The sequence below is a fragment of the Paraburkholderia dipogonis genome (assembly GCF_042680985.1).
GTDB lineage: Bacteria > Pseudomonadota > Gammaproteobacteria > Burkholderiales > Burkholderiaceae > Paraburkholderia > Paraburkholderia phytofirmans.
The window spans coordinates 54569-108958 of sequence record NZ_JBHUFR010000047.1 but is presented as its reverse complement, the minus strand read 5'-3'; the positions used below and the strand labels follow the sequence as shown (position 1 = coordinate 108958).

Sequence of the window (54390 nt, the reverse complement as noted above, 5' to 3'; positions counted from 1 at the left end):
CGACATCATCGTGTCGTGCACGGCGTCCACCTTGCCGATCATCGGCTTGGGCGCGGTCGAGCGGGCTGTCAAAGCGCGCCGTCACCGGCCGATTTTCATGGTCGATCTGGCCGTGCCGCGCGATATCGAACCGGAAGTCGGCCAGCTCGAAGACGTGTTTCTGTATACCGTCGACGACCTCGGCGCGATCGTCCGCGAAGGCAATGCGTCGCGGCAAGCCGCGGTCGCGCAAGCCGAAGCGATCATCGAAACGCGCGTGCAGAACTTCATGCAATGGCTTGACGCGCGCAGCATCGTGCCGGTGATCCGCCATATGCATACGCAGGCCGACGTGCTGCGCCGCGCCGAAGTCGAGCGCGCGCAGAAAATGCTCGCGCGCGGCGACGATCCGGCCGCCGTGCTCGAAGCGCTGTCGCAATCGCTCACCAATAAATTGATCCACGGTCCCACGCACGCGCTCAATCGCGCGAGCAGCGAAAACCGTGACACCCTCATTGAACTGATGGGCGGTTTCTACAAACACTCCGGTTCCACGGAGCGTTAGCGGCGCAGCCACCGCCGCGCTGTCCGGGCTACCGCAAGTGGCCCGCGACGTGCTTCTGACCAGGGCATCTGCCCACTCCCCTAGTCGTCGTCCTTGCCGGAGCCCGCTCCGATACCCGTCCGATGAAAACGAGCATGCAACGCAAGCTCGACCAGCTCACTACCCGGCTGGCCGAACTGAACGATCTGTTGAGCCGCGAGGACATCACCTCGAATCTCGACCAATACCGCAAGCTCACGCGGGAACACGCCGAGCTCGGGCCGGTGGTGGACCACTACGCGCTGTGGCGTCAGGCCATGAACGACGCAACCACCGCGCAGGAATTGCTGGCGGATGTGTCGATGCGCGACTTCGCCGAAGACGAAATTCGCGCGGCCCGCGAGCGTATGGAAAAGCTCGGCGCCGAACTGCAGAAAATGCTGCTGCCGAAAGATCCGAACGACGACCGCAACATCTTCCTCGAAATCCGCGCTGGAACGGGCGGTGATGAGTCCGCGCTGTTCGCGGGTGACTTGCTGCGCATGTACCTGCGCTTTGCCGAGCGCAGCCGCTGGCAAGTGGAAATGATGTCGGCGAGCGAGTCGGACCTGGGCGGCTACAAGGAAGTGATCGTGCGGATCGCAGGCGAAGCCGCTTATTCGAAGCTCAAGTTCGAGTCCGGCGGCCACCGCGTGCAACGCGTGCCGGCGACCGAAACGCAAGGGCGCATTCACACGTCGGCGTGCACGGTCGCGGTCATGCCGGAAGCGGACGAAATCGGCGAAGTCGAGATCAATCCGGCGGATTTGCGGATCGACACGTTCCGCGCGTCCGGCGCGGGCGGGCAGCACATCAACAAGACCGATTCCGCGGTGCGCGTCACGCACTTGCCGACGGGGATCGTGGTCGAATGTCAGGACGACCGGTCGCAGCACAAGAACAAGGACCGCGCGCTGAAGGTGCTGGCCGCGCGCATCAAGGACAAGCAATCGCACGAGCAGCAGGCGAAAGAAGCCGCCACGCGCAAGAGCCTGATCGGCTCCGGCGACCGCTCCGAGCGGATTCGCACGTACAACTTCCCGCAAGGGCGTCTGACGGATCATCGCATCAACCTGACGCTCTACCGTCTGGATGCGATCATGGACGGCGATCTCGACGAACTGATCGCCGCGCTCGTCAGCGAGCATCAGGCCGAACTGCTGGCCTCGCTGGGCGACGCGGACTGAAGCGCGCATGACCTCGGCCACACCTGCCCCGTCCGCCACACCTGCCGCGCTGTTACGCGCCTCGCCATTGCCGCCGCTGGAAGCGCGCATCCTGCTCACGCACGTGCTCGGCTGGCGGCCCACGCAACTGATTACGCGCAGCGACGAAGCGCTCGACGACAAGCTTGTCGAGCGTTATCAGACGCTGGAAGCACGGCGCGTAGCCGGCGAACCGGTGGCGCAACTGGTCGGCGCACGGGAATTTTTCGGGCTGGATTTCGAAGTCACGCCACACGTGCTGATTCCGCGCCCTGAAACCGAATTGCTGGTCGACACTGCGCTGTCGGCGCTGGAAAACTTCCTGCGGCCTCGCGTGCTGGATCTCGGCACGGGCACCGGCGCCATTGCCGTCGCGATTGCGTCGATGCGGCCGGATGCGCGAGTCTGGGCGCTAGACCGTTCCGTCGAAGCGCTGGCGGTCGCCACGCGCAACGCCGCCCGCCTGCTCGACGCACAACGCCCCGGCGGCGCCGTGGTGCTGACGCAAAGCGACTGGTACGACTCGCTCGACGCCACGTTGCGCTTCGACGTGATCGTCAGCAATCCGCCGTATATCGCGAGCGGCGATCCGCATCTGGACGAAGGCGATCTGCGCTTCGAACCGCGCGGCGCACTCACCGACGAAGCCGACGGGCTCAGCGCGATCCGCGCCATCATCGCCGGTGCGCCAACACGCCTCGCCGCCGATGGCGTATTGTGGATCGAGCATGGCTACGATCAGGCCGAAGCCGTGCGCGCGCTATTGACAGCACAAGGATTCGCGCAAGTCCGCTCGGAGCGCGATCTGGCGGGCATCGAACGGATCAGTGGCGGGCGTCTGGACGGCTGACGCACATCACCTAATATCCACAAACGCTGCACGGACAAAGCGGCGCCCCGCCGGCTGTATCGAAATCCGCTATCATTTCAGCCTATTCCCTACACATAACGGAACCGCAAGGTCAGTCATGGATACGCAACAACGCATCAAGCAAATCGTCGACGAGAACAATGTCGTCCTCTTCATGAAGGGCACCGCTCAGTTCCCGATGTGCGGCTTTTCGGGCCGCGCCATCCAGATTCTGAAAGCGTGCGGCGTCGGCGAGATCAAGACCGTCAACGTGCTCGAAGACGACGAAGTCCGCCAGGGCATCAAGCAGTTCTCGAACTGGCCGACCATTCCGCAGCTGTACGTGAAGGGCGAATTCGTCGGAGGGTCGGACATCATGATGGAAATGTACGAATCGGGCGAACTGCAGCAGTTGTTCGCCGCGGCCTGAACGGCCTCGGTTCACACGCTTCTCTCCTTAGGCGCCGCGAGCCATGGAAACACGCGCTGCGGCGCCACGCCGGCTGATCGTCGCGATCACCGGCGCGACGGGTGCCATCTACGGCATCCGGATACTGGAAACGCTGCGCAGGCTGGGCGGCGTCGAGAGCCATCTGCTGATTTCGAGCGCGGGCTGGCTCAATATCCAGCACGAACTCCAGTTGAGCAAAGAAGACGTGCATCCGCTCGCGGATGTCGTCCATTCGGTGCGCGACGTCGGTGCGAGCATCGCGTCCGGCTCGTTTGCCACCGACGGCATGGTCGTCGCCCCTTGCTCCATGAAGACGCTCGCCAGCGTCGCACACGGTTTCTCGGACAACCTGATCACGCGCGCCGCCGACGTCACGCTCAAGGAGCGCCGCCGACTCGTGCTGCTCGTGCGCGAAACGCCGTTCAATCTGGCGCATCTGCGCAACATGACGGCCGTCACTGAAATGGGCGGCGTGATTTTTCCGCCCTTGCCTGCCTTCTACAACCACCCCGCTTCCATCGACGAAATGGTCGATCACACCGTGGCGCGCGTGCTGGATCTGTTTGCGCTCGGACCGGCTTTGTCGCCGGCGTGGGCTGGGCTGCGCGGCACGCAGGCGTAGCGCGTCAGTTCCGGCGCCCGGTGTCCGTGCATACGCACGAATTCACAACATCCGCGAGACAATCAATTCTGTTTTAGCCCGTTTATCAAATCGCGGTGCGCCCCTATATTGGTAGCAACCCAATCTCTATGCCGCGCTCTCGCGGCCGCGTTGCTGCCATGAACCGCTTACCCTCACTATTCCTGTCCCACGGCGCGCCCACGCTGCCGATCGACCCGTCGTTGCCGTCCGCCGAATTCGGCGTGCTGAGCGCCCAGTTGCCACGTCCGGAAGCCGTGCTCATGCTGTCGGCCCATTGGGGCACGGCGCAGCCTGTCGCAAGCACGTCCACGGCGCCGGAAACCATCCACGATTTCTATGGCTTTCCGCGTCAGTTGTACGAAATTCAGTATCCGGCTCCCGGCGCCCCGGATGTGGCGCGCCGCGCTGCCGTGTTGCTCGGCGAGAGCGGCATCCTCGCGGGTGCCGAGCCGCACGGACTCGATCACGGCGCGTGGGTCCCGATGCTGCTCATGTTTCCGCAGGCCGATGTACCCGTCGCCCAGCTGTCGATCCAACCGCACATGGACGCGGCGCATCACTTTCGGGTCGGCCGGGCGCTGCGGTCGTTGCAAGACGATGGCGTGATGGTGATCGGCTCCGGCCAGATCACGCACAACCTGCGCGCCGCCGACTTCTCCGCCCGCCCTGAGGACGCCGATCCACGCGTCGCCGAATTCACCGACTGGTTCGAGGAAAAACTCGCCGCGCACGATATCGACGCGCTGCTCGACTATCGCCGCCAGGCGCCGCACGCGGTGCTGATGCATCCCACCGACGAGCATCTGCTGCCGGTATTCGCCGCATTGGGCGCGGCGGACGACGATTATTCGCTGGCTATCCAGTCGCTCGGAACCTACCAGCGGTCGCTCGCCATGACCAACTACGTGTTCGGCACAGCCTGACTTTTCGACATAGGCGCCGTAGAAAAGAAACCCCCCCGCCTGAGCAACTCCGGCGGGGGGTTTTTCCACAAGCTTCAGCGCGACACTTTAATGAGCGCCCATGCCTTCGAGCACTTCGTCATGCTCGCTGCGCTCGTCCAGATATTCCGAGCGATAACCGCTCGTCACGCCCCAATAATAGAACACCAGCGAAAACGCGATAACCACCACCATGTCCCAGCCATAAGGGATCAGGTCGTGACCGCCGAACTGCTTGCTGCCGATCAGCGACAGAATCGCCATTACCGGCAGATAAGCGACCAGCCACCAAGCCGCCTTCAGATCACGTCCCCAGCCGGCAAAACCCGACTTCGCCTGGAAGTAGAAGTACACCGGCAGCGCGACGACCATCAGCAGAATGATTTCGCCGGTCAGCGGCCACTTTGCCCAATACAGGATCAGCGACGCGCAGACGAACGCGAACGGCGCAATGATCTTCATGCCCGGAATATGCAGCGGACGCTCAAGGTCCGTCGCCGCGCGGCGCAGCGCCATCAGGCTGATCGGGCCGGTCAGGTACGAAATCACCGTTGCGACCGAAATCACCGCCGCGAGCGAACTCCAGCCGCGGAAGAAGAACAGGAAAATGAACGACACCAGCAGGTTGAACCACATTGCCTGACGCGGCACGCCGTAGAACGGGTGGACGTTGCCGAACATCTTCGGCATCGTGTTATTGCGCTCCATCGCGTAAATCATGCGGCTGGTGGTCGCCATGTAGGTCGTGCCGGTGCCGCTCGGGCTGACGAATGCGTCGACGTACAGCAGGATCGCCAGCCAGTTCAGGTTCAGCGCGATCGCGAGCTCCGCGAACGGCGAAGCGAAGTTGAAGTGGCTCCAGCCCTTCATCACGTCGCTCGGATTAACCGCGCCGATATATGCAATCTGCAGCAGCACGTAGATCACCAGCGCCAGCAGGATCGAGCCGATCACCGCGAACGGCACGCTTTTGGCCGGATTGCGCGCTTCCCCCGCGAGATTGATCGGGCTCTGGAAACCGTTGAACGCGAACACGATGCCGCTCGTCGATACCGCCGTCAGCACCGCCGACCAGCCGTACGGCGCGAAGGTGCTCGCTTCGCCGAAGTTTTCCTTGTGGAAGCCCGCGAACATCAAGCCGAAGATCGTCGCGCCGGGAATCAGGAACTTGAAGATCGTGATCGCCGAATTGGCGCGCGCAAACAGTTTCACGCCCCAGTAGTTCAGCATGAAGTAAATGATCACGAGCGCCGCGGACAGCAATAACCCGTTCGTGGTTAATGATCCATCCACGAATAGCGCATGCGCCCACGGATAGGGCCACGTACTCATATATTGAATGGACGCTTCAGCCTCGATTGGAATCACCGAAACGATGGCAATCCAGTTGGCCCATGCGCTAATGAAGCCCACGAGTGCGCCGTGCGAATAGCGCGCGTAACGCACCATGCCGCCCGACTCCGGAAACATCGCACCGAGTTCGGCGTAGGTCAGTGCGATCGCGAGAATCACGACCGCGCCGATCACCCATGCACAAACGGCAGCGGGACCGGCAATTTTTGCAGCCTTCCACGCGCCGAACAGCCAGCCCGATCCGATGATGGAACCCAAGCCGGTCAGCATCAGCGCGAACGGGCCGATGTTCCGTTGTATAGAACTTTTCACGTCTTCTCCTGTTTCGGCGGGAATGAGCGCTTTGGCACCGACTCCGCCCCATGCAAGTTGCAGCAGAAACATGTCGGCACCGCGTCACATCGCCTTGGAGGCGCTGGAAACGGGTGACGCATGCGTACACGACGGCCCAATCCAAACAGGTGCAACCGACGCGAGGCGCGTAGTTTAACGGTTGCACCCAGTCCATGCAGCAAAACCAAGGGTTCTCCCTAGCAAAAAAATCGGATGAATAGCAAGCTTTGTAAGCAACTTTTACGCCATGTTGGCGAAAGTTCGTAAAGTTGTGGGGAGACTGTTGACCTTCTCTCAAAATGGCCGTATAACGTTCGGGCAGGATTTCAAGCGGCGAGTGAATTGGTCTTTCGTAGTTCGCCCATCAACGGTACTCCGGTTGGTCCCATTACCCCCTTCCTTGATTTTCATGCACCCTCTGGGCTTCGGCCTTATTTACCATCTTTAGGAACAAGTAATATGGAAACCGGTACCGTCAAGTGGTTCAATGACGCAAAGGGCTTTGGCTTCATCACGCCGGACGGCGGCGGCGAAGATCTGTTCGCGCATTTCTCGGAAATCCGCACGGAAGGCTTCAAGACGCTGCAAGAAAACCAAAAGGTTACGTTTGAAGTGAAGACGGGCCCGAAGGGCAAGCAAGCTGCTAACATCAAGCCGGTGTAAGCAACACGCTTCCTTCTGGACGCAAAAAAACCCCGCCTCGGCGGGGTTTTTTTATATCCGCCGCTATTGCGAACGGTGATTATCTTCGCAGTATGCGGTTGATGATTCTGGTTATCCGAATAGACGTCGCGCGTGAATGCCGAGTCCAGTCGCGACACTCGCGAGACGGTCGCCGAATACCGCTTTAGCATCCGGAAATGCCGCCGCCAATGCGCCCGATAGAAACGCCAATCCAGTCGAACCGCCCGTAAAGTAAATCGCGTTGACGTCGCGTGTCGCCACGCCGGCCGCCTGCACCGTATCGCGCGCCGCCTGCACGATGCGCAGCGTTTCGTCGTGGCCGGCCTTGATGAGTTGCGCCTCGTCGAATGCGAGACGCAGGTCGTCTTCCACTTCATCGAGATCGATCACGGTCTCTCCGCCGGCCGCCACGCCGATCTTCGCTTCTTCCGCATGAGCGGCCAGCGCATGACCCAAACGGCGGTCCACGACGCGCATCAGGCGGTCGTGATGCCTGGCCTCGGTGAACAGGTGGCGCATCAGCGCGAGTTCGCTGACGCGCTTCGGAGCGTAGACGGTGTTAATCAGATGCCAGGTCGCCAGATCGAAATAGATCCGGTTCGGAATCTCGCGGCCTTCCGGGTCCAATGTCTGATAGCCCATTTCGCGCAGAATCGTCGCCAGTTCCACGCGACGGTCGAAGTCCGTGCCGGCGACGTGCACGCCGTGGTGCGCCAGCACGTCGTCCTTGCGCTCGACGCGCTTCATCCGCTCCGGCCCGACGCGCACCAGCGAAAAGTCCGAGGTACCGCCGCCGATGTCGGCCACCAGCACGAGCCCTTCTTCTGTCAGATGCGATTCGTAGTCGAACGCGGCCGCGATCGGCTCATACTGAAAGTGGATTTCCTGCAGACCGACTGAGCGCGCGGCCGCTTCGAGTTGCTGCTGCGCCATCTGATCGGCACGCGGATCGTCGTCGACGAAAAACACCGGGCGGCCCAGTACAGCGCGATGAATCGGGCCGCCAGCGCTTTTTTCGGCCGAACGCTTCAGGTGATCGACGAAAATCGCGATCACGTCCGTGTACTTGATCGCGGAACCGTCGCCGAGATCGGTGGAGTTCTCGGCGAGCGGCGAGCCGAGAATACTCTTCATCGAACGCATCAGACGGCCGTCGAAGCCGTCGATATAGGCTGCGAGCGCCGCCCGCCCGAATTCGCGGGTGTTCTCGTCGGTATTGAAAAAGACCGAAGTGGGCAGCGTCGTGTAGGCGCCCTCGACCGGCGCGAGCTTGAGCGCACCGTCGACAGGAACGGCCACAGCCGAATTGGAAGTACCGAAGTCAATCGCGCAATAGTTCATGGCAGGAATCGCCGCTCACGGCTGGCGCGGACAGAAGGGGGAGCGGCTTTGTATCACGAAAGCCCAATCAGCATCAACTGACGTTTCGGGCGCGCTCGCGATCACGCAAAAGCCCGGCTCGACGGAACGAATATTGCTCATTTTGACAGAATACGCCGCCAATTTTCGGAAATGAGGAGACCTCAAGCAATGAGCGCGCCGCCTACTGCCGCCGTCCACGAAAAAAACGCCACGGTCGTCGAAACGGATCTGCCTTCGCGGCTCGACCGTCTGCCGTGGGGCCGGTTTCACTCGCTGATCGTGGTGGCGCTTGGCGTCACGTGGCTGCTCGACGGTCTGGAAGTCACGCTGGCAGGCGCGGTGGCAAGCGCGTTGAAGTCTAGTCCATCGTTGCACTTTACCAACGCCGAGGTCGGTCTGGCCGGTAGCGCCTACATCGCCGGGGCGGTGCTCGGCGCGTTGGGATTCGGCTGGCTGACCGACCGGCTCGGACGCCGCAAACTGTTTTTCATCACGCTCGCCCTGTATCTGGCGGCGACGGCGGCAACCGCGCTGTCGTGGAATCTGGCCAGTTTTCTGCTATTTCGCTTCCTGACCGGCGCCGGGATCGGCGGCGAATATACGGCGATCAATTCGACGATCCAGGAATTCACGCCGGCGCGCGTGCGCGGCTGGACCGATCTTGGCATCAACGGCACGTTCTGGGTCGGCGCGGGACTCGGCGCGGCCGGCTCGCTGGTGCTGCTCGATCCGCATCTGCTGCCGGCCGACTGGGGCTGGCGCGCCTGCTTCTTCATCGGCGCGGTGCTTGCGCTGGGGATTCTGCCGATGCGCATCTGGGTGCCGGAAAGCCCGCGCTGGCTGCTCACGCACGGCGACGAGCGCGACGCGCGCGCGATTGTCGAAGGCATCGAAACGCGTTTCCGCAACGAAGGCCACACGCTCTCCGACCACGAACTCACGCGCCTGCGATTGCGCGCTCGCGGACATACGCCACTGCGCGAGGTGTTCCATACGCTTTTTAACGTGCATCGACGGCGCGCGCTGGTCGGTCTGTCGCTCATGACCGCACAGGCGTTTTTCTACAACGCGATCTTTTTCACCTACGCACTGGTGCTAACCGACTTCTACCACGTGCCGGGCGACCACATCGGCTGGTATCTGCTGCCTTTCGCGCTCGGCAATTTCCTCGGCCCGCTGCTGCTCGGCCGGCTCTTCGACGTGATCGGGCGGCGCAAGATGATCGCGGCGACTTACGCGATCTCCGGCATCCTGCTGACGCTGAGCGGCTACCTGTTCGCGCACGAGATGCTCACCGTCGTGACGCAGACGATCGCGTGGATGGTGATTTTCTTCTTCGCGTCAGCGGCCGCGAGTTCGGCTTATCTAACCGTCAGCGAGTCGTTTCCGCTGGAAATCCGCGCGCTGGCCATCGCCGTTTTCTACGCGGTCGGCACGGCGCTCGGCGGTATCGCCGGGCCGGCGTTTTTCGGGCGGCTGATCGACACGCATCAGCGTGGCGAGGTCTTTTCGGGCTATCTGGTCGGCTCGGGTCTGATGCTGGCGGCAGCGGTCATCGCGGCGATCTGGGGCGTGGACGCGGAGCGCAAGTCGCTGGAGAGCGTGGCGGCGCCGCTGTCGAGCGTCGCGGACGACGTCGAATGAAAAACGCGCGGGCAGCGCCGCGCGTTCGTTTTACTCGATACGTAAGTTGAAAACCGCTCAGAACGCCTTCTTCCAGCCGCCGCCATAGGCCATTTCCGCCAGCGGCAAACGCTGACGCACCGACTTCTCGCGCTCGCGCAACACCGGATCCAGTTTGTCCACGTCGCCGTAATGACCGAGCGCAATCATCGCGATTACTTCGACGTCGTTCGGCAGCTTGAATGCGGTACGGAACGCGTTCGGGTCGAAACCGCTCATTTGATGCGCGGCAAGTCCGAGCGCATGCGCCTGCAACACCAGCGCCATCGCCGCGGCGCCCGCATCGTACGGTGCGCAGCGATTCACCTCGCCCTTGTTGGTCAAGGTGTGCGTCGTCACCGCGATCAGCACCGGCACCGGCGCATTCCAGCCCTGGTTGAACGGCACCAGCGTGGCGAAGGCCTGCTTGAACGAGACTTCATCGACGCTGCGGTCGAATACGAGAAAACGCCAAGGCTGCGCGTTATACGAAGACGGCGCCCAGCGTGCCGCTTCGAGCACGGAATGCAGATGCTCGCGGCTCACCGGCTCGCTCGAATACGCGCGCGGGCTCCAGCGGCCTGCAATCAGCTCATGAATGGCAATTGCGGTAGGGGCGGGTTTGTTGGTCATGCGCTTCTCTCGGTCGAAATTCATGAACGACGGGCAACTGCCCGGGGGTCACATAGCATAACCGGGCTTCGGCGCGCGTGCGCCTACAAGCGAGCAGTTTGTTTGCGCCGCCGGCAATAGCAAAACGGCCCCTTGCGGGGCCGTCGTTGTCGCGATGCCAGAATCGCCGGGCGCGGTTTGAAACCGCTGCAGTTTTCGGCATCGCGCCGGTCGATTGTGTGTGGTTTTATGCCGCCTGCGGTTCCGGCACTTTGGCAGGCCGGTTGATCCGCAACACGATCACCGCCGCCACGAGGCACAAGCCGCCGGAAATCATCGACGCCACCGTGTACGTGCCGAGGCTCGCGCGCAGCATACCCGCGCCGAGCGCCGCGAACGCCGCGCCGAGCTGATGGCCGGCGACGACCCAGCCGAACACCACCGGCGCCGATTCCTTGCCGTAGACGTCGGTGGCCAGACGCACGGTCGGCGGCACGGTCGCGATCCAGTCAAGGCCGTAGAACACGGCGAACAGCGGCAGTCCGAAGAAGTCGATGCCGAAGGCGTGCGGCAGATACATCAGCGACAAACCGCGCAGCCCGTAGTACCAGAACAGCAGCACACGGCTATTGAAGCGGTCCGACAACCAACCGGAGAGCGTCGTGCCGAACAGGTCGAAAATGCCCATCGCGGCGAGCAGCGAAGCGCCCTGCACTTCCGTCATGCCGTAGTCGCCGCACATCGCGATCAGGTGGGTGCCGACATAACCGTTGGTACTCGCGCCGCAGATAAAGAAGCTGAAGAACAGCAGCCAGAAATCGCGTGTCTTGCTCGCCATGGCGAGCGTGCCGAAGGCGATCGCCAGCGGATTCTGTTTGGTGACGGTGCTGTTGATGGGCGAATCGTGCGGCTCGCCGTACGGGCGCAGCTTCATGTCGGCCGGGCGCTCGGGCAGCAGAAATGCAACCAGCGGAATCACGATCGCGGCCGCAATCGCGACGACCCACACCACTTGCCGCCAGCCGTGGTGCTCGGCGATGGCCGCGAGCATCGGCAGGAACACGAGCTGGCCGGTTGCCGAACTCGCCGTGAGAATGCCCATGACGAGGCCGCGCCGCGTGGTGAACCAGCGCGTCACCACCGTCGCCGACAACGACAGCGCCGCGACCCCCGTCGAGCCGCCGACCATCACGCCCCAGATCAGCACCATTTGCCACGGGTGCGTCATCAGCGACGACAGCGCCACGCCCAACGCCATCGTCCCCAACGCGGCCAGCAGCGTGGGGCGCACACCGAAGCGCTGCATCGCCGCTGCCGCGAACGGTCCCATCAGACCGTACAGCGCAATGTTCACGGAGATCGCCAGGGAAATCGTTGCGCGACTCCAGCCGAATTGATGCTCGAGCGGCAGCATCATCACGCTCGGCGTGGCCCGCGTGCCCGCCGCCGCCAGCAGTACCAGAAACACCACCGCGACGGTCAACCAGCCGTAGTGGAAACGTCCGCCAATCAGTCTTGCTGCCCAGTTCATCGGATCTCCAATCGACGCCTGCTCCGCAGGCGACGCCGCCAATATTGTTACGGGTTCGGTAAAGGACTTGTGACAGATCAGTCACAATAGGTGTTGCGATCTTAGTTACTGCTCGGTAACATGTCAAGGCGTTAATTGAGTTCAGGTGGTCATCCATGTCCGACAGTCAAACCCAAAAGCCAGCCGCTGCGCGCCGCACGCGTGGCGCGCAGACCGCCGGCCCGCAAGCGCAACAGCATTTGCTGCGCGCCGCAGACGAGCTGTTCTACCGCGAGGGCGTGCGAGCCGTCGGCGTGGACGCGGTGGTCGAGCGCGCCGGCGTGAACAAGATGAGTTTGTACCGGCAGTTTTCGTCGAAGGACGAGCTCGTCATGGCTTACCTGGAGCGTAAGGACGAGCAGTTCTTCAGCTATGTGGAGCGGAGCTTCGCCAAACATCCGGGCGAGCCCGCAAAGCAGCTTCAGCAATATTTCGACGACCTCGCGGTGCGCGCGTCTGTCGACGATTATCGCGGCTGCCCTTTCGTAAACGTGTCGGTGGAGTTTCCGGAGACGGCGCATCCGGCGCGGCAGTTCGTGTTTCGCAACAAGGCACGCCTGATGGCGCGGCTCACGGAACTGACCACGGCGGCGGGCGCCGATGATCCGGTGGCGCTCGCCAATGCGCTGGGTCTGATGATCGAAGGCGTGTATGCGGCCAGCCAGACGTATGGGCCCGGATGCGGGCCCATTCTGGCCGCGCCCAAGGTCGCCGCACAGTTGATCGCCGCGGCGTGCGGCGCGGCGGCGGCGACGTCGGCCGCAGCTGATTGAATTTTCTGCTTTGACGTTCTGTTTGAGCGAGGCGCGAATCCACTCCGGTTCGCCCCGTTAAAATGGCGCTTTATCTCCCGCGCCGCCCGCCATGTCGTTGTCCGCCGAATCCCACGATGCCGTTGTTGCCGCTACTCGTCACTGGTTGACCGAGGCTGTGATCGGCCTCAATCTCTGCCCGTTCGCGAAGGCAGTCCACGTGAAAGGGCAGATTCGCTACGCCGTCAGCGATGCCGTGGACATGGAAGGCGTGCTGACCGATCTGGAAACCGAGCTTCAGACGCTCGTCGCCGCCGACCCCGATGCCTTGGATACGACGCTGTTAATCGTGCCGCAAGCGCTCGCCGCTTTTCTCGACTACAACGATTGCCTGTTTTTCGCCGAACGCATGCTCAAGCAGCTTCGGCTCGAAGGCGTCGTTCAGATCGCGAGCTTCCATCCCTTTTACCAGTTCGAAGGCAGCGAGCCCGACGATATCGAGAACTACACGAATCGCGCGCCGTATCCGATTTTGCATCTGCTGCGCGAGGACAGCATCGAACGTGCAGTTCAGGCTTTTCCCGACGCTGAAGAAATTTACGAGCGGAATCAGGAAACGCTCCGGCGAATCGGGCTGGCCGGCTGGAACGCGTTGATGAAGCGGTAATTCACGCAACGGGCCCGCCACAAGCGGCCGCGCGACGTCGCCGGATCAGGCCGAAACAAAGAACCGTTCCTTCAGCTCCTCGATCCCGAGCGTTTCCATCACCTCGTTCAAACGCTCGGCCGGCCGGCGCCGCGGCAAATCCTTGTACTGGGCGATGATGAGTTCATTCTTCATGGAATGCTCCCAACCCACCAGCTCGGTGACGCTGACCTGATATCCGTGCGCTTCGAGCTGCAGACACCGCAGTACATTCGTGATCTGGCTCCCGAACTCCCGCGTGTGCAACGGATGCCGCCAGATCTCCGTGAGAGCGTTGCCGAGAGATTTGCCCTTGTTCTGCCGCAACACCCCCGCCACCTCCGCCTGACAGCACGGCACGACCACAATGTACTTCGCCCTCTTTTCGAGCGCGAAGCGCAGCGCGTCGTCGGTCGCGGTATTGCAGGCGTGCAGCGCGGTGACGATGTCGATCCGGGCCGGCAATCGGTCCGACGTGATCGAGTCTGCCACCGACAGATTCAGAAACGACATGCCCGTAAATCCCAGCCGGCCAGCAAGCTCTTCCGACTTCGCGACGAGCTCTTCGCGCGTCTCAATGCCATAGATGTGTGACGCACCGCCCGCTTCTGCCTGAAACTCCTTGAAGAAAAGGTCATACAGGATAAAACCTAGATAAGACTTGCCCGCGCCGTGGTCGACAAGGGTTACGGCGCCCTGCTCGTTCCTGAGGTCTTTGAGCAGCGGCTCGATGAACTGGAACAGGTGATAGACCTGTTTCAGTTTGCGGCGGCTGTCCTGGTTCATCTTGCCGTCACGCGTGAGGATGTGAAGCTCCTTCAACAACTCGACGGATTGATTGGGGCGAATTTCGTGCGTTTTGCTGGACATCGGGGGAAACCGCCAATAATTGCAGCGCGAACGTGCGACAGGTGACGGAAAAAGGGAAAAGTTGCTGCCAGTTTACCCAAAGTGCGGCTTGCTGACCGAAGGAGCCGCGCAAAGCATGTCAGAAAGGGCTTAAAACTGGAACATTTCCTGCTCTAAAAGCGTCACGCGGAAGGTTCCAGAAAGGCGCAAGAGCAGCTTGCGTAACGGCCAGGCCCATGGCGCCGGCCGTGCCGCCTATAACAATGGGCTGCGGCCGTGGCTTTCACCACGCGAACCGAATGCATGTGGGGAGGACGGCCCGGAACTCGGGCCGAACGTTACGTAACCAGCAGCGCGCCGAGACGTCAAGCGGACGCGCGCTCGGATAATAGAAGAGGCGGCAATGGATACGGTACCCAACGGAAACGTCGAACAGAAATTTCAGGAAATGCTGGCGAAACTCATCGCCACCCCGGCGTGGTCCGAGAAGCAGCAACTCGAACTGGAGATGGCCCGCGATATCTCGACGGAAATGCTCCGTCTGGCCGAAGTCATGCGCGACGGCAGCGTGGACATGGAAACTTGCCTGACCATGCTCAAGTACGCCAAGGTGCTCGACTTCGTCATGACTACGCTTGCTTCGCGGCGCGATATCAAGCCGCAAACGCTGCGGGTCATCTTCAAGCTCGCTGGATTGAAGGTGGACGAGGCGTACCCCGGCTAGAACATAGTTCCACGATGCTGCGACCCGCGCGAGCGGCAAGACGCCGTTAGCGCGGGTCGCTCGTTCTGTAGCTCCCCAAAAGACAGCAGCTCACGCGCGCGGCGCTTCCACCGGCGGTGTGCCGTCGTGAAAGAGCGTTTTGAGTTGCGAGCGCAATTCCGGCGAATCCGTGTGCTTGTGCACCGCGACCGCATGCTGCACGGCGGCGTCGAGCAATTCGCTCTCGCTGTCGGCAGCCAGGGCGACGGTGCAGTTCGTTTCGCTCGGAAACTCGCGGCAATCGATGTATTTGCGGGACATGGCAGTCTCCTTGATTCAGACGACGTTCAGACATCCACGCAGGCAGCAGACGCGCGGACCACATCGCCGGCCGCGACACGGCGGCTCCGATCGCGCGGAGAACGCCGGGTGGCAAGGAAGGCGGCGAGTTGGTCTGACGCAAGGAAGACGCGCGCGGCGTCCGATGGAAGGTGTCTGAAAAGTATAGTTCGCCTGGTCGCATAACACAGCGGCGGATGCAAGCCGGGTGAATGCGGTACCGCCTGAACCCAGCCTTTTTCCGCCCGCCAGCCCGCTCGCGCGTTTGCCCTGCACTGTCCAGGGTGTGAAAATGGCGCCCTTCGCGCCGCCGGATCATCGAACCGGCGGCGCGCCGCCACTTCCGCTCTTTCGCAGGCCCGCATGTCATCCTCATTCCGTTCCGCCCGCGTCGCCGTGATCGGCGGCGGCCCCGCCGGCTTGATGGCCGCCGAGGCGCTCGCGCAGCAAGGCGTGCAGGTCGACGTCTATGACGCCATGCCGTCGGTCGGCCGCAAGTTTCTGATGGCGGGCAAAGGCGGCATGAACATCACGCATTCGGAGCCGCTCGAGCCGTTTCTCGGCCGCTACGGCGCGCGCCGCGAACAGATCGCGCCGCTCGTGCGGGCCTTTGATCCCGACGCCTTGCGCGCGTGGCTGCACGGGTTGGGCGTGGAGACATTCGTCGGCAGTTCGGGGCGCGTTTTCCCGGCGGATATGAAAGCCGCGCCGATGCTGCGTGCGTGGCTGCATCGGCTGCGCGAAGCGGGCGTGCGGTTTCACATGCGCCACAAGTGGTGCGGCTGGGACACCGAAGCCGGCCATGCCGTCGCGCACACGCTCCGTTTCGCGACGCCCGACGGCGAGCAAGCCGTCACCTTCGACGCCGTGGTGTTTGCGCTCGGCGGCGCAAGCTGGCCGCGTCTCGGATCGGACGCCGCGTGGGTCCCGCTGGTGGCGTCGCGCGATGTGCCCATCGCGCCCCTTCGGCCTGCGAACTGCGGCTTCGACGCGGACTGGAGCCCCTATCTGCGCGAGCGTTTCGCGGGTCAACCGGTCAAGCCGGTGGCCATTACGCTGACCGATGTAGACAATAAAGTCCACAATCGACAAGGTGAAATACTTTTGACCGAAACGGGCCTCGAAGGCAGTCTGATCTACGCCTTGTCGGCCGCGATTCGGGAGCGGATTCTGGCGGACGGCGACGTCACGATCACGCTCGATCTGGCGCCAGGCTTGGCTTTGGAGCGGGTTGTCGCCGAAGTCACGCGACCGCGCGGCTCGCGTTCGATGTCGAGCCACTTGCATGGCCGGATCGGCATTGGCGGGGTAAAACTGGCTTTGTTGCACGAGATTCTGTCGAAAGAAGCCTTCGCCGACGCCAATGGTCTCGCGCACGCCATCAAAGCGTTGCCGGTGCGGCTCACGCGCGCCCGGCCGATCGCGGAAGCGATCAGCACCGCCGGCGGCATTCCCTTCGAGGCACTCGACGAGCATCTGATGATCGAGCACCTGCCCGGCATCTTCTGCGCGGGCGAGATGCTCGACTGGGAAGCGCCGACGGGCGGCTACCTGCTCACCGCCTGCTTTGCCAGCGGCCTCGCGGCAGGGCGCGGCGCGGCGGCGTATGTCCGCGGTGCATCGACCTGACGCGCCGCACTGCCGCTCTTGCTGTTAATAGAGCGGCAATGCGTCTCACCGCTTAGCGCGCCTTCAGGCGCCACAGCGACGTCACTTCGGCCATGCGTGCCGTGTGCAGCGCATCGGTTTCATCGGTCGACTTGGGGTGTCGCGGACGAATGTCCTCGCGACCCACCACCGTCAGCCCTGCCTTGTCGATGGCGGCCAGCAGCCAGTCGCGTGTGCGCAAGCCGAGATGCTCCGCAAAGTCCGACATGATCAGCCAGCCTTCGCCACCCGGCGACAGATGCGCCGCCAGCCCGTTCAGGAAGCCGAGCAGCATGCGGCTTTCCGGATCGTAGATCGCGTACTCGATCGGCGAAGCGGGCCTCGCCGGCACCCACGGCGGATTGCACACCACGAGCGGCGCGCGGCCTTCGGGAAACAAATCAGCCTGCACGACATCGATTTGCTGGTCGTAACCGAGACGCGTGAGGTTTTCGCGCGCGCAAGCGAGCGCGCGCGGATCCTGGTCGGTAGCGACGACTTTCTTCACGCCGCGTTTGGCGAGCAGCGCGGACAACACGCCCGTGCCCGTGCCGATATCGAACGCCTTGTTCAGCGAAGGCAGCGGCGTGCTCGCGACGAGATCCACATATTCGCCGCGCACCGGCGAGAACACGCCGTAATGCGGATGAATCCGGTCGCCTAGCGCGGGAATCTCGACGCCCTTCTTGCGCCACTCGTGCGCGCCGATCATGCCGAGCAGTTCTCGCAGCGACACGACGGACGGCTCGTCGGTCGACGGTCCGTAGGTTTCGATGCAGGCTTGCTGGACATCGGGCGCGCGGCGCAGCGGAATAGCGTACGCGGCGTCCAGCGGAATCAGGATCATGCCGAGCGTGCGCGCGCGTTGCGACTGCGCCTGCCGATGCAGGTTGAATGCGTCGAGCGGCGTTTCGCCCTGCTTGCGCGGCTTGCGCTCCAGTCGGCGCGTCACTGCTTGCAGCAACTGACGAGCGTTCTGGAAGTCGCCGTTCCACAGGAGCGCCGTCCCTTCGCACGCCAGTCGGTACGCGGAATCGGCGGTCGTGCGGTCGTCCGCGACGATGACACGCTTGGGCGGCGGCACGGCTGCTTCGCAGCGCCAACGCGCGGAGCGGGGGCCGTCGGCTTCGGGCCAGGTAAGGGTTGCAGGGCTGGTCATGGTGAGGTGGGATCGGTGTTGCGGGAGCGACGCGCTGAGAAGCCGCGTCATCGGGGGCGTTGCCCGCCGGAGTACTTGGAAGCGTTGCCGACTGACGCCCGAATAGTACCCCTGTCGTCCGGGTTCGCGGTGCGCTATTCGCCTGTGGAACGGGTGAAGCGCGCTATCTGCCGGCCTCGACCAAGAATTGTGTGGACTTAAAAGTCCACAATCGACAAGGTGAAAGAGATATGGTGATTTTGGACCGTTTCGCGGCTCACCGACGTTTCATGAAGCCGGTCCTTTTTGCAGGCGGAAGCACCGTGCATCGGCAAGAACATGGCGTCTTATCGATAAGCACGCACCAAGAAAAAACGGGGTTTCTGATTGAACAGAAACCCCGTTTCGTACAACTGGTGCCGGCTGCAGGACTCGAACCCGCCACCTCATGATTACAAGTCAAGCGCTCTACCTGATGAGCTAAGCCGGCATGAGGCCGTGATTCTACTTCATTTTACGATCTTGAGGCGAGCCCTTCCGCCACCTTTCGATCCATCGTCGTCAGGTTGCGGGCCGGCCGGTTCGCTATCCGCTTTGGCGCCGGCGGCATCCCTAGCTGGCGCCGTTTCGACCACGCGTGGTGCGGGCGCTTCGGTCTCGTCCGCCATTTCCGCGTCGGCGCCCGAATCCTGCGCTTCGCCGCCCGTCGATTCGACCGGGAACGCCATGCCTTGGCCGTTCTCGCGCGCATAAATCGCGAGAATATTGGCGATCGGCACCTCGATCTTGTGCGACTTGCCGGAGAAACGCGCGCTGAACTCGATCCACTCGTTGCCCATCTGCAACTGGCTGGTCGCCTCGAAGCTAATGTTCAACACGATTTCGTTGTCGCGCACGAACTGACGCGGCACGCGCGTCTGATTGTCGACCCGAACCGCGATGTGCGGCGTATAGCCGTTATCCGTGCACCACTCGTAGAGCGCGCGCAGCAGGTAAGGCTTGGTGGAAATCTCTTGCATCAACTGTCCTCTTACCGGGCGCGGGCGCGCGCTCAGTCAGCCGCGCGGCGCCCTCGCCCCAAAGCCACACTCAACGACGCATCACCTTTTCCGAAGGCGTCAGCGCTTCGATATAAGCCGGGCGGCTGAAAATGCGCTCGGCGTACTTCATCAGCGGCGCGGCGTTCTTCGACAGTTCGATGCCGTAGTGATCCAGACGCCACAGCAACGGTGCGATCGCGACGTCGAGCATCGAGAACTCTTCGCCGAGCATGTACTTGTTCTTCAGGAAGATCGGCGCGAGTTGCGTCAGACGATCGCGGATCGCCAGACGGGCTTTTTCGTGATTCTTCTCCGCAGCCTTGCCCTTTTCGTTTTCGAGCGTGCCGACGTGCACGAACAGCTCTTTCTCGAAGTTCAGCAGGAACAGGCGGGCGCGGGCGCGCTGCACCGGATCGGCCGGCATCAGTTGCGGGTGCGGGAAGCGCTCGTCGATATATTCGTTGATGATGTTCGATTCGTACAGAATCAGGTCCCGTTCGACGAGAATCGGCACCTGACCATACGGATTCATCACGGCGATGTCTTCCGGCTTGTTAAACAGGTCGACGTCGCGGATCTCGAAGTCCATGCCCTTTTCGAACAACACCAGCCGGCAGCGCTGGGAGAACGGGCAAGTTGTGCCGGAATACAGAACCATCATGTTTACGTTTCCTCAAAAAGCTGAAAGGCCAGCGCGCGGAAAAACCGTCCAACAGGTTTTTCCTGGCGCCGGCCCCACGCCGGGTGACGGCGTGATTATTTGATATGTTTCCAGTACGCGGCGTTCAATCGCCAGGCGAAAAAGCTCAGGATACCGAGGAACATCAGCACCCACACGCCAAGCTGCTTGCGGGTTTTCTGGGTCGGTTCGGACATCCATGACAGGTACGACACGAGGTCGGCCACAGCAGAATCATAATCTACCGGCGACATCGTCCCCGGAGTGACCTGCTGGAAGCCGACGAATTTGTGTACCGTCTCGCCAGTTTTTTCGTCGGTTTCATCCCCGAACTTCGCGGTACGTTCGCCCTGAAGCTGCCACAGCACGTGAGGCATGCTCACGTTTTCGTACACCAGATTGTTCCAGCCGGTCGGCCGCGTATTGTCGCGATAAAAAGTGCGCAAATACGTGTACAGCCAGTCCTTGCCGCGCGCCCGCGCTTCCACCGACAAATCCGGCGGACTCGCGCCGAACCACGCTTTCGCGTCGTCCGGGCGCATGGCCACGGTCATGGTGTTGCCGACTTTGTCCGTGGTGAACAGCAAGTTCGCCTGAATTTCGTTCGGCGTAATGCCGATGTCGGTCAGACGGTTGTAGCGCATCAGGTTCGCGCTATGGCAATTCAGGCAGTAGTTTACAAACAATTGCGCGCCGTGCTGCAAGGAAGCGAAATTCTCCGCGTTATCCGGCGCGCGGTCGAGAGGGAAATTCTCGTCCGCGTGAACCGGAGCGGCCAGCACCGCGAGCAGTGTCGCGCCGATCAGCGCGCACTTCATAAGCAGTTTTTTCATTCGTGTTCTCCTGGCTCGCGATTAGTGAGGCTTGAACCGCACCCGCTCGGGCGGCTGCTTGAACGTGCCAAGCCGCGTCCAGAACGGCATACCGAGGAAAAACGCGAAGTAGATCAGCGCACAGACCTGCGCGATCAGCGTGGCGGCCGGCGACGGCGGTTTAGTGCCGAGGAAGGCCAGCGTCAGGAACACGAGCACGAAGATCCCGTAGAACACCTTGTGAAAAAACGGCCGGTAACGGATCGACTTGACCGGCGACCGGTCGAGCCAAGGCAGGAAGAACAGCGACACCACCGCGCTGCCCATCACCACCACGCCCCAGAACTTCGATTCGGTGAAGGCCATGGCCAGGATCACCAACACCGCCAGCACCGGCAGGCCCAGCTTCCATTTGCCGCGCGCGCGCAACAGCGCGAGCAGGCCGAGCAGGCCGATCACGACCATCAGCACGATCTTGAACGGATCCGTCGTGGCGCGCAGCATCGCGTAGAACGCCGTGAAGTACCACACCGGCGCAATTTCAGGCGGCGTTTGCAGCGGATTGGCCGGCACGAAGTTGTTCGCTTCGAGGAAATACCCGCCCATCTCCGGCGCGAAGAAAATGATCGCCGCGAAGATCAGCAGGAACACCGACACGCCCATGAAATCGTGCACCGAGTAGTACGGATGGAACGGAATGCCATCGATTGGAATGCCGTCCGGATCCTTCTTCGCCTTGATCTCGATGCCGTCCGGGTTGTTTGATCCCACTTCGTGCAGCGCGACCAGGTGAGCAACCACCAGCCCGATCAGCACCAGCGGAATCGCGATCACGTGGAACGCGAAGAAGCGGTTCAGCGTGACGTCCGACACCACGTAATCGCCGCGAATCCACAGCGACAGATCCGGCCCGATGAACGGAATCGCCGAGAACAGGTTGACAATCACCTGCGCGCCCCAGAACGACATTTGCCCCCAAGGCAACAGGTAGCCGAAAAACGCCTCGGCCATCAGGCACAGGAAAATCGCGCAGCCGAAAATCCACACCAGTTCGCGCGGCTTGCGGTACGAGCCGTACATCAGCCCGCGGAACATATGCAGATAGACGACGACGAAAAACATCGACGCGCCCGTGGAGTGCATATAGCGGATCAGCCAGCCCCACGGCACCTCGCGCATGATGTACTCGACCGACGAAAACGCGAGCGTCGCGTCGGGCTTGTAGTTCATGGTGAGGAAAATGCCGGTGACGATCTGGTTGACCAGCACCAGCAGCGCAAGCGAACCGAAGAAGTACCAGAAGTTGAAGTTCTTCGGCGCGTAGTACTCGGAAACGTGTTTCTTCCACGTGGAAGTCAGCGGAAAGCGCCGGTCGATCCAGCCGACCAGCCCGGTCGTCTCTACTTCGTGTTCGATCGCCATTACGCTTCTCCTTTCTCGTCCTTGCCGATCACGAGGCCGGTGGCCGAGGTGAACATGTAAGGCGGGATGTCGAGGTTCTGCGGCGCGGGTTTGTTCTTGAAGACGCGGCCGGCCATGTCATAGGTCGAGCCGTGGCAAGGGCACAGGAAGCCGCCTGGCCAGTCGTCCGGAAGATTGGGCTGCGCGCCCTCCTGGAAGCGCGGTGTCGGCGTACAGCCCAGATGGGTGCACACGGCGACGGCGACGAAAAGGTTCTTGTGGTCGGTGCGTGAACGGAACTCGTTGTTGCAGTACTCCGGCAACGGCATCGAAAAAGGATTCTTGGTGTGGGGATCCGCTACTTCGTTATCGGCTTTCTGGACATCGGCGAGCATACGGTCGGTGCGGTTGATGATCCACACCGGCTTACCACGCCAGGCAACGGTCTTCATGTCGCCGGGCTTGAGATCACTGATATCGACTTCGACCGGGGCACCTGCTGCCTTGGCCTTTTCAGATGGTGCAAACGAACTAACAAAGGGTACGACAGTGGCAACGCCTCCTATGCCACCTGCTACGGTCGTCGCTATCAGCCAGGTACGGCGGCTGCCGTCGACGCGTTCATCTTCCTTGTCTCGCATCACACGCCCCACTTCTGAGTTGGATTTTTCCTTCACGTCTCTTCTACCGCCGCTAGTTTGCGCGAATGGAGTCGCCATTTACAAGGCCCGATTGCCAAAAACCGTGCGAAGCCTTTGATAAATCAGGGTTTCTCCGTACTAATCGCAAACCGTTTCGCACCTCCTTTTAAGTGCCCTCTCCGTTATTCCTGCCTTTTGCTTCGCTAATGCGTTTTGCGTCGCTCTTGCGTATTGCGTCGCTCTTGCGATGACGATTCAAACGGGATTCGGGATATCGATAAAGAGGTGCTCGATATCGAACTGCTCAGAGAGATGCTTGCCCACCGCCTGCACGCCGAAGCGCTCGGTGGCGTGATGGCCCGCCGCGAGAAACGCCACGCCGCTTTCCGCCGATGTGTGCATGACCGACTCCGACACTTCGCCGGTCAGATAAACGTCGGCGCCCGCGTTGATGGCCGCGTCGAACATGCCTTGCGCGGCGCCCGTGCACCACCCCACGCGGCGCAGTTCGCGGTCCGCGTCGCCGAATACGAGCGGCGTGCGGCCGAGCGTTTGCTCGACTTGCGCGGTGAAGTGCGCGAGCGTGATCGGCATGGGAAACGTGGCAAGCCAGCCGAGGTCGTTCTCGCCGAAGCGCGCGTCGCTGATCCAGCCCATCTTGTGGCCGATCTGTGCGTTGTTGCCGAACTCGGGATGGTCGTCGAGCGGCAGGTGATAGGCGAACAGGTTCAGGTCGTTGGCGATCAGCAGCTTGAGCCGCGCGTGCTTGCGGCCGGTGATCTGCGGCGCTTCATTGCGCCAGAAGTAGCCGTGATGAACCAGCACGGCGTCCGCGCCCCAGTCGAGCGCCGCCTCCAGGAAGGCCGCCGAAGCGGTCACGCCGGTCGCGAGCTTATTGATCTTGCGACGCCCTTCGACCTGCAATCCATTAGGGCAATAGTCCTTGAAGCGCGCGGTTTCAAGGAGATTGTTCAAGTACAATTCAAGTTCGATCCGATCCATATAAACCTCTAGTCTTCAGATGCTTAGACGCTTTTGGCTGTTCTTTGCCCAAGCGGTGACCGTGCTGTTGGCGCTCATGTTCATCATTGCGACCCTCAAACCGCAGTGGCTCCAGCGTCAAGGGCAATTCGGCAAGCAACTCGCCGAACCGATCGTCGCGCTGCGGGAAGTAGCGCCAGGCATCGGTAGCGGCCCAGCTCAGGCGTCGTACGCGGACGCCGCGCAAAAGGCCATGCCCGCGGTCGTCAATGTGTTTTCCAGCAAGGATGGCTCACTGCCGCCCGACCCGCGCGCGAAAGATCCGCTATTCCGCTACTTCTTCGGCGACAAGAACCGCAAGCAGCAGGAACAACCCGCATCCAATCTGGGCTCCGGCGTGATAGTGAGTTCGGAAGGTTACATTCTAACGAACCAGCACGTCGTCGACGGCGCCGATCAGATCGAAATCGCACTGGCCGACGGCCGCACCACGAATGCGAAGGTGATCGGCGTCGATCCGGAAACGGATCTGGCCGTGCTCAAGGTCAACATGACCAACCTGCCCACCATCACCCTCGGCCGCATGGACCAAACGCGTGTGGGCGACGTGGTGCTGGCCATCGGCAATCCGTTCGGCGTCGGCCAGACGGTGACCATGGGCATTGTCAGCGCGCTCGGGCGCAATCACCTCGGCATCAACACGTTCGAAAACTTCATTCAGACCGACGCGGCCATCAACCCGGGCAACTCGGGCGGCGCGCTGGTCGACGTGAACGGCAACCTGCTCGGCATCAACACCGCGATCTATTCGCGCTCGGGCGGCTCGCTCGGCATCGGCTTCGCGATTCCCGTCTCGACGGCGAGGAGCGTGCTCGAGAGCATCATCACCACGGGTTCGGTCACGCGCGGCTGGATCGGCGTCGAACCGCAGGACGTCACGCCGGAGATCGCCGAATCGTTCGGGCTGGAGCAGAAGTCCGGCGCGATTGTCGCCGGCGTGCTGAAGAACGGCCCCGCAGACCGCGCGGGCATCAAGCCGGGCGACATTCTCATGAGCGTGAACGGCCAGGAAATTACCGACACCACGCGTCTGCTGAATGTGATCGCGCAGATCAAGCCGGGCACGGCCGCGAAGGTGCATCTCGTGCGCAAGAGCCGCGAGATGGATCTGGATGTCACCATCGGCAAACGCCCGCCTCCGCCGAAGCAACCGGCCGAAGACAATGGCGGTGGCAACGGCGAGCAGGACGACGACGGCGGTTGACCGTAGCGAAAGGCAAATCGAAGTCAGCGGCCGGTGAAGTACAAGCCCTGCGCCACGTACCAAGCAAAAAGGGCAGTCCGTAATGGACCGCCCTTTTTGCTTATGTGAGTTCGCTGAACCGCTAAACCATCATTCCGACGGGCTCGCGTCTTCGATCACCACCGGCTGCTTGCCGACGATCAACCGCGCCGCGATGATCCCCGCCTCGTACAGCACGATCAGCGGAATCGCCAGAATCAGTTGCGAGAACACGTCCGGCGGCGTAACCACGGCGGAAATCACAAACGCGCCGACGATCACGTACGGACGAATCTCCTTGAGCTTCTTGAGTGTCACCACGTTCATGCGCACCAGCAGCACCACGACGATCGGCACCTCGAACGTCACGCCGAACGCAATGAACATGGTCAGCACGAAGCTCAGGTAATTGTCGATGTCCGTGGTCATCTCCGCGCCGAGCGGCGCGTTGTAGTGCGCCATCACGCGGAAAATGGTCGGGAACACCACGAAGTACGCGAACGCCATGCCGCACAGGAACAGCGTGTAGCTGCTGCCCACCAGCGGCCCGACCAGTTTCTTCTCGTGCTGGTAAAGACCCGGCGCGACAAACGCCCAGATCTGGTAAAGCACGATCGGCAGCGCGATCACGAAGGCCACCAGCATGGTCACCTTCATCGGCACGAAGAACGAGCCGGTGACGTCGGTGACGATCATCTTGCCGTCCTTCGGCAGGTTCTGCATCAAAGGCCGCGCCAGCAGCCGGAAGATATCCGGCGCCCAGTACACGAGTCCGACGAACACCACGACGACGGCAAGGCCGGCGCGAATAATACGGTCGCGCAATTCAACGAGGTGGGAAATGAAGGTCTCTTCAGTGCCTTCGTCCTGGGTTTGCTGCGGGTCGCTCACGCCGGCCCTCGGTTAGAGATTGTCGTTCTGATCATCAGAAGAACCGCGTCGGGCGACGCATGCTGGTCGGCGTATGCCGCGCCACGCGCGCCGCGCCCGACTGCACACGCGTACGGCGCGTGGTCGCGCGCTTGTACCACGTGGGCATGGCCGTCTGCTTGACGCGCCAGTTCTTGCGTTTGGCGGCCGCGGCGGGCGTGCTGCCCGACCACGACGTATTGCCCACATCTTCGAGCGCGCCACCGGCAATGCTCGGCGACACCGACGAGCCGCTGTTCCACGCGTCGTTCAGTTCGGACTCGTGCTTGCGCAGGTTGTCCTGAACGGCGGTTTGGACATTGGTCGCGGCGGCCTCGAACTCGCTTTTCATCCGACGCAATTCGTCGAGTTCGATTTCGCGCGTGACTTCGGCCTTCACGTCGTTGATATACCGCTGTGCGCGGCCGAACAACGCGCCGGCCGTACGAGCGACGCGTGGCAGGCGCTCAGGCCCGAGTACGACCAGCGCGACGACGCCGATCAGCGCCATCTTGGTTAGACCGAGGTCCAGCATGAAGTGGAATGTCCGTCAGTAACGCGGGTAAGCCGCGGCTTAGCGGTAATCGCCCGAACGCGGCGTCTTTTCCTTTGCTTCCACGTCCACGGCGCCGTTGCGCGGCAGTTCGCGCTGCTGCGCTTCGGCTGCCGGCGTGTCGGCTTCCTTCATGCCTTCCTTGAAGCCCTTCACCGCGCCGCCCAGATCGCCGCCGATATTGCGCAGCTTCTTCGTGCCGAACACGAGCGCCACGATCAACAACACGATCAGCCAATGCCAAATACTTAATGAACCCATGACTACTCTCCTTAACCCCGATACCGCACCGGATGCGGCGATACTCGGGCGCCTTGCGGCGTGAATCGAAGCGCGTGCGCTTCATCTATACGTTACCGCGAACTTTTCTGCTGCAACCCGCGACACGGAATGTCATTGTGACCAGACGATCGCGTCGGCGTCGTTACAATGCGGCAAAAACAACGGCCGCGCTATTGTCCGTGACCAAAACTCGCTAAACACACTTGCACTGCGGCGTCAGCCCATGCGCTGCCAGGGGCGCGGCCCCGCGAGAATGTGCGCGTGCAGGTGGTACACCTCCTGGCCGCCGCCCGGACCAGTATTGATTACCGTGCGAAAACCCGTTTCGCCGCCGGTGTACGCCACGCCCAGCTGATCGGCCAAACGCGCCGCCAGGACCAGCATTCTACCAAGCAGCGGTGCATCGCTTTCGGTACAGCTCGACAGCGTGGCGATGTGCTTGCGCGGAATCACCAGCACATGCGTCTCGGCGGCCGGACGAATGTCGCGGAAGGCGACGAACTCGTCGTCTTCGTGGACTTTGGTCGACGGGATTTCGCCGGCGGCGATCTTGCAGAAAAGGCAGTTCGGGTCGTGGCTCATCGTATTCCTGACACAGAATGGCTGAAGCGCGAAGCCCACGCGGCGCGATTCATGTCAGGCCCGGCAACCGTCGGACGAAACTCAGAACCAGGCACGCGGATTCGCGAGCGGCTTGTTATCGTACAGATACAGCCAGCCCTTGATAATACGGTACAACATCCAGATGCTCACGGCCCATAGAACCGGAATGCCGATCACCACGAACAGCAGCACACCACCGATTGCGTAGCCCAGCAAGGCCATCCAGAAGGAGCGGATCTGCCACTCGAAATGGGCCTCGTACGGCGTGCCGACCACATCGGGCCGCTTCACGTAGTTGATGATGATCGCGATCAGGATCGTCAGGCCGCCCGTCAGCCAGTGGACCGCATACAGCGCGTACAGCACGTGGGTAAGCGTACGCAGGCTGCGCTCGCGCTCAGGTTCGAGAGCATTGCGATAGACCGGCGGCGGATAGCTCTCGTGCGACTGTTCCATGCTTGCGTCCTCCCAAGGATGCGCGATCAGATGCGTTCAGTGCAATATGGGCGCCGGCGCGCTCCACTTCAAGACGCGAGCGCGGAACCACTACGATCAATCGCCGTTCTGTTCGCGGTCGCGGCTCTTGCGCAGCGCCTTTTCCTCGATACCCGACATGCCTTCGCGGCGCTCCAGTTCGGCGAGCACGTCCGCCGGGCTGAGGTCGAAGTGCGACAGCATCACGAGGCAGTGAAACCACAGGTCCGCGACTTCGCCGACCAGGGCCTTCGGCGCGCCGCCGTGGCGTGCGTCCTTGGCGGCCAGCACGACTTCGGTGGCTTCTTCGCCGATCTTTTTCAGCACGGCGTCGTCGCCCTTGTGGAACAGGCGCGACACGTATGACACGTCCGGATCGCCGCCCTTGCGGCTGTCGATGATCGCCGCGAGGCGCATCAGCGTATCGGTCAACGAGGCGGAGTCGGACGACGTGGTTTGCGTGGATTGCGTCATTTGTAAATATGTTCGGGGTCTTTCAGCACGGGATCGACGGCGACCCAGTCGCCATCCTCCACCGAGCCTTCGAATTTCTGGAAGAAGCACGAGTGGCGGCCGGTGTGGCATGCAATGCCCGACACCTGTTCCACTTTGAGCAGCACGACATCTTCGTCGCAATCGAGCCGCACTTCGTGCACATGCTGCACATGGCCGGACTCTTCGCCCTTGAACCACAGGCGTTGGCGCGACCGCGAAAAATACACCGCGCGATTGGTTTCGATGGTCTTTGCCAGGGCTTCGCGGTTCATCCACGCGAACATGAGCACGTCGTTCGTCGACGCTTCCTGCGCGATCACGGGCACGAGGCCGTTCGCGTCCCACTTGACCTTGTCGAGCCAATTGATTGCCGAGGGATTCGTCACGTCACAACCTCACCGAAATGCCCTGATCGGCCATGAAGCGCTTGGCCTCGCCCACGGTGTGTTCGCCGTAGTGGAAGATGCTCGCGGCGAGCACCGCGTCCGCATGCCCGCTTTTGATGCCGTCGGCCAGATGCTGCAGGTTGCCCACGCCGCCCGAAGCGATCACCGGAATCGGCACCGCGTCGGACACCGCGCGCGTGAGCGCGAGGTCGAAGCCGCTTTTCGTGCCGTCGCGGTCCATGCTGGTGAGCAGGATTTCGCCGGCGCCGAGTTCGGCCATCTTGCGCGCCCATTCGACCGCTTCCAGCCCGGTGGCCTTGCGTCCGCCGTGCGTGAAAACTTCCCAGCGCGGCGGCTCGCCGTCAGCCGAAACGCGCTTCGCGTCGATCGCGACAACGATGCATTGCGAGCCGTACTTGTCCGTGGCGTCTTTCACGAGCTGCGGATTCGCCACCGCCGACGAGTTCATGCTGATCTTGTCCGCACCCGCGTTCAGCAGGCGGCGCACGTCTTCGACGGCGCGCACGCCGCCGCCGACCGTCAGCGGAATGAACACTTGCGAGGCGACTGCTTCGATGATCGGCAGGATCAGATCGCGCTGATCCGAGGTCGCGGTGATGTCGAGGAAGGTGAGTTCGTCGGCGCCCTGATCGTCGTAGCGGCGGGCGATTTCAACCGGGTCGCCCGCATCGCGCAGTTCGACGAAGTTGACGCCCTTGACCACGCGGCCAGCCGTGACGTCGAGACAGGGGATGATGCGTTTAGCTAGAGCCATGATCTTGCAATTCTGCCAATACCGCTGATGAGGCCGCTCGCTTTGGAACTTCGACGAGCGGCGCAAGGTCGGCGCGGCGCGGTCGCGCTGCGCCGCCGGTGAGTCGCACGCGGACGGCCTGAGTTGCTCTGCCGGTGCATCGCCGCGTCCGTTTTCGGTTGCCGGTGATCCGTTCACCGCGACGCCGGCCGGAAACGCGAGACGCGGGCGGCGAGCATGAAGGCTCGCCTGAGCAGCCTTAAGCGTCGTCCGATTCGCGCAGCCGGTCCGCGAGGGTTTGCGCGGCCGCGAAGTCGAGGTCGCCCGAATAAATCGCCCGGCCGCAGATCACGCCTTCGATGCCTTCGTCTTCGACTTCGCACAGCGATTCGATGTCGGTGAGGTTGGACAAGCCGCCGCTCGCGATCACCGGAATCTTCACCGCGCGCGCGAGGCGCACCGTCGCTTCGATGTTGATGCCTTGAAGCATGCCGTCACGGCCGATGTCGGTGTAGATGATCGACTCGCAGCCGTAGTCCTCGAACTTGCGCGCGAGATCGGCCACTTCGTGGCCGGTCAGCTTGCTCCAGCCGTCGGTCGCGACCTTGCCGTCTTTCGCATCCAGTCCGACGATGATATGGCCGCCGAACGCCGTGCAGGCGTCCTGCAGAAAGCCGGGGTTCTTCACCGCCGCCGTGCCGATGATCACGTACGACAAACCGTCGTCCAGATAGCGCTCGATCGTATTCAGGTCGCGAATGCCGCCGCCCAGTTGCACGGGAATCTCGCCGCCCACTTCCTCGATGATCGCGCGAATCGCGTCTTCATTCTTCGGCTTGCCGGCGAACGCGCCATTCAGGTCGACGAGGTGGAGACGCCGGGCACCGCGATCGACCCAATGTCGGGCCATCGCCGCCGGTTCCTCGGAAAATATCGTCGCCTGGTCCATATCGCCTTGTTTGAGGCGTACACACTGACCGTCTTTCAGGTCGATGGCGGGAATCAGCAGCATAGCAATCGGGTGTTGTCTGGGAAGGGGTTGAAGGTCGGCGGCAGCGGCTGGTGGTCCAGCCCATAATGGGCCAGCCCGCCGGGACGCCGTTTCGCTAGTTTAGTACAACTCTTTCGACGCCCTTGCGAGGCGTCGTGGGGCAGCGAAAGCATGGTATTGCGATTGCGGCGCGCGACATAAGCTCCGCTTGTGGCGGAGCGATGCAGGACAACAGGATGAAGAAAGGCGCTCACGGGTTCCAGTGCACGAAGTTTCGATACACGCGCAGCCCCGCTTCGGCGCTCTTTTCCGGGTGGAATTGGGTCGCGAAGATGTTATCCCGCGCCACCGCCGAGGTAAAGGGCACACCGTACACCGTTTCGCCCGAGGTATGAGCGGCATTGTCCGGCACCACGTAATAACTGTGCACGAAGTAGAAGAACGCGTTGTCCGCGACGCCGTCCCACAGCGGATGCGGCTGCGCCTGGCGCACGCGGTTCCAGCCCATTTGCGGGACCTTGAAGCGCGAGCCGTCGTCCTGCAGCTGGCCTTCCAGGTCGAAGCGCAGCACTTTGCCGGGCAAGAGGCCGAGGCCTGGCGTGCCGCCCTCCGCGCTCCAGTCGAACAGCATCTGCTCGCCGACGCACACGCCCATCAGCGGCTTGCTGCGCGACGCCTCGATCACCGCGTCCTGCAGGCCGGACTCGGCCAGACTGCGCATGCAGTCTGGCATCGCGCCCTGGCCGGGCAGCACCACGCGGTCAGCCGCGCGAATCGCTTCCGGCCGGTCGACGATCGCCACGTCCGCTTCCGGCGCGGCTTTGCGCAACGCCTGGGCCACCGAGCGCAGGTTGCCCATTCCGTAATCCACAATCGCTATCGAAGTTTTCATTTCAAGTTAGGCAGCAATGCCTTCAATCCATCGACGATGAATTCCACCGCCAGCGCCGATAACATCAAACCCATGAGCCGCGTGCCGATATTGATACCCGTGCGACCGACCCAGCGGGCAATCGGTTCGGCGAGCCGCAGCGAAAAAAAGCAGATCGCCGCCAGCACCGCGCCGATCGCGACGAGGCTGATCCGGTCGTACCAATGCGCCGAGCCGGCCGCGTAGATGATCGTGGTGCTGATCGCGCCCGGACCGGTCAGCAGCGGAATCGCCAATGGAACGACGGCGATGTTGTCCTTCTGCTCGGCTTCGTGGCGCTCTTCCGGCGTCGAACGGCTGTTGCCGATCTGCGCGTTCAGCATGTTGATCGCCATCAGCAGCATGATGATTCCGCCGCCCACTTCGAGCGAGCCGACCGAAATGCCGAAGAAGCTGATGATCTGCTGCCCGAGCAGCGTGGTGATCGCGATCACGCAGAACACCGAAATCGCGGCGATCCGAATGGTTCTACGCCGCTCGACATCGCTCTGATTCGCCGTCAGGCTCATGAAGAACGGAATGGCGCCGACCGGGTTGATCAACGCCAGCAGCGAAATAAACGACTTCAGAATGTCCATCGCACACCGGGCGCGAGCGCACTCGACGCTGGTCCCGGTCCTGATAATTGAGTGGGCCTATGAGCCGGCTAATGAGCGCTTACAGGCTGCCCTTGGTCGACGGAATCTGCCCCGCCGCGCGTTCGTCCAGTTCGGTGGCCATGCGCAACGCACGCCCGAACGCCTTGAACACTGTTTCCATCTGATGGTGGGCGTTCAGGCCGCGCAGGTTGTCGATATGCAAAGTGACGCCGGCATGATTCACGAAACCGCGGAAAAACTCGATGGACAGATCGACGTCGAACGTGCCGATGCGCGCCCGCGTGAAGGGCACATGGAATTCGAGACCCGGACGGCCCGAGAAATCGATCACGACGCGCGACAACGCTTCGTCGAGCGGCACGTAGGAATGACCGTAGCGAACGATGCCCTTGCGGTCGCCGATCGCTTTCGCGACGGCCTGGCCGAGCGTGATGCCGGTGTCTTCGACCGTGTGATGGTCGTCGATATGCAGGTCGCCATGCGCTTCGATTTCGAGGTCGAACAATCCATGCCGCGCGATCTGGTCGAGCATGTGGTCCAGAAACGGCACGCCGGTGGCCAGCTTTTGCTGACCGGTGCCGTCCAGATTGATCTTCACACGGATCTGCGTTTCGCTGGTGTTGCGAACGACTTCCGCAAGGCGCATGGTAATTCCTCGAATCTAGCTAGAAAGCGTCAGGTAGGTGGGATGGGAAAACGGCGGGCCACGCCTGCTTTCCCAATATGGAAAACGCTTGCGCGGCCGTTCGGCACGCCATTCAGTTCAGCACGAGTTTCAGTCCAGCGAGCAATTGGGCGTTTTCTTCCGGCGAACCGACGGTTAACCGCACACAATTAGCCAGCAATGGATGCATTTTACTCACGTTTTTGATCAAAACCCGCGCCGTCAGCAGCGTTTCGAACAGAACCGACGCGTCGGGCACGCGCACCAGCAGGAAATTGCCGGCGCTCGGGAACACTTCGGCGCCCGGTAATTGGGACACCGCGCGCGCGAGTTTCGTGCGTTCTTCGCGCAATTGCGCCGCTTGCGAGTCGAGCACGTCGACGTGGTCGAGCAGGAAATCGGCGGCGGCCTGCGTGAGCACGTTGGTGTTGTACGGCGGCCGCACTTTGTCGAATTCCGTCAGCCAGCCGGGTTTGCCGACCAGATAGCCGAGACGGATACCGGCGAGGCCGAGCTTGGACACCGTGCGCATCACGACGACGTTGTCGAACGCGTCGGCGCGCGGCAACCAGCTTTGTTGCGCGAACGGCTGATAAGCCTCGTCGATCACCACGAGGCTCTTATTGGCCGCGGCGATGATGCGCTCCATGTCCGCGTCGTCGTACAGCGTGCCGGTCGGGTTGTTCGGGTAGGCAAGATAGATGATCGCCGGCTGGTGCTCGGCGATCGCGGTCAGCATCGCTTCGGTGTCGAGCGTGAAATCCGCTTTCAGCGGCACGCCGATGAATTCGAGATTCGCCAGCTTCGCCGACATCTGATACATCACGAAGCCCGGCACCGGCGCGAGCACCTTGGCGCCCGGTTGCGCGCACGCGACCGACACCATGCTGATGATTTCATCCGAGCCGTTGCCGAGCAGCACGTCGCAGCCAGCCGGCACTTGCATCACCCGCTTGATCTTCTCGATCAGCGCATCCGGACGCGGCGCCGGATAGCGATTCAGCGCGACGCCGGCCAGATGCTCGCCCAGATGCGCGGCCAGCACCGGCGGCAGCGTGAACGGATTTTCCATTGCGTCGAGCTTGATGTAGCCCGTGGCGTCCGGAACCGGATAGCTCGTCATCGCGAGCACGTCGCGGCGGATGATGTCTTGAGGTGTCGTCATAGGTCGGTGAAGCGGGTCGCAAGAAACGCCGGCCCGGCGTTGGCGGCATGCGGGCCGCCCCAGGTTGTCTGTATTGTCTTTATTAAACGAAGAACCGCGCGCAATCCGTCGCCTGCATTCGCGGGCGCCGGCTCGACGCCCGCGGCTTCAGCGCCGGTTCAAACACGCTTAGCCGTTTTGCCGCATCCGGTATTCGGCGCTGCGGGCATGCGCCTGCAGGCCTTCGCCGTAAGCGAGCTCGGCGGCGATTTCACCGAGCGTCTGCGCGCCTTCCGCGCTGACCTCGATCACGCTCGAACGCTTGAAGAAATCATAGACGCCCAAGGGAGACGAGAACCGTGCGGTACGAGACGTAGGCAAAACGTGATTCGGCCCCGCGCAGTAGTCGCCGAGGCTTTCGCTGGTGTAGCGGCCGAGGAAGATCGCGCCGGCATGGCGGATCAGTTGGCCCCAATGATGCGGCTCCAGCGCGGAGATTTCGAGGTGCTCCGGGGCGATGTCGTTGGCGATCGCGCAGGCTTGCTCCATGTCGCGCACCTTGATCAGCGCGCCACGGTCTTCCAGCGACTTGCGGATCACGTCGCGGCGCGGCATGGTGGGCAGCAGTTCGTCGATCGCGTCTTTCACGCGGCCGATGAACGCGTCGTCCGGGCACAGCAGGATGGATTGCGCGAGTTCGTCGTGCTCGGCTTGCGAGAACAGATCCATCGCGACCCAGCGCGGGTCCGTGGTGCCGTCGCACAAGACGAGGATTTCCGACGGCCCGGCGATCATGTCGATGCCGACCGTGCCGAACACGCGGCGCTTGGCCGACGCGACATACGCGTTGCCGGGACCGCAGATCTTGTCGACTGCGGGAATGGTCGCCGTGCCGTACGCCAACGCGCCGACCGCCTGCGCGCCGCCGATCGTGAACACGCGGTCCACGCCGCCCAGCAACGCGGCCGCGAGCACCAGCGGATTCTTCACACCGTCCGGCGTGGGCACGACCATGACGATTTCTCGCACGCCCGCCACTCGCGCCGGAATCGCGTTCATCAGCACCGACGACGGATACGCCGCCTTGCCGCCCGGCACGTAGATACCCGCGCGATCCAGCGGCGTGACTTTCTGGCCGAGCACGGTGCCGTCGGCTTCCGTGTACTGCCAGCTATGGCTGCCGCACTCGATCTTCTGCTTCTCGTGGTAGCCGCGCACCCGCGCCGCCGCCGCTTCGAGCGCCGCGCGGCGCTTCGGCTCGAGACTCTCGAGCGCCGCTTCCAGTTCCGACATCGGCAGCTCGAGCGCGTCGACGCTCTTCGCCTCGACACGGTCGAAGCGCTGCGTGTATTCGAGCACTGCAGCGTCGCCGCGCGCCTTCACGTCGTTCAGAATCTGCGCGACCGAGCGCTCGATTGCTTCGTCTTCGCTCGCCTCGAACGCGAGCACCGCGTGCAGCGACTTCTGGAAGTCGGGAGCGGTGGAATCGAGTTTGCGAATCTTGATAGACATACGGGTATCCGTTTCGGTAAGGCGCGCTTTAGAACGTGGTCACACTGACACTCACACTCAAGCCGTCGCGGCGCCGGCCTTCGACGCGCGTTCGAATGCGTCGAGGATCGGCCGCAACGCGGCGCGCTTGAGCTTCAGCGCCGCCTGGTTCACCACGAGGCGCGACGAAATCTGCATGATCTCCTCCACCTCGACCAGATTGTTGGCGCGCAAGGTATTGCCAGAACTCACCAGGTCGACGATCGCGTCGGCGAGACCGACCAGCGGCGCCAGTTCCATCGAACCGTACAGCTTGATCAGATCGACGTGCACGCCCTTGGCGGCGAAATGCTCACGTGCTGTCTCAACGTACTTGGTCGCAACGCGCAAGCGCGCGCCCTGGCGCACCGCGCTCGCGTAATCAAAACCTGCGGCGACCGCGACCGACATGCGGCAGCGCGCAATATCCAGATCGACCGGCTGATACAGGCCGCTGCCGCCGTGTTCGAGCAGCACGTCTTTGCCCGCCACGCCGAAGTCGGCCGCGCCGTATTCGACGTAGGTCGGCACGTCGGTGGCGCGCACGATGATCACGCGCAGGTTCGCGTCGGTGGTCGGCAGAATCAGCTTGCGCGAGGTTTCCGGGTCTTCGGCCACTTCAATGCCGGCTGCGGCGAGCAGCGGCAACGTTTCTTCGAAGATACGCCCTTTCGACAACGCCAGCGTGAGCGGTGCGCTCACCGCCGGCGACGACGAAGTTTGCGGCATGGCGCTCATGCCTGGCTCCCCGAAACCCGGCGCACCTTCGCGCCGAGAGCGGTGAGCTTGGTTTCCATGCGGTCGTAACCACGGTCGAGGTGATAGATCCGGTCGATCAGCGTTTCACCGTCGGCGCGCAACGCGGCGATCACGAGACTCGCGGAGGCGCGCAAATCGGTCGCCATCACCTTCGCGCCCGAAAGCTGTTCGACGCCGGTCACGAGCGCGGTGTTACCGTCGATCGTGATGTTGGCGCCAAGGCGGTTCAATTCCTGCACGTGCATGAAGCGGTTTTCGAAGATCGTTTCGACGACCTGCGAGGTGCCCGTCGCGATCGTGTTCAGCGCCATGAACTGCGCCTGCATGTCGGTCGGGAACGCCGGGTATTCGGAAGTGCGAAAGGTGACCGCGCTCGGACGCTTGTCCATGCGCACGCGCATCCAGTCGTCGCCCTCTTCGACCGTCACACCGGCTTCGCGCAGCTTTTCGGTGACGGCTTCGAGAATCAATGGACGCACTTTACGCAGCGTGACGTCTCCGCCGGCTGCCGCTACCGCGCACAGGAAGGTGCCGGCTTCGATCCGATCCGGAATCACCGTGTGCTTCGCGCCATGCAGCTTGTCGACGCCCTGGATCACGAGGCGATCCGTGCCGATGCCTTCGATCTTCGCGCCCATCGCGACCAGCAGATGCGCGAGGTCGCCGACTTCCGGCTCACGCGCCGCGTTCTCGATGACGGTCTCGCCTTCGGCCAGCACGGCTGCCATCAGCAGATTCTCCGTGCCGGTGACGGTGATCATGTCGGTGACGATACGCGCGCCCTTCAGACGCGTTGCGCGCGCTTCGATAAAGCCGTGCTCGATCGTGATCTCGGCACCCATGGCCTGCAGGCCCTTGATGTGCTGATCCACCGGACGCGCGCCGATCGCGCAGCCGCCCGGCAGCGAAACACGCGCATGACCGAAGCGCGCGACCAGCGGGCCGAGCACGAGGATCGACGCGCGCATGGTCTTCACCATTTCGTACGGCGCGACGAGGTTATCCACCTTCGACGCGTTCAGCGACACGCGCCCATCGCCGCTTTCGATCTGCACGCCCATCTGGCCGAGCAGCTTGAGCATCGTGCGCACGTCCTGCAGGTCGGGCACGTTTTCCAGATGCACCGGCTCCGCGCTGAGCAGACTCGCGCACAGAATCGGCAACGCCGCATTCTTCGCGCCCGAGACGACGACTTCACCCGACAGCGGGTAGCCACCTTCAATGACGAGTTTATCCATGCCTGTCAGTTCCTGATTGACCCGGACTTCGGCCGGGGCTGCTTTGACTGTGTTCGGCGCGCCGCTACCGGCGTCACGCCCTTCTTGAGTAATTCGCACTAAATTTCCAGATTACGCGTTCTGCCATTCGGCGGGCGTCAGCGTTTTCATGCTGAGCGCGTGGATTTCTTCGCGCATGCGGTCGCCGAGCGCCGCATACACGAGTTGATGTCGCTGGATCAGACGCTTGCCTTCGAAGCTCGGCGAAACGATGGTCGCAAAGAAATGCTGGCCGTCGCCTTCGACTTCGAGATGCTGGCAGGCGAGCCCAGCCGCGATGTATTGCTTGACCTGTTCGGGAGTCGGCAACATGAGAGAAGCTCCTGATCAGTGGCGCAGTTTGTAGCCGGAGGCGAGCATGCGCATCGCCACCACGGCCAGCACCACAAAGAAACCGGCAACGATCGCAAGGCTCGCGAGCGGATTGATATCCGACATCCCGAAGAAACCGTAGCGAAAGCCGTCGATCATGTAGAAAAAGGGATTCAGCCGCGACACTTCGCGCCACACCGGCGGCAGCGTGTGCGTGGAGTAAAACACGCCGGAGAGGAACGTGAGCGGCATGATCAGAAAATTTTGAAACGCCGCAAGCTGATCGAATTTGTCGGCCCAGATACCGGCAATCAAACCGAGCGTACCGAGAATCGCCGCGCCGAAAATCGCGAACAGAATGATGTAGAGCGGCGCGCTGAAACTGACCGGCACGAACCAGATCGTCACGATGAATACGCCGAAGCCGACCGCCAGCCCACGCGCCACGGCCGCGAGCACATAGGCGCCGAACATCTCGTAGTGCGACAGCGGCGGCAGCAACACGAACACGAGGTTGCCCGTGATCTTCGACTGGATCAGCGACGACGAGCTATTGGCAAACGCATTTTGCAGCACGCTCATCATCACGAGGCCCGGAATCAGAAAACTCGTGTATTCGACGCCCGGATAAACCTCCACGTGACCGCGCAAAGCGTGGCCGAAGATCGTCAGATACAGGAGCGCGGTGATGACCGGCGCCAGCACCGTCTGGAACGCCACCTTCCAGAAACGCAGGAGCTCTTTGTAAAACAGCGTACGGAAACCGCTCATGCAAGCCCCTCGATCACTTCCGGACCGTTCATCACCTGAACGAACACATCTTCGAGATCGGCTTTGCGGACCTCGATTTCTTCGAATACGCAGCCCGCCGCGCGGCACTGCGCGAGAATTTTCTCGACGTCGTCGTAGCTCGCCAGACGCAGCAGATGCTGGCGGCTATTGCCGTTGCCCGTGCCGCTCTCCACTTCGAGCGGACGCAGATCGGCCGGCAAGACGCCTTGCGTGAACCGCAGGAACAGTTGCATGCCGGCAAAGCGTTGCAGCAGCGTGCTGGTGCGTTCGAGCGCCACGACCTCGCCGCGCCGCAGCATTGCAATGCGGTCGCACAGCGATTCGGCTTCTTCCAGATAGTGCGTGGTCAGCACGATGGTGTGGCCTTCGCGGTTCAGGCGCGAAATGAATTTCCACAGCGTTTGCCGCAATTCGACGTCGACGCCCGCGGTCGGCTCGTCTAGCACGATCACCGGCGGACGATGCACCAGCGCCTGCGCGACCAGCACGCGACGCTTCATGCCGCCCGACAGCGCGCGCATGTTGGCGTCGGCTTTGTCGGTGAGGTCGAGATTGGCCATGATCTCGTCGATCCACGCGTCGTTGTTGCGCAGGCCGTAGTAGCCGGACTGGATGCGCAAGGTTTCGCGGACCGTGAAGAACGGATCGAAGACCAGTTCCTGCGGCACCACGCCGAGCGCGCGGCGCGCGTCGCGGAAATCGCTGACCACGTCGTGGCCGCGCACCGCGATGCTGCCTTCGTCGGCTCGCGCGAGCCCGGCGAGGATGCTGATGAGCGTCGTCTTGCCCGCGCCGTTCGGACCGAGCAGTCCGAAGAACTCGCCTTCTTCAACTGTGAGGCTGACGCCCTTGAGCGCCTGCAAATTCTTGTAGCGCTTCTTGACGTTACGAATTTCTATGGCTGACATGACTGTGGGCCGCGTGCGTCGCAGCGCCTAAAGGAGCCCTGAGAGGGCGCGCAAATGCTTGGAAGGAACGGAATTGGGGCCGGTTAGGTGCCCCAAAAAACGTTTGATTATAGGGCAAAAATCTGTGGCCCTATCTCAGTAGGAGGTGTTCGGAGGTGACGCGTTAGAGCGTCAATGTCGCGCGCCGATGAGGGTGTCGACGCCGTAGGCTTGCGCGAGGCTGGCGAGACCAGCCGGCAGATTGACGATCTCGAACGTGGCGCCGCGTGCCTGGGCGGCACGCTGCCACGCGAGAAGAACAGCCAGCGCGGACGAATCGAACTGCGCGAGCGGTGCGCAGTCCACGCCGTTCGCGCCCGCCGCGATACGCTGCAAACCCGCCGCGAGCGCGGCAGTCGCGCTCGCGTGGGTCAGCGTCGCGCCGCACTCGAAGCGGCTGACGACGGGGCTCAACACTTCGCTCACGACTGCTTGCCCGCGGCGAGTTGCTGGTTGCGCTGCGTGAGGAACTGGATCAGTCCGTCCACGCCCTTCTGCTGGATCTGCTCGTTGAACTGCTGCTGGTACGCCTGGATCAGCCATGCGCCGAGCACGTTGATGTCATACACGCGCCAGCCTTGCGGCGTCTTGTACAGACGGTAATCGAGTTCGATCGGCGAGCCGTTGTTCATCACGACCGAGCGCACCACCGTGTCGGTGTCGTCCGGGTTCATGCGGAACGGCTTGTACTGGATCTGCTGATCGCGCACCTGAGCCAGCGCGCCCGAGTACGTACGGATCAGCAGCATCTTGAACTGCTCGACCACCGCGTTTTGCTGCTCCGGCGACGCGGTGCGCCAATTGCGGCCCATGGCGAGTTGCGTGGTGCGGCGGAAATCCGTGTACGGCAGGATCTTTTCGTTGACCAGCTTGGTGATGTGCGAGATGTCGCCCTGCTGGATCGACTTGTCTGCACGAATTGCGTCGATCACCTGCTGGGTGACGGTCTTGATCATGCCGTCGGGCGAATTGGTGTCGACCGTCTGTGCCGATGCACCAGCACTGGCAAACGAGAACAACGCGGCGAACAGCGGAATCAGGAAGAATTTTTTCATTTGGAGCCTTGCCTTAAAAGATAGTGCAACCGTTTGAGCCGACATTAACACGCGAGTTCAGCAGCAATCCATGCGCAAACTGCGAGAGTCGTATCGATCTGTTACGGCTGCACGATCAACGCAATTTGAATGACGGAAAGTTAAAGCGCGTGGGCGGAACCAGTTGGCCGGCCGGGATCTGCGTCGTTTCAGGACCGCCGTTCATGTCCAGCGGCGGCGATTCGGCCGTGCCCGAAGCCGCCTCGGGCGCGGCTGCCGTGCCCGACGCCGCTTGCGGCGGCGTTGCCGCGGTCGCACCCGAAGCCGGCGCCGCCTTCGCGGCAGCAGCACCCTGCGTGCCCGCCGCGCCGGTCGCGGCGCCCGCCGGCGCACCGGCCGCGCCGCTGTCGACGTCGTCGTACTTCGGCAGCGGCGCTTCGTCGCCATAATTGGGCAGCGCCTGCGACTGTTTGCCGTCCGACAACAGGTACTGACGGCGCTGCAGATACGCGCTACGCACGAACGAGTATTTGTCGAGCGCGGCGCCTTCCAGCACGTCGCCGGCGTTCAGCAGATTCGCCCGCGTATTGACAATGTTCAGGCCGTACAGCGCCCAGCTCAGGCCATCCGGATGAATGTAGCTGAGCGGATTCACATAGTAGTTGCCGATCGAGCCGACCGCGTCGCGCACGGTGCTCGGTCCGAACAGCGGCAGCACGAGATATGGGCCCGCCGGCACGCCGTAGTGGCCAAGCGTGAGGCCGAGGTCGTTGTCGTGCTTGGGCAGCTTGGCGAGCGTCGCCACGTCGAACAGACCGCCAACGCCGAACACCGTGTTGATCACGATCCGCATGATGTCTTCGACGCCGTCGGTGATCTTCAACTGCAGCAGGTTGTTCGCCGCAATGTAGACGTCGCCGATGTTCGAGAAGAAGTTCGTCACGCTGTCGCGCACCGGCTGCGGCGTGATGAACACATAGCCCTTCGCGACCGGCTTGAGCGCGTATTGATCGAGCTTGTCGTTGACGGTGAAGATCGTGCGGTTCAGGCCTTCGAGCGGATCGCCCGGGGTCGGCGTCTGCACAGTCGTACAGCCGGCGAGCAGCGCTGCGGCTACCGCCAGCTTACCGGTCTGGAAGGCGCGCGCGCCGCTGATGCGTGTGGTCTGCATTCTTATTCTCCTTATTGAGCGGCCGCGCCGGAGGCGGGCAAGCTCGACGCTGCAGGCGCTGCGGAAGGGGCCGGCGCGGGCGTACCCGCCGCCGCGCCAGGTTTGGACGCACCCGAATCCGCCGCCTTGCTATACAGAAACTGGCCGATGAGGTTTTCCAGCACGATCGCCGATTGCGTCATGGAGATGGTGTCGCCCGCCTTGAGCATTTCGCTGTCGCCGCCGGGTTCGAGCCCGATGTATTGCTCGCCGAGCAGCCCCGAGGTCAGGATCTTCGCGGAGGTGTCTTTCGGAAACTGGTATTGCTTGTCGAGATCGATCGTGACGAGCGCCTGGTATGCATTGCTGTCGAAGCCGATCGAGGCGACGCGGCCGACCGTCACACCCGCGCTTTTCACGGGCGCGCGCGCCTTCAGCCCGCCGATATTGTCGAATTTGAGCTTGACCGGATAGGTTGCCTGGAACGACAACGAGCTCATGTTGCCGGCCTTCAGCGCGAGAAACAGCAACGCCACGAAACCTAGCACCACGAACAGGCCGACCCAGAAGTCGAGAGCAGCAGTCTTTTTCATCGTCATCCCAAAGTGAATCCGCCACGCCGCCGATACTCCCCGCCGCGTGCGCCTGGTGACGCGCCGCCGGTGGAAAACATGCAGCGCAGTCTTAGCTGAACATCAGTGCGGTCAGCAGAAAATCGAGGCCGAGCACCGCAAGCGACGCGTACACGACTGTCTTGGTCGTGGCGCGCGACACGCCTTCCGGCGTCGGCTTGGCTTCATAGCCTTGAAACAGTGCAACGAACGTCACCGCAAGGCCGAACACCACGCTCTTGATAACGCCCGCGCCAACGTCGCGCCAGACATCGACGCCGCCTTGCATCTGCGACCAGAACGCGCCGGCATCGACGCCGATCAGCAGCACGCCCACCACATAGCCGCCGAACACGCCGACCGCGCTGAAGATCGCCGCGAGGATCGGCATCGAGATGATGCCGGCCCACAGACGCGGCGCGACCACCACCTTGACCGGGTCGACGGCCATCATTTCCATTGCGGTCAGTTGCTCGCCGGCCTTCATCAAGCCGATCTCGGCGGTGAGCGACGTGCCCGCGCGCCCGGCGAACAAGAGCGCCGTGACCACCGGACCGAGTTCGCGCACTAGCGACAGCGCGACCAGCAGGCCGAGCGCCTGCTCGGAGCCGTAGCGATTCAGCGTGTAGTAGCCCTGCAAGCCAAGCACGAAGCCGACGAACAGCCCCGACACCGCAATGATCACCAGCGAATAATTACCCACGAAGTGGATCTGCTTCGTGACAAGACGCGGACGGCGCAACAACGGAAAAAACTCGAGCAGCAGCCGGAAGAAAAAACGCGTGGCATAGCCGGCTGTGCCCAGCCCGCCGATCACCGAGCGGCCGATCGCACTGATCATGACTGACCTCCGCCGATACCGAAGTCCGCCGCGAGCGGCGTCTTGCTGGGATAGTGAAATTTGAAAGGACCGTCGGGCGCGCCGTCGATGAACTGACGCACGGTGGGATCGGTCGAGGCCCGCAATTCGGCTGGCGTGCCTTCGGCGTGAACCCCGCCGTTGGCAAGAAAGTAGACGTAATCGGCGATGGCGAACGATTCCGGCACGTCGTGCGTGACGAGGATCGAGGTGGCGCCAAGCGCCTGATTCAGCGCGCGAATCAGGTTCGCGGTGACGCCGAGCGAGATCGGATCGAGGCCGGCGAACGGCTCGTCGTACATCATCAGTTCGGGATCGAGCGCGATGGCGCGCGCCAGCGCCACGCGTCGCGCCATGCCGCCCGAAATCTCCGACGGCGCAAGGTCGCGCGCGCCGCGCAGGCCGACCGCGTTGAGCTTCATCAACACGAGGTCGCGGATCAGTTCTTCGGGAAGGTCGGTGTGTTCACGCAGCGCGAAGGCGACGTTTTCGAACACGGACATGTCGGTGAACAGCGCGCCGAACTGGAACAGCATACCCATCTTGCGGCGCAGCGCGTACAGGCCGTCACGCGTTTGCCGGCCGATGTCCTGGTCCTGGAACAGGATCTGGCCGCGCTCTGCGCGCACCAGGCCGCCGATCAGACGCAGCACCGTGGTCTTGCCGCAACCCGATCCGCCCATGACCGCGACCACCTGACCGCGCTTGAAGCGCAGATTCAGGTTCGACAGGACGAGCCGGTCGCCATAACCGAAGTCGACGTCACGCAGCTCGAGTAAGGTCTCGGGGGAGGAAGACACGAAACTGACAGTCCTTTTTACACGGAAGGCGAATTATAGGGCCACCGTGCAAAAGTTGCCGTGAGGGTGCCCTGTCCCTTAACTAATCATGACGATTATCGCGTAAACCCTTGTTGTAATGCAGAAACGGCGGCAGCCGGATCGGCCGCTTCCGTTACCGCCCGCACCACGGCCGCGCAACCGACACCTGTCGCCAGCACGTCGGGCATCACCTGCAGGTCGATTCCGCCGATCGCCACCAGCGGCACGACACCGTCGAGCAGCCGCACGTAACGGGCTAGACGCCTTAGACCCTGCGGCGCGGTCGGCATGACCTTGGTGGTGGTGGGAAACACCGCACCCAGAGCAATGTAGCTTGGCCGGAAATGCAGTGCTCGCAGAATCTCGTAGAAGCCGTGGGTCGACAGGCCGAGCCGGACGCCGCCCGCGGCGAGCGCAGCGAGATCCGCTGTGTGCACGTCTTCCTGACCGAGATGGACGCCGTATGCGCCCGCCTCGAGCGCGGCCTGCCAATGGTCATTGATGAACACCTGAGCGTCGTGCTGACGGCCGGCGGCCACGCAGCGGGCAATTTCACGCTTCAGTTCATCGGCCGGTTCGGCCGATTTGCGCCGCAATTGCACCGTCTTCACGCCGAAGCCCACTACGCGTTCGACCCACTCCGCCGTCGGCAGAACCGGATACAGGCCCAACCGGTCCGGGCAGCGCGGGAACGCCAGCGCCGGCGCGTCGGGCAAGCCGGCTAGACGCGGGAAATGGCTGAGATCGGCGGGAAAGGCGTCGTCGGCACGCGTTTCGTCGCCGTCGCGCCAGGCCAGCGCCAGCACCAGCGCGTCATGCGGGTCGAAACCGCAGTCGAGGAAAGCCGCCAGCGCGGCAACCCAGTCTTCCGCGAGATGGCCTTCGAGACGGTATTTTTCGCCGCCCAGATGCAGCGTGGCCTTGTCCTCGGCCGCTTCGATCACGCCGGCACCGTGTACCAGCCAGCGCGCCACCTGCTCGCCATGCTGCTGCGCGTCGGCGATCACGATCAGATCGCCGCCGTTCGGTTCGTCCGGCGCGGTCAGGCAGATGCGCCACGGCGCGTGCGTCGGCGGCCAGTCGCCGAGCCGGGCGCGGATGCGCTCGGCGGCTTCGGTGAGTTCGTCGGCGGGCGGCCAGAAAAGGTCGCGGTCCTTCAATGTCAAAGTCTGCGTCATGCGGCGCTCCCATCTTGATGCCAGAACGGCATGCCGACCACCGGCGTGCTCGCGTGCGCGCTTTCGCGCTCGGCCATCGGTCCCGCCAGAAAAGCCTGGCGGCCCGCTTCGGCACCCAGCGCGAAGGCGCGCGCCATCGCGTCGGGGTGGGTGGCCTGCGACACGGCCGTGTTCAGCAGCACGCCGTCGAAACCCCATTCCATTACCTGCGCCGCGTGCGACGGCACGCCGAGACCGGCGTCGACGATCAGCGGCACGTCCGGCAGACGCTCACGCAACACCCGCAGCCCATAAGGATTGATCACACCCTTGCCGGTGCCGATCGGCGCGCCCCACGGCATCAGCGCTTCGCAGCCGGCGTCCAGCAGACGGCGGCCGATCACCAGGTCTTCAGTGCAATACGGCAGCACCTTGAAGCCGTCCTTGACCAGTTGCGCGGCCGCTTCGATCAGACCGACCGGATCGGGCTGCAACGTGTAGTCGTCGCCGATCAGTTCGAGCTTGATCCACTCGGTCTCGAAGATTTCGCGCGCCATGTGCGCGGTCGTCACCGCCTCGCCGACGGTCAGGCAGCCGGCCGTGTTCGGCAGCAGCGGCACGCCATGGCGCTTCAGCAGATCGAAGAAGCCGGCTTCCGCGCCGCCCTCGTTCATCTGCCGGCGCAGCGCGACGGTCACCATGCCGGGCCGCGCGGCGTCGATGGAATCGGACAGCGATTGCAGCGACGGATAGCGCGAGGTGCCGAGCAGCACGCGGCTCGCGAAGGTCTGGCCGTAGAGCGTGAGCGCGTCGGCGGTTTGGGGGGAAGTCATTTGCATAATCCTGTTTGTCTCCGGCAATCCGGGTTCCCGCAGTGCGCGGCGGTCGTTCAGCCGCCGGCCACGGGTTGCACGACATCGAGCTTGTCGCCCGCCTGCAGCGCGCGCGCCGCATGCTGGGTGCGCGCCACGAAGTCGCCGTTCAAGGCGACCGCAAACGGCGGACGGGCGCCGAACGCGGTAAGCGCGTCGGCGACGGTCGCGCCTTCGGGCAGCGACAACGGCTTCTGATTGATATGAATGTCCATGGTGTTCGAACACGTTTCAGTCGATGGCGAAAGCGGCGTGGCGTGCGTGCTCGTTTGGGTGAATACCATTCGCGCAACGCTCATGCCGGCTCCCGCGCGGAATCCAGTTGAAAGAGCTCGCTCCAGCGCGCGTCGCGCTGCCAGCCGGCGAAGGCATCGGCGTCGCCGATGCGGCCGTCGAGCAGCGCCGCGGCGAAGCGCACGGCTTCGTCGGCGACTTCGGGCACGATCATGTAGCCGTGCCGGTACAGGCCGTTTACTCGCAATGTCTGCGCGCCGTCCCACAGCAAGGCCGGACGGTGGTCCGGCAAAGTTGGGCGGCACTGCGAATTCAGTTCGAGGATGCGTGCCTCGCCGAAGCCGGGATGCACGGAAAACGCCGCGCTCAGCAGTTCGAGCGCGGAGCGCACGCTGACCGGCGACATATCCTCGCCTTCCACTTCGGTGGCGCCGATCACGTAGAGATCGTCCTGCTTCGGCGCGATGTAGAGCGGATAGCGTGGATGCAGCAGCCGAACCGGCCGCGTCAGCTCGATACCGGGCGCATGCACGCGCGCGACTTCGCCGCGAATTCCGCGCAGCGTGGGCAGCACGGGCTTCGCGCCGAGGCCGCGGCAGTCGATCGTGATGCGGGCGGGCGGCAGCGCACGCTCGTCGACGGGTGTATTCCAGTGCGTGTCGACGCCGCGTTGCGCGAGGCCCGCGGCCAGCGCTGTGAGCACCTGACGGTTATCCAGCTGGCCTTCACGCGGCAGCAGCCAACCCTGATTAAAGCGGCCCGACAAAGCAGGCTCGGCGGCGCCGAGCTGCGCGCCCGCCAGGGTGACGAAGCCGCCGTCCAGCAGTTCAGCGGGCGCATTCGAACGCACCCGGCGTTCGAACAGCGGCGCTTCGGTTCGATCCGAGTGATGCCACACGACCAGCGTGCCATTACGTTGATAGAACACGGGCTCGGGCAACTCGGCCAGCACTTGCGGCCACGTTTCGAGCGAACTCGCGCCGAGCCGCGTGATCAGCAGTTCTGCGCTGGCGGCTTCCGCGAGCGGTGCCAGCATCGCCGCGGCGACCCACGCGGCCGATTGCGTACCGGCGGCATCGCCACGCTCATAAAGCGCCACGCGGTGTCCCTGTCCGGCGAGACGCCACGCGACAAGCCGCCCGCACAGGCCACCGCCGAGCACGGCGAAATCGGGTTGTGCAGAACGCGTCATCGCGCACACTCCGTTTCAGGACAGCAAGCAAAGCTGAAGCGCGGCGCGCCGACGGCGGCGTGACGAAGAGCAAAACACATATCTGAAGAATAGGCGGTCATCGAGTCCTTTCCGTACGGCAACACAACGCACGTACCCAGGACGAAACCGGCGGGTGAGGCCGGCCGGACAATGCGCGATCCAATGACGGACGCTGCCCGGCGGGGAATGGAAGACTGGCTGCTTCCGGAAACTTCCCGCGCCGGTATTACCCGGATCGGGTGCAAAGGGTGTCTCTCAGCCTCGCCGCTGCGCCATGAAAATCATGCCGCCTGTGCGCGAAGCACCCCTGTTTCGTCGAAGGTCATTAGACCATAAAAGGCGCGGCGCCCGCAAACCAGCGGCTGGCCGCGTCGCGCGCGATTTGATCCGGCACCATCTTTCACGTTATGAATGCGGCCGAAGGCGGCGCTCTGGCACAATGCCAGCACAGGATGCCGCACGAGCGCGGCGCGGGCGGCACGCCGTCCCGCCATGTTCGCAGCGGCACCGGCGCGGGGGCCTCGCGGCGCAAATTAATTTTCGCTTAAGGGCTTCGCGCCAGAATCTGACGCTCACCCGGGCGTGCGTTCGTCGAGCACGACGCCCGGGCATGTACCGCAAACCCGCCGCAGGGCAGCCCGCCGACGGGCTCGCCCCAACTGGGTCAGCCCGAATGGGCCAGCACTACTTCAGGATGCTCATGACACCGAATACCTCTGCCACCCCCGTGCTGCCGCCGGACGAAAAAGTCTCCGCCTGGAGCCTGATCAAACCCTACTGGGTTTCCGAAGAACGAAAAACGGCATGGGGCCTGCTCATCGCGATCATCGTGATGAATCTGCTCGTGGTGTGGATCAACGTACGGCTGAACCGCTGGAGCGCCGACTTCTACAACGCGCTGCAAACCAAGAACGTGCGCGACTTCCCTCACCTGCTGATGGTGTTCTCCGGGCTCGCGTTCGGCTTCATCATTCTCGCGGTGTACGGCCGCTATCTGCGTCAGATGCTCGGCTTCCGCTGGCGCCAGTGGCTGACCACGCGCTATCTGAACGAGTGGCTGAACGACAGCGCGTTCTACCGGATCGAGCGCGACCGCCTCGCCGACAACCCCGACCAGCGGATCAGCGACGACCTGCAATCGTTCGCCACCAGCACGCTTTCGCTGACGCTCGACCTGCTGTCCACCGTCGTCACGCTGGTGTCGTTCATCACGATTCTGTGGTCGCTGGCCGGTGCGCTGACCATTTCGCTCGGCGGCATGCCGATCGAGATTCCCGGCTACATGGTGTGGGCTGCGGCGCTCTACGCCGTGGTCGGTTCGCTGATCATCCAGAAAGTCGGCCATCCGCTCGTGCCGATCAATTACCAGGCGCAGAAAGTGGAGGCGGATTTCCGTTTCGGCCTGATCCGTCTGCGTGAAAACGCCGAGCAGATCGCGTTCTACAACGGCATGGATACCGAGAAAGCGAACGCGCACTCGCTGTTCCGCCGCATCCGCGACAACTGGTGGCAGGTGATGAAGTACACCAAGCGGCTCACGTTCGTGCTGAGCTTCTATGGCCAGATCGCGATCATCTTCCCACTGGTGGTCGCCGCGCCGCGCTACTTTGCCGGCGCCTTCACGTTCGGCGTGCTGATGCAGATCTCCAGCGCATTCGGCACCGTCAGCGATTCGTTCTCGTGGTTCATCAACAGTTACGGCACCTTGGTCGAATGGCGCGCTACCGTGAACCGGTTGCGTGAATTCAAGCGCGTGGTGCATGCGCCACGTCTGAAGGAATCGGTCTCGCCGGCTACCGCGCATGGCGGCATCAATCTGCATTTCGTCGACGAAGACAAGCTCTCCACCGATGGCCTCAAGCTCGCCCTGCCTAACGGCAACCCGCTGTCGCGCATTCGCGATGTGGCGATTCAGCCGGGCTCGCGCTGGCTGGTGCGCGGTCCGTCGGGTTCGGGCAAGAGCACGCTGATGCGCGCGCTCGCCGGCTTGTGGCCGTTCGGCGATGGCTCGATCGATGCCCCAGTCAACGCCCGCATGATGTTCATTCCGCAGGTCAGCTACATGCCGATCGGCACGCTCAAAGCGGCGCTCGCCTATCCGTCGGCCGCCAGCACCTACACCGACGACGAATGCCGCGAAGCGCTTATCGTCTGCCATCTGTCGGAATACGCGGACCGTCTGCAGGAATCGGGACACTGGACTCGGATGCTGTCGCCGGGCGAGCAACAGCGCCTCGCCGCCGCGCGCGTGCTGCTGCACAAGCCCGACTATCTGTTCCTCGACGAAGCCACCAGCGCGCTCGACGCGGAAAACGAAGCGCGTCTGTACCGCCTGTTCACGGAGCGGCTGCCGAAGGCGGCGATTGTGAGCGTCGCGCATCGCGAGTCGTTGGCCGCGTTCCATGACGAGACGCTCGACGTCGAGCGCTCGGGCGAAGCGGTCGCGGCATGACCACCGTGAGCCGCGTGAGCGACCTGAACGAAGCGGGCAGCGCCGGCTTCGAGCGCGTCGTGCTGATCACCGGCGCGGGCTCGGGTATCGGCGCGGCGCTCGCCCGGCGCATCGCCGCGCCGCGCTCGGCCTTGATGCTGCACGCACGCGGTGCCGATCAGGAAGCGCGGGAACGGCTCGCGCAAGTCGCCGCCGATTGCTGCGCGAACGGTGCGCGCTGCGCGACGGTATTCGGCGATCTCGCCGAACGCGGCGCCGCGGAACATGTGGTCCATCAAACGCTGGCGAGCTTCGGCGCACTCGATCAACTCGTCGCCAACGCGGGACACGCGCAGCGCCAAACGCTGAACGCGCTCGATCCCGACGCGCTCGGCGCGGCCTTCGCAGCGATGCCGGCGGCGTTCGCGGCGCTCGTCAAACGCGCGACGCCCGCGCTGGAAACCTCGAAGCGCGGCCGCGTGGTCGCGCTCAGTTCGTTCGTCGCGCACCGCTATCGCGCGGACACGCCGTTTGCCGCGACGGCTGCGGCAAAAGCGGCGCTCGAATCGCTGGCGAAAACCGCGGCCGCCGAACTTGCGCAGCATGGCGTGACGGTCAATTGCGTGGCGCCCGGCTATACGCGTAAAGATCGCGGGCCGAGTGCCGATAATGCATCGGTGTGGAGTCGCGCCGCGGAGGCGACGCCGCTCGGCCATGTCGCCGAACCCAAGGATGTCGCCGCGCTGATCGCGTTTCTACTCTCCGACGAGGCGCGTCATATCACCGGTCAGGTGATTCATGTGGACGGCGGTCTCACGCTTGGGTGAGTGACTGGCGAAATACGCCGAGCGGGCTGTGAAAGCCGCAGGCGCGGTCGCAACTTTTGCTCGCGCCGCACCGCTTCACCACTTCACCGCTTCACCGCCTCACCCATCCACGCCAGATCCCGCCGCCACATCCCTTCGTGATCCCAGGCAACGCCCCGCAACATCCCGAAACACGCGAGAAGAGTTCGAAAGCATTTGCGAAGCGGGCAAGCTGTTCCGCGCTTTGAAAATGCCTCCCAGCGGCGACGATAGTCTTGCGGGCCATACAGGCTTGCCCCAACGTCATTCATCGCTACTGGATTCTCCGCCCATGTCATTCGATCGTCGCTTCCATCCTTTGACCCAGCGTCTGGCGCTTGCTCTCGGCGCCGCGCTGTTCGTCACGAGCGTTGCGCATGCAGCCCAGGTTGCCCAAGCCAACGAACCGGCCGACGTTTGCCCCGCGCTCAAGCACATCGTCGACGCCGCCGATTTCCGGCAGCTGCAAACCCAGGCCGCCGCGCGATTGCCAGGCACGTCGAGTGCCGACGACTGCCGCGCCAGCACGCACGCCTACGATTGTCACTGGCGCGCGCACTGGCAAGCAGACGGCGTCGTCACCGATCCGCTCGAAGAATTCGGCGCCGACATCGCTGCCTGCTTCCCAACCGTCGTGCATGACATCAACACACCGACGCGCCAGCATTTCATCGTCAGCACCCCCGAGCGCCGCGTCAGTGTCACGGCAAGCGTGCAGGGGCAAAACGAACTGCGCCTGCGCGTTACGCGCTGAGCGTGATCCTGATCGCAGCTACTCGCGGGGATTCGCTGTGATTCACCGCATCGACCGACCGCCACCAGGCACCGCCTCATGACCTTCATGCCGAGCATGCGCGCTTATGCTTTCACGCGAGCCCCACGGGCCGCGTGGGTCATGTTGCGGCGTCCCTGCGCGCGACTCACCGTGTCCGCCACGCTGGCGGTCGGCCTGAACGGCTGCGCCTGGACCTTGATCCAGGCCGCCGACGCCACCGGCTCCGTGATTCAGGCAGGCTACGCGATCGCGGCGAACTATTCGTCGCCGACCTTCGTCAACGGCCGGCGAGCCGAGGTAGGCCACGTCTGCATCGAAGTGAATCAGAACGTGTCGGTCGGCGATTTCGTGCCGGCGCTGCAACTCGCGCTCGACCGGCGCGGCATTCGTTCGGACGTCTACAATCCGGGCACCTCGCCCGCCGGCTGCGAGGCGCGCCTCGTCTACAACGCCGCGATCGACTACGGCCGCCGCTCGTTCAGCGACGAAACAATCCAGTATCTGTCGATCATCGACCTGACGCTAATTCAGAACGGCCGCATTCTCGTCACCGCCCGCTATCAGACCGGCGGCCTGAACACCGATCGTTTCTCGTCGGCGTCGACCAAGCTCAACGGGCTGATCGAGCGAATGGTGGTCGATCGAACCGACTTCGCGCGGCAGCCGCTGCAGACCATTCAGACCTCGCAGGCGAACTAGCCACGCGGGCTCTTGCCATCTCTTACACGGGAAAGGATTCGAAAGCGTTACGCGCTTTGCTCCGCGCGCGCGCTTCTCTAAGATGACCTGAATGAACCAATCCATTCTGGTCGTCGATGACGACCCCGTCGTACGTGAACTCGTCAGCGGCTATCTGCAAGGGCGCGGCTTCAAGGTGGACACGCTTCAGAACGGCCTGGCGCTGCAGCGTCGCTTGCAGGACGAGCGCCCCGCCTTGATCGTGCTCGACATCATGATGCCGGAGCTCGACGGCATCAGCGCGCTGCGCGCCTTGCGCGTAGCCGGCGACGACATTCCCGTGATTCTGCTGACCGCGCGCTCCGATCCGATCGATCGCGTGATCGGCCTCGAACTCGGCGCGGACGATTATCTCGGCAAGCCCTTCGAACCGAGCGAACTGGTGGCGCGGATTCGCACCGTGTTGCGTCGTCGCGGCACGATTGCGCCGAGCGCGCCGGAGCAGCGCGCGCCTTATCGATTCGGCCGCTTCGAAGTGAATTTTCCGGCGCGCGAATTACGCCGGGACGGTGAGCGCATCTCCCTGCGTTCGAGCGAATTCGCCATGCTGAAGGTATTCGTCAGCCACGCGATGACCGTGCTGACGCGCGCGCAGTTGCTGGAGAAACTGCACGGCAATAGCGAGGTGCATCGCAATCGCAGCCTGGACGTGTCGATCTGGCGTTTGCGCCGGCTGATCGAAGTGGATCCGTCGGAGCCGCGCTATGTGCAGACCGTGTGGGGGCGCGGCTACGTCTTCGTTCCCGACGGCGAAATCGGCGCGGCTGAACGCAGCGCCTGACGGGTGCGTGAAGTGCGCTTGACCTCCAGCTTCATGCGTCGCCTGCATTTCAGACCTGTATTCAAACCTGTAGCGCGCTGACGGCTCAGAACGTCAGCACGCTCATGAACATTCTTTGCAGCCAGCCCATTGTCGTGGAGTCGGACACCATGCCCACGCCCGCCTGCTCGATGCGCGCGTTCGCCACCTTGCTCGACGCGACGTAGTTTCCCGCTTCGATATCCTTAGGATTGACGATGCCCGACAGGCGCAGCCGGTCGCGGTTGCCGCTCATCGCAATCACCTTCTCGCCCGACACCACGAGATTGCCCGTCGACATCGTGCCGATCACGGTGACGGCGAGCGTGCCGTTCATGCCGCTGACGTCGGTCAGACTGCCCTGCCCTTTGTATTCGGTGCTCGCCGAGCCGATATTGAACAATCGCGCGAGCCGCGCGGCGGCGTTGGTGGAATGATCGGCGGCGTCGGCGGTGATGCTGCTCGAGCGGCTCGCCGCCGCGGTTGCGCTGTTGTTGCCGCTATACGATTCCGAAAGGCGGATCGTCAGCACGTCGCCGATATGTTGTGCGCGCGGTGTTTCGTACAGCAGCAGCGGCGTGCCGGCCTGATAGATCGCGCCTTGCGTGTTGACGTTCAGCGGCGCCGAGGCGAGCGGCGGCGCCATCGGCGTATCGACGATCGAGTTTTGCTGGTGGCTCGCGCAAGCCGCGAGGCAAGCCGCCGCGCCTAGCGCGACAGTCAGACGTAGCGCAGTCATGCATGCTCCTTGTTGGAAACGGGCCTCGCGGCCACCTTGAGTGCCGCATTCGTCGCCGCTCATCAGCCCGCCTCCGCGCCGCTCGCCTGCCATTGCCGCACCACCGACCTCACCCACGCATCCGAGCCCTTCAGCAAATAGGTGAGCGTGCCGTTGCGCGTACCCGGCAGAAAGCACAACGTGATCGAACTCACCGCGTTTTCCCAGACATACGTGGGCATCGCGCCAGTCGCCGACACGTTCTGCGTGGCAAGACGCGGCGGCCCGTAGCGGTCCGCGAGCGCATCGTGCAAATCCTCGGCGGTGATCTCGTCGATCACGAAAGAAATTTCGTACAGATGCAGCGCGCTCTGCCCATCTACGCGCGCAAAGCGCAGCACATGCTCCAGCGCGGGCGCGCCGTCGACCACCGCTTGCGACACCGCCCAGCCGTTGTCCGCGCGATGCGCCCAGCGGCAGGCCACCGTCAGACTGTCGTGCGACTTGAGCCGCATGCCGAGCGCGCCCGCCTGCACGTCCGTCTCGCAAACCGG

Annotated in this window: 62 protein-coding genes, 1 tRNA gene and 1 riboswitch (2 of these 64 only partly in view); of the genes, 18 read left to right on the top strand and 45 right to left on the bottom strand. The window is 63.1% G+C overall.

The genetic code is table 11. The features are described from left to right. The 6 genes from hemA to ACFSNN_RS40225 form a co-directional block, all read left to right on the top strand. On the top strand, positions 1-544 hold the 3' portion of the coding sequence (gene hemA / locus ACFSNN_RS40250) for a glutamyl-tRNA reductase (RefSeq protein ID WP_134457713.1). 743 nt of this gene lie to the left of the window's left edge; only the last 544 of its 1287 coding nucleotides appear in the window; the start codon falls outside the window, past its left edge; the stop codon is at positions 542-544. A 122-nt stretch (positions 545-666) separates the two neighbouring features. Continuing rightward, positions 667-1749, top strand: coding sequence for a peptide chain release factor 1 (prfA, locus tag ACFSNN_RS40245; RefSeq protein ID WP_134457712.1), 1083 nt, complete (start codon positions 667-669; stop codon positions 1747-1749). Between the two features lie 7 nt (positions 1750-1756). Further along, on the top strand, positions 1757-2617 hold the full coding sequence (gene prmC / locus ACFSNN_RS40240) for a peptide chain release factor N(5)-glutamine methyltransferase (RefSeq protein ID WP_134457711.1): 861 nt from the start codon (positions 1757-1759) through the stop codon (positions 2615-2617). A 118-nt stretch (positions 2618-2735) separates the two neighbouring features. Beyond that, entirely contained in the window at positions 2736-3047 is a 312-nt protein-coding gene (grxD, locus tag ACFSNN_RS40235; RefSeq protein WP_012434475.1) for a Grx4 family monothiol glutaredoxin, read from the top strand. A gap of 43 nt (positions 3048-3090) precedes the next feature. Beyond that, the gene (locus ACFSNN_RS40230; RefSeq protein WP_134457710.1) at positions 3091-3690 is read left to right on the top strand and encodes a UbiX family flavin prenyltransferase; all 600 of its coding nucleotides are present in this window, start codon (positions 3091-3093) and stop codon (positions 3688-3690) included. Between the two features lie 158 nt (positions 3691-3848). After that, complete coding sequence (locus ACFSNN_RS40225; RefSeq protein ID WP_134457709.1) at positions 3849-4634, top strand: DODA-type extradiol aromatic ring-opening family dioxygenase; 786 nt, start codon at positions 3849-3851, stop codon at positions 4632-4634. An 87-nt stretch (positions 4635-4721) separates the two neighbouring features. Here the strand turns inward: ACFSNN_RS40225 and ACFSNN_RS40220 are convergent, their stop codons facing one another. Next, on the bottom strand, positions 4722-6317 hold the full coding sequence (locus tag ACFSNN_RS40220; protein WP_134457708.1) for an APC family permease: 1596 nt from the start codon (positions 6315-6317) through the stop codon (positions 4722-4724). A 480-nt stretch (positions 6318-6797) separates the two neighbouring features. On the opposite strand from ACFSNN_RS40220, the gene ACFSNN_RS40215 reads away from it, so the two are divergent. Next, positions 6798-7001 carry a cold-shock protein gene (locus ACFSNN_RS40215; RefSeq protein WP_007180251.1) on the top strand — a complete coding sequence of 68 codons (204 nt, stop codon included), beginning with the start codon at positions 6798-6800 and terminating at the stop codon, positions 6999-7001. Positions 7002-7112: 111 nt separating this feature from the next. On the opposite strand, the gene ACFSNN_RS40210 is transcribed toward ACFSNN_RS40215, so the two are convergent. Further along, a complete protein-coding gene (locus ACFSNN_RS40210; protein ID WP_134457707.1) occupies positions 7113-8363 on the bottom strand; it encodes an Hsp70 family protein in 1251 nt (416 codons plus the stop codon). A gap of 189 nt (positions 8364-8552) precedes the next feature. Here ACFSNN_RS40210 and ACFSNN_RS40205 point away from each other — a divergent pair, with 189 nt between their 5' ends. Continuing rightward, complete coding sequence (locus ACFSNN_RS40205; RefSeq protein WP_134457706.1) at positions 8553-10028, top strand: MFS transporter; 1476 nt, start codon at positions 8553-8555, stop codon at positions 10026-10028. 57 nt (positions 10029-10085) lie between these two features. Here ACFSNN_RS40205 and ACFSNN_RS40200 read toward each other — a convergent pair whose 3' ends face one another. Further along, the gene (locus ACFSNN_RS40200) at positions 10086-10679 is read right to left on the bottom strand and encodes a nitroreductase family protein (RefSeq protein ID WP_012434481.1); all 594 of its coding nucleotides are present in this window, start codon (positions 10677-10679) and stop codon (positions 10086-10088) included. 226 nt (positions 10680-10905) lie between these two features. After that, the gene (locus ACFSNN_RS40195; RefSeq protein WP_012434482.1) at positions 10906-12189 is read right to left on the bottom strand and encodes an MFS transporter; all 1284 of its coding nucleotides are present in this window, start codon (positions 12187-12189) and stop codon (positions 10906-10908) included. 155 nt (positions 12190-12344) lie between these two features. Between ACFSNN_RS40195 and ACFSNN_RS40190 the strand changes: the two genes are divergently transcribed. After that, positions 12345-13001, top strand: coding sequence for a TetR/AcrR family transcriptional regulator (locus ACFSNN_RS40190; RefSeq protein WP_134457705.1), 657 nt, complete (start codon positions 12345-12347; stop codon positions 12999-13001). A 91-nt stretch (positions 13002-13092) separates the two neighbouring features. Continuing rightward, a complete protein-coding gene (locus tag ACFSNN_RS40185; RefSeq protein WP_134457704.1) occupies positions 13093-13647 on the top strand; it encodes a DUF1415 domain-containing protein in 555 nt (184 codons plus the stop codon). A 45-nt stretch (positions 13648-13692) separates the two neighbouring features. Here the strand turns inward: ACFSNN_RS40185 and ACFSNN_RS40180 are convergent, their stop codons facing one another. Next, complete coding sequence (locus ACFSNN_RS40180) at positions 13693-14535, bottom strand: class I SAM-dependent methyltransferase (protein ID WP_134457703.1); 843 nt, start codon at positions 14533-14535, stop codon at positions 13693-13695. A 382-nt stretch (positions 14536-14917) separates the two neighbouring features. On the opposite strand from ACFSNN_RS40180, the gene ACFSNN_RS40175 reads away from it, so the two are divergent. After that, positions 14918-15238: a type II toxin-antitoxin system HicA family toxin gene (locus ACFSNN_RS40175; RefSeq protein WP_012434486.1), complete on the top strand. Its 321-nt coding sequence runs from the start codon at positions 14918-14920 to the stop codon at positions 15236-15238. Between the two features lie 90 nt (positions 15239-15328). On the opposite strand, the gene ACFSNN_RS40170 is transcribed toward ACFSNN_RS40175, so the two are convergent. Then, entirely contained in the window at positions 15329-15538 is a 210-nt protein-coding gene (locus ACFSNN_RS40170) for a DUF1059 domain-containing protein (protein WP_134457702.1), read from the bottom strand. A 381-nt stretch (positions 15539-15919) separates the two neighbouring features. Between ACFSNN_RS40170 and ACFSNN_RS40165 the strand changes: the two genes are divergently transcribed. Beyond that, the gene (locus ACFSNN_RS40165) at positions 15920-17185 is read left to right on the top strand and encodes a TIGR03862 family flavoprotein (RefSeq protein ID WP_134457701.1); all 1266 of its coding nucleotides are present in this window, start codon (positions 15920-15922) and stop codon (positions 17183-17185) included. 52 nt (positions 17186-17237) lie between these two features. On the opposite strand, the gene ACFSNN_RS40160 is transcribed toward ACFSNN_RS40165, so the two are convergent. The 8 genes from ACFSNN_RS40160 to ACFSNN_RS40125 form a co-directional block, all read right to left on the bottom strand. Further along, the gene (locus ACFSNN_RS40160) at positions 17238-18362 is read right to left on the bottom strand and encodes a methyltransferase (RefSeq protein ID WP_134457700.1); all 1125 of its coding nucleotides are present in this window, start codon (positions 18360-18362) and stop codon (positions 17238-17240) included. A 393-nt stretch (positions 18363-18755) separates the two neighbouring features. Beyond that, positions 18756-18831 (bottom strand) — tRNA-Thr (locus tag ACFSNN_RS40155). A gap of 19 nt (positions 18832-18850) precedes the next feature. Beyond that, positions 18851-19360 (bottom strand): ClpXP protease specificity-enhancing factor, encoded by a 510-nt coding sequence (locus ACFSNN_RS40150; RefSeq protein WP_134457699.1) that lies wholly within the window; start codon positions 19358-19360, stop codon positions 18851-18853. Between the two features lie 70 nt (positions 19361-19430). Next, positions 19431-20042 carry a glutathione S-transferase N-terminal domain-containing protein gene (locus tag ACFSNN_RS40145; protein ID WP_006052302.1) on the bottom strand — a complete coding sequence of 204 codons (612 nt, stop codon included), beginning with the start codon at positions 20040-20042 and terminating at the stop codon, positions 19431-19433. Positions 20043-20137: 95 nt separating this feature from the next. Further along, positions 20138-20893, bottom strand: a complete 756-nt coding sequence (locus ACFSNN_RS40140) for a cytochrome c1 (protein ID WP_134457698.1) — start codon at positions 20891-20893, stop codon at positions 20138-20140. A 21-nt stretch (positions 20894-20914) separates the two neighbouring features. Next, on the bottom strand, positions 20915-22294 hold the full coding sequence (locus ACFSNN_RS40135; protein ID WP_134457697.1) for a cytochrome b: 1380 nt from the start codon (positions 22292-22294) through the stop codon (positions 20915-20917). Continuing rightward, positions 22294-22914 (bottom strand): ubiquinol-cytochrome c reductase iron-sulfur subunit, encoded by a 621-nt coding sequence (petA, locus tag ACFSNN_RS40130; RefSeq protein ID WP_012434493.1) that lies wholly within the window; start codon positions 22912-22914, stop codon positions 22294-22296. The genes ACFSNN_RS40135 and petA overlap by 1 nt, the downstream gene beginning before the upstream one ends. A 255-nt stretch (positions 22915-23169) precedes the next feature. Further along, positions 23170-23916 carry a Nif3-like dinuclear metal center hexameric protein gene (locus tag ACFSNN_RS40125; RefSeq protein WP_134457696.1) on the bottom strand — a complete coding sequence of 249 codons (747 nt, stop codon included), beginning with the start codon at positions 23914-23916 and terminating at the stop codon, positions 23170-23172. 19 nt (positions 23917-23935) lie between these two features. On the opposite strand from ACFSNN_RS40125, the gene ACFSNN_RS40120 reads away from it, so the two are divergent. Continuing rightward, on the top strand, positions 23936-25159 hold the full coding sequence (locus tag ACFSNN_RS40120) for a Do family serine endopeptidase (protein WP_134457695.1): 1224 nt from the start codon (positions 23936-23938) through the stop codon (positions 25157-25159). Between the two features lie 129 nt (positions 25160-25288). Here ACFSNN_RS40120 and tatC read toward each other — a convergent pair whose 3' ends face one another. The 29 genes from tatC to ACFSNN_RS39975 all read right to left on the bottom strand — a co-directional run bounded on the left by tatC (position 25289) and on the right by ACFSNN_RS39975 (position 47509). Beyond that, positions 25289-26068, bottom strand: a complete 780-nt coding sequence (tatC, locus tag ACFSNN_RS40115) for a twin-arginine translocase subunit TatC (RefSeq protein WP_012434496.1) — start codon at positions 26066-26068, stop codon at positions 25289-25291. A gap of 34 nt (positions 26069-26102) precedes the next feature. Further along, the gene (tatB, locus tag ACFSNN_RS40110) at positions 26103-26621 is read right to left on the bottom strand and encodes a Sec-independent protein translocase protein TatB (protein ID WP_134457694.1); all 519 of its coding nucleotides are present in this window, start codon (positions 26619-26621) and stop codon (positions 26103-26105) included. A gap of 39 nt (positions 26622-26660) precedes the next feature. Next, positions 26661-26900, bottom strand: coding sequence for a Sec-independent protein translocase subunit TatA (gene tatA / locus ACFSNN_RS40105; RefSeq protein WP_134457693.1), 240 nt, complete (start codon positions 26898-26900; stop codon positions 26661-26663). 237 nt (positions 26901-27137) lie between these two features. Then, positions 27138-27503, bottom strand: coding sequence for a histidine triad nucleotide-binding protein (locus ACFSNN_RS40100; protein WP_134457692.1), 366 nt, complete (start codon positions 27501-27503; stop codon positions 27138-27140). A gap of 81 nt (positions 27504-27584) precedes the next feature. Further along, positions 27585-27980 (bottom strand): DUF4870 family protein, encoded by a 396-nt coding sequence (locus ACFSNN_RS40095; RefSeq protein ID WP_134457691.1) that lies wholly within the window; start codon positions 27978-27980, stop codon positions 27585-27587. 96 nt (positions 27981-28076) lie between these two features. After that, complete coding sequence (locus ACFSNN_RS40090) at positions 28077-28472, bottom strand: phosphoribosyl-ATP diphosphatase (protein WP_134457690.1); 396 nt, start codon at positions 28470-28472, stop codon at positions 28077-28079. After that, the gene (gene hisI, locus ACFSNN_RS40085) at positions 28469-28879 is read right to left on the bottom strand and encodes a phosphoribosyl-AMP cyclohydrolase (protein WP_134457689.1); all 411 of its coding nucleotides are present in this window, start codon (positions 28877-28879) and stop codon (positions 28469-28471) included. Before hisI ends, ACFSNN_RS40090 begins: the two co-directional genes overlap by 4 nt. Position 28880: 1 nt before the next feature. Continuing rightward, a complete protein-coding gene (gene hisF, locus ACFSNN_RS40080) occupies positions 28881-29654 on the bottom strand; it encodes an imidazole glycerol phosphate synthase subunit HisF (protein WP_013589770.1) in 774 nt (257 codons plus the stop codon). Positions 29655-29892: 238 nt separating this feature from the next. Further along, complete coding sequence (gene hisA, locus ACFSNN_RS40075; protein WP_012434504.1) at positions 29893-30645, bottom strand: 1-(5-phosphoribosyl)-5-[(5-phosphoribosylamino)methylideneamino]imidazole-4-carboxamide isomerase; 753 nt, start codon at positions 30643-30645, stop codon at positions 29893-29895. Between the two features lie 229 nt (positions 30646-30874). Further along, the gene (gene hisH / locus ACFSNN_RS40070; RefSeq protein WP_134457688.1) at positions 30875-31516 is read right to left on the bottom strand and encodes an imidazole glycerol phosphate synthase subunit HisH; all 642 of its coding nucleotides are present in this window, start codon (positions 31514-31516) and stop codon (positions 30875-30877) included. Next, positions 31513-32133, bottom strand: coding sequence for a MarC family protein (locus ACFSNN_RS40065; protein WP_012434506.1), 621 nt, complete (start codon positions 32131-32133; stop codon positions 31513-31515). Before ACFSNN_RS40065 ends, hisH begins: the two co-directional genes overlap by 4 nt. A 79-nt stretch (positions 32134-32212) precedes the next feature. Then, positions 32213-32800, bottom strand: a complete 588-nt coding sequence (gene hisB / locus ACFSNN_RS40060; RefSeq protein ID WP_012434507.1) for an imidazoleglycerol-phosphate dehydratase HisB — start codon at positions 32798-32800, stop codon at positions 32213-32215. A 112-nt stretch (positions 32801-32912) separates the two neighbouring features. Then, the gene (gene hisC, locus ACFSNN_RS40055) at positions 32913-33983 is read right to left on the bottom strand and encodes a histidinol-phosphate transaminase (protein ID WP_134457687.1); all 1071 of its coding nucleotides are present in this window, start codon (positions 33981-33983) and stop codon (positions 32913-32915) included. Between the two features lie 168 nt (positions 33984-34151). Continuing rightward, positions 34152-35474, bottom strand: a complete 1323-nt coding sequence (hisD, locus tag ACFSNN_RS40050; protein ID WP_106314096.1) for a histidinol dehydrogenase — start codon at positions 35472-35474, stop codon at positions 34152-34154. 57 nt (positions 35475-35531) lie between these two features. After that, the gene (gene hisG / locus ACFSNN_RS40045) at positions 35532-36230 is read right to left on the bottom strand and encodes an ATP phosphoribosyltransferase (RefSeq protein ID WP_134457686.1); all 699 of its coding nucleotides are present in this window, start codon (positions 36228-36230) and stop codon (positions 35532-35534) included. Next, positions 36227-37489, bottom strand: a complete 1263-nt coding sequence (gene murA / locus ACFSNN_RS40040; protein WP_134457685.1) for a UDP-N-acetylglucosamine 1-carboxyvinyltransferase — start codon at positions 37487-37489, stop codon at positions 36227-36229. The genes hisG and murA overlap by 4 nt, the downstream gene beginning before the upstream one ends. A gap of 111 nt (positions 37490-37600) precedes the next feature. After that, positions 37601-37840, bottom strand: coding sequence for a BolA family protein (locus tag ACFSNN_RS40035; RefSeq protein WP_006052280.1), 240 nt, complete (start codon positions 37838-37840; stop codon positions 37601-37603). A gap of 15 nt (positions 37841-37855) precedes the next feature. Beyond that, positions 37856-38611: an ABC transporter permease gene (locus ACFSNN_RS40030; RefSeq protein WP_012434512.1), complete on the bottom strand. Its 756-nt coding sequence runs from the start codon at positions 38609-38611 to the stop codon at positions 37856-37858. Beyond that, positions 38608-39540, bottom strand: coding sequence for an ABC transporter ATP-binding protein (locus ACFSNN_RS40025; protein ID WP_134457684.1), 933 nt, complete (start codon positions 39538-39540; stop codon positions 38608-38610). The genes ACFSNN_RS40030 and ACFSNN_RS40025 overlap by 4 nt, the downstream gene beginning before the upstream one ends. 171 nt (positions 39541-39711) lie before the next feature. Beyond that, entirely contained in the window at positions 39712-40005 is a 294-nt protein-coding gene (locus ACFSNN_RS40020; protein WP_134457683.1) for an STAS domain-containing protein, read from the bottom strand. Beyond that, entirely contained in the window at positions 40002-40634 is a 633-nt protein-coding gene (locus tag ACFSNN_RS40015; RefSeq protein ID WP_134457682.1) for an MlaC/ttg2D family ABC transporter substrate-binding protein, read from the bottom strand. The genes ACFSNN_RS40020 and ACFSNN_RS40015 overlap by 4 nt, the downstream gene beginning before the upstream one ends. Before the next feature lie 115 nt (positions 40635-40749). Next, complete coding sequence (locus ACFSNN_RS40010; protein ID WP_377688773.1) at positions 40750-41784, bottom strand: MlaA family lipoprotein; 1035 nt, start codon at positions 41782-41784, stop codon at positions 40750-40752. Positions 41785-41795: 11 nt separating this feature from the next. Next, complete coding sequence (mlaD, locus tag ACFSNN_RS40005; RefSeq protein WP_134457681.1) at positions 41796-42356, bottom strand: outer membrane lipid asymmetry maintenance protein MlaD; 561 nt, start codon at positions 42354-42356, stop codon at positions 41796-41798. Between the two features lie 91 nt (positions 42357-42447). Further along, on the bottom strand, positions 42448-43215 hold the full coding sequence (gene mlaE, locus ACFSNN_RS40000) for a lipid asymmetry maintenance ABC transporter permease subunit MlaE (protein ID WP_012434518.1): 768 nt from the start codon (positions 43213-43215) through the stop codon (positions 42448-42450). Further along, a complete protein-coding gene (locus tag ACFSNN_RS39995; RefSeq protein WP_134457680.1) occupies positions 43212-44033 on the bottom strand; it encodes an ABC transporter ATP-binding protein in 822 nt (273 codons plus the stop codon). The genes mlaE and ACFSNN_RS39995 overlap by 4 nt, the downstream gene beginning before the upstream one ends. 95 nt (positions 44034-44128) lie before the next feature. Then, on the bottom strand, positions 44129-45232 hold the full coding sequence (gene thiE / locus ACFSNN_RS39990) for a thiamine phosphate synthase (protein WP_134457679.1): 1104 nt from the start codon (positions 45230-45232) through the stop codon (positions 44129-44131). Then, a complete protein-coding gene (locus ACFSNN_RS39985; protein ID WP_134457678.1) occupies positions 45229-46044 on the bottom strand; it encodes a thiazole synthase in 816 nt (271 codons plus the stop codon). Before ACFSNN_RS39985 ends, thiE begins: the two co-directional genes overlap by 4 nt. 56 nt (positions 46045-46100) lie before the next feature. Beyond that, a complete protein-coding gene (thiS, locus tag ACFSNN_RS39980; RefSeq protein ID WP_012434522.1) occupies positions 46101-46298 on the bottom strand; it encodes a sulfur carrier protein ThiS in 198 nt (65 codons plus the stop codon). Between the two features lie 80 nt (positions 46299-46378). After that, a complete protein-coding gene (locus ACFSNN_RS39975) occupies positions 46379-47509 on the bottom strand; it encodes an FAD-dependent oxidoreductase (RefSeq protein ID WP_134457677.1) in 1131 nt (376 codons plus the stop codon). Between the two features lie 216 nt (positions 47510-47725). After that, positions 47726-47849, bottom strand: a riboswitch (TPP riboswitch). 381 nt (positions 47850-48230) lie between these two features. On the opposite strand from ACFSNN_RS39975, the gene ACFSNN_RS39970 reads away from it, so the two are divergent. The 5 genes from ACFSNN_RS39970 to ACFSNN_RS39950 all read left to right on the top strand — a co-directional run bounded on the left by ACFSNN_RS39970 (position 48231) and on the right by ACFSNN_RS39950 (position 53100). Further along, positions 48231-49982, top strand: coding sequence for an ABC transporter ATP-binding protein/permease (locus tag ACFSNN_RS39970; protein WP_134457676.1), 1752 nt, complete (start codon positions 48231-48233; stop codon positions 49980-49982). Then, the gene (locus tag ACFSNN_RS39965; protein ID WP_134457675.1) at positions 49979-50788 is read left to right on the top strand and encodes an SDR family NAD(P)-dependent oxidoreductase; all 810 of its coding nucleotides are present in this window, start codon (positions 49979-49981) and stop codon (positions 50786-50788) included. The genes ACFSNN_RS39970 and ACFSNN_RS39965 overlap by 4 nt, the downstream gene beginning before the upstream one ends. A gap of 310 nt (positions 50789-51098) precedes the next feature. Beyond that, positions 51099-51560: a hypothetical protein gene (locus tag ACFSNN_RS39960; protein WP_134457674.1), complete on the top strand. Its 462-nt coding sequence runs from the start codon at positions 51099-51101 to the stop codon at positions 51558-51560. A 78-nt stretch (positions 51561-51638) separates the two neighbouring features. Next, positions 51639-52280 (top strand): hypothetical protein, encoded by a 642-nt coding sequence (locus tag ACFSNN_RS39955; protein WP_134457673.1) that lies wholly within the window; start codon positions 51639-51641, stop codon positions 52278-52280. Between the two features lie 91 nt (positions 52281-52371). Beyond that, entirely contained in the window at positions 52372-53100 is a 729-nt protein-coding gene (locus ACFSNN_RS39950; protein ID WP_106314081.1) for a response regulator, read from the top strand. 85 nt (positions 53101-53185) lie between these two features. Here the strand turns inward: ACFSNN_RS39950 and ACFSNN_RS39945 are convergent, their stop codons facing one another. Together ACFSNN_RS39945 and ACFSNN_RS39940 are read right to left on the bottom strand one after the other, a co-directional pair. After that, positions 53186-53857, bottom strand: a complete 672-nt coding sequence (locus ACFSNN_RS39945) for a flagellar basal body L-ring protein FlgH (protein WP_134457672.1) — start codon at positions 53855-53857, stop codon at positions 53186-53188. Positions 53858-53919: 62 nt separating this feature from the next. Further along, positions 53920-54390 carry the 3' portion of a hypothetical protein gene (locus ACFSNN_RS39940; protein ID WP_134457671.1) on the bottom strand. 243 nt of this gene lie beyond the right edge of the window, so only the last 471 of its 714 coding nucleotides appear in the window; the start codon falls outside the window, past its right edge; the stop codon is at positions 53920-53922.

Coding starts and splice junctions, on each gene's coding strand:
- ACFSNN_RS40125 (WP_134457696.1), bottom strand. CDS start 23,916: ATGGATCGGATCGAACTTGAATTGTACTTGAACAATCTCCTTGAAACC.
- mlaD (WP_134457681.1), bottom strand. CDS start 42,356: ATGAAAAAGACTGCTGCTCTCGACTTCTGGGTCGGCCTGTTCGTGGTG.
- mlaE (WP_012434518.1), bottom strand. CDS start 43,215: ATGATCAGTGCGATCGGCCGCTCGGTGATCGGCGGGCTGGGCACAGCC.
- hisD (WP_106314096.1), bottom strand. CDS start 35,474: ATGTCTATCAAGATTCGCAAACTCGATTCCACCGCTCCCGACTTCCAG.
- ACFSNN_RS40180 (WP_134457703.1), bottom strand. CDS start 14,535: ATGTCCAGCAAAACGCACGAAATTCGCCCCAATCAATCCGTCGAGTTG.
- ACFSNN_RS40200 (WP_012434481.1), bottom strand. CDS start 10,679: ATGACCAACAAACCCGCCCCTACCGCAATTGCCATTCATGAGCTGATT.
- ACFSNN_RS40195 (WP_012434482.1), bottom strand. CDS start 12,189: ATGAACTGGGCAGCAAGACTGATTGGCGGACGTTTCCACTACGGCTGG.
- ACFSNN_RS40025 (WP_134457684.1), bottom strand. CDS start 39,540: ATGTCAGCCATAGAAATTCGTAACGTCAAGAAGCGCTACAAGAATTTG.
- hisF (WP_013589770.1), bottom strand. CDS start 29,654: ATGGCTCTAGCTAAACGCATCATCCCCTGTCTCGACGTCACGGCTGGC.
- hisG (WP_134457686.1), bottom strand. CDS start 36,230: ATGAGCGCCATGCCGCAAACTTCGTCGTCGCCGGCGGTGAGCGCACCG.
- prmC (WP_134457711.1), top strand. CDS start 1,757: ATGACCTCGGCCACACCTGCCCCGTCCGCCACACCTGCCGCGCTGTTA.
- ACFSNN_RS39950 (WP_106314081.1), top strand. CDS start 52,372: ATGAACCAATCCATTCTGGTCGTCGATGACGACCCCGTCGTACGTGAA.
- hisB (WP_012434507.1), bottom strand. CDS start 32,800: ATGCGCCTTGCGGAAGTCGTTCGCAACACCAGCGAAACGCAGATCCGT.
- ACFSNN_RS39960 (WP_134457674.1), top strand. CDS start 51,099: ATGTCATTCGATCGTCGCTTCCATCCTTTGACCCAGCGTCTGGCGCTT.
- ACFSNN_RS40210 (WP_134457707.1), bottom strand. CDS start 8,363: ATGAACTATTGCGCGATTGACTTCGGTACTTCCAATTCGGCTGTGGCC.
- ACFSNN_RS40010 (WP_377688773.1), bottom strand. CDS start 41,784: ATGCAGACCACACGCATCAGCGGCGCGCGCGCCTTCCAGACCGGTAAG.
- grxD (WP_012434475.1), top strand. CDS start 2,736: ATGGATACGCAACAACGCATCAAGCAAATCGTCGACGAGAACAATGTC.
- ACFSNN_RS39955 (WP_134457673.1), top strand. CDS start 51,639: ATGACCTTCATGCCGAGCATGCGCGCTTATGCTTTCACGCGAGCCCCA.
- ACFSNN_RS40185 (WP_134457704.1), top strand. CDS start 13,093: ATGTCGTTGTCCGCCGAATCCCACGATGCCGTTGTTGCCGCTACTCGT.
- ACFSNN_RS40145 (WP_006052302.1), bottom strand. CDS start 20,042: ATGATGGTTCTGTATTCCGGCACAACTTGCCCGTTCTCCCAGCGCTGC.
- ACFSNN_RS40170 (WP_134457702.1), bottom strand. CDS start 15,538: ATGTCCCGCAAATACATCGATTGCCGCGAGTTTCCGAGCGAAACGAAC.
- ACFSNN_RS40230 (WP_134457710.1), top strand. CDS start 3,091: ATGGAAACACGCGCTGCGGCGCCACGCCGGCTGATCGTCGCGATCACC.
- ACFSNN_RS39965 (WP_134457675.1), top strand. CDS start 49,979: ATGACCACCGTGAGCCGCGTGAGCGACCTGAACGAAGCGGGCAGCGCC.
- ACFSNN_RS39970 (WP_134457676.1), top strand. CDS start 48,231: ATGACACCGAATACCTCTGCCACCCCCGTGCTGCCGCCGGACGAAAAA.
- tatB (WP_134457694.1), bottom strand. CDS start 26,621: ATGCTGGACCTCGGTCTAACCAAGATGGCGCTGATCGGCGTCGTCGCG.
- murA (WP_134457685.1), bottom strand. CDS start 37,489: ATGGATAAACTCGTCATTGAAGGTGGCTACCCGCTGTCGGGTGAAGTC.
- thiE (WP_134457679.1), bottom strand. CDS start 45,232: ATGACGCAGACTTTGACATTGAAGGACCGCGACCTTTTCTGGCCGCCC.
- ACFSNN_RS40140 (WP_134457698.1), bottom strand. CDS start 20,893: ATGAAAAAACTGCTTATGAAGTGCGCGCTGATCGGCGCGACACTGCTC.
- ACFSNN_RS40175 (WP_012434486.1), top strand. CDS start 14,918: ATGGATACGGTACCCAACGGAAACGTCGAACAGAAATTTCAGGAAATG.
- ACFSNN_RS40030 (WP_012434512.1), bottom strand. CDS start 38,611: ATGAGCGGTTTCCGTACGCTGTTTTACAAAGAGCTCCTGCGTTTCTGG.
- ACFSNN_RS40120 (WP_134457695.1), top strand. CDS start 23,936: ATGCTTAGACGCTTTTGGCTGTTCTTTGCCCAAGCGGTGACCGTGCTG.
- hisH (WP_134457688.1), bottom strand. CDS start 31,516: ATGAAAACTTCGATAGCGATTGTGGATTACGGAATGGGCAACCTGCGC.
- ACFSNN_RS40135 (WP_134457697.1), bottom strand. CDS start 22,294: ATGGCGATCGAACACGAAGTAGAGACGACCGGGCTGGTCGGCTGGATC.
- tatA (WP_134457693.1), bottom strand. CDS start 26,900: ATGGGTTCATTAAGTATTTGGCATTGGCTGATCGTGTTGTTGATCGTG.
- ACFSNN_RS40090 (WP_134457690.1), bottom strand. CDS start 28,472: ATGACGCAATCCACGCAAACCACGTCGTCCGACTCCGCCTCGTTGACC.
- prfA (WP_134457712.1), top strand. CDS start 667: ATGAAAACGAGCATGCAACGCAAGCTCGACCAGCTCACTACCCGGCTG.
- ACFSNN_RS40100 (WP_134457692.1), bottom strand. CDS start 27,503: ATGAGCCACGACCCGAACTGCCTTTTCTGCAAGATCGCCGCCGGCGAA.
- hisC (WP_134457687.1), bottom strand. CDS start 33,983: ATGACGACACCTCAAGACATCATCCGCCGCGACGTGCTCGCGATGACG.
- petA (WP_012434493.1), bottom strand. CDS start 22,914: ATGCGAGACAAGGAAGATGAACGCGTCGACGGCAGCCGCCGTACCTGG.
- ACFSNN_RS40095 (WP_134457691.1), bottom strand. CDS start 27,980: ATGGAACAGTCGCACGAGAGCTATCCGCCGCCGGTCTATCGCAATGCT.
- ACFSNN_RS40035 (WP_006052280.1), bottom strand. CDS start 37,840: ATGTTGCCGACTCCCGAACAGGTCAAGCAATACATCGCGGCTGGGCTC.
- thiS (WP_012434522.1), bottom strand. CDS start 46,298: ATGGACATTCATATCAATCAGAAGCCGTTGTCGCTGCCCGAAGGCGCG.
- ACFSNN_RS40065 (WP_012434506.1), bottom strand. CDS start 32,133: ATGGACATTCTGAAGTCGTTTATTTCGCTGCTGGCGTTGATCAACCCG.
- ACFSNN_RS40205 (WP_134457706.1), top strand. CDS start 8,553: ATGAGCGCGCCGCCTACTGCCGCCGTCCACGAAAAAAACGCCACGGTC.
- ACFSNN_RS39975 (WP_134457677.1), bottom strand. CDS start 47,509: ATGACGCGTTCTGCACAACCCGATTTCGCCGTGCTCGGCGGTGGCCTG.
- ACFSNN_RS40015 (WP_134457682.1), bottom strand. CDS start 40,634: ATGAAAAAATTCTTCCTGATTCCGCTGTTCGCCGCGTTGTTCTCGTTT.
- ACFSNN_RS40225 (WP_134457709.1), top strand. CDS start 3,849: ATGAACCGCTTACCCTCACTATTCCTGTCCCACGGCGCGCCCACGCTG.
- hisA (WP_012434504.1), bottom strand. CDS start 30,645: ATGCTGCTGATTCCCGCCATCGACCTGAAAGACGGTCAGTGTGTACGC.
- ACFSNN_RS40215 (WP_007180251.1), top strand. CDS start 6,798: ATGGAAACCGGTACCGTCAAGTGGTTCAATGACGCAAAGGGCTTTGGC.
- ACFSNN_RS39985 (WP_134457678.1), bottom strand. CDS start 46,044: ATGACTTCCCCCCAAACCGCCGACGCGCTCACGCTCTACGGCCAGACC.
- ACFSNN_RS39945 (WP_134457672.1), bottom strand. CDS start 53,857: ATGACTGCGCTACGTCTGACTGTCGCGCTAGGCGCGGCGGCTTGCCTC.
- ACFSNN_RS40160 (WP_134457700.1), bottom strand. CDS start 18,362: ATGACCAGCCCTGCAACCCTTACCTGGCCCGAAGCCGACGGCCCCCGC.
- ACFSNN_RS40190 (WP_134457705.1), top strand. CDS start 12,345: ATGTCCGACAGTCAAACCCAAAAGCCAGCCGCTGCGCGCCGCACGCGT.
- ACFSNN_RS40165 (WP_134457701.1), top strand. CDS start 15,920: ATGTCATCCTCATTCCGTTCCGCCCGCGTCGCCGTGATCGGCGGCGGC.
- ACFSNN_RS40150 (WP_134457699.1), bottom strand. CDS start 19,360: ATGCAAGAGATTTCCACCAAGCCTTACCTGCTGCGCGCGCTCTACGAG.